Source organism: Pseudoalteromonas luteoviolacea NCIMB 1942 (assembly GCF_001625595.1).
GTDB classification, from domain to species: domain Bacteria; phylum Pseudomonadota; class Gammaproteobacteria; order Enterobacterales; family Alteromonadaceae; genus Pseudoalteromonas; species Pseudoalteromonas luteoviolacea_A.
This window is the reverse complement of record NZ_AUXT01000150.1, coordinates 57672-115342: the sequence shown is the minus strand read 5'-3', so window position 1 is coordinate 115342 and position 57671 is coordinate 57672. Positions and strand designations below refer to the sequence as shown.

Genomic DNA, 57671 nt, shown 5'->3' with positions numbered 1-57671 from the left:
ATTTTTTTCTTCATGTTAGTGGTTCTTAGCGTTTAAAGTTTTATAACAACTACATTGTGAACTATCATCATATATCATTTAAGCAAGCTTTATTAGAGATATAAATAGTAGTTGTGTATCGTCTAGGACGAAGTAATACGGACTATTTTAAAAAAAATATTAAAAAAACAGAACTTTTTATTCATGGCGCAGTCAGACTAGCTGTAAAATGATGGCAACAATGCGCAAAAACAAGTAATAACAAAGAGGAGTACCGGCTCGAATGAACGAGCAGGATTTGGATTTAGAATTAGTTAGAAAAGTTCAGCAAGGAGATAAAAACGCCTTCAACCTTCTGGTTGCCAAGTATCAAAATAAGGTAGCGGCGTTGATATCTCGTTATGTATCTAACTCAGGTGATGTTGCCGATGTGGCACAAGAAGCGTTTATTAAGGCGTACAGAGCCTTACCCAACTTTAGAGGGGATAGTGCTTTTTATACTTGGTTATATAGGATCGCTGTAAACTGCTCTAAGAATTATTTGGTATCTCAGGGCCGTAAGGCACCTGCAAGTGATATAGATGCTGAGGAAGCGGAAGTTTATGATGGCGCGGAGCAGTTAAGATCTAATGCTTCTCCAGAAAGCTTGCTCCTTAGTGACGAAATCAAAGCTGTGATTTTTCGAACGATAGAAGAATTGCCCGATGACCTAAAAACAGCCATTACCTTGAGAGAAATTGAAGGAATGAGCTATGAAGAGATAGCCGTTATTATGGAATGTCCAGTTGGCACGGTGAGATCTCGTATTTTTAGGGCTCGAGAAGCTATAGATAAAAATATTAACCCACTCATAGGTAAAAATTAAATGACGCAGTCAAAGTTTAATGTGAACAATGAAGAAGTGACGTCGGAGATTTTAGACGGAGAATGTGCATTAAATGGGAGCAACCAAGCGCAATTAGATGCGCAAAAGTTTGCTCGCTACGCATTGATTGGCGATGTAATGCGCCAAAAAGAGCAGTCGACACCATGTATTGACATCACTTCTAGTGTCGCAGCGGCACTTGCCGATGAGCCTGTTTACAACGCAACCGAGACTACGACTGCGAAACAAAGTGATGACGAAAAAGTCGTTCAAATGTCATTTTGGCGTCGTCCAATATCGCAAGTCGCCATTGCTGCAAGTGTTGCTTTGTGTACCGTCGTTGGCGTAAATAACTTCATGCCACAAAACGCAGTTGATACGCACTCATCTGTGTTACAATCTACGCCATTAACAGGTTTTGTGGCCCCAGTAAGCTTCTCTGCAGAGCAACCAGCACTGCAATCAGCTGATCAAGGGCTTAGAGAGTTACAAAAACAACGCATTGGTGCTTTGGTACTTGAGCATCAACGCCAGTCTAGAATGGCGCACGCGCTTTCGCAAAATACTGCTCAGGCAGAAAAGGAACAGCAAGAGGAAAAATAAACCTTGATGAAATGGCTCTCGGTAGTACTGAGCTTGTTTTTAACAACTCAGATTTATGCCAACGAAACGATTAATGCTCGCCAGCTACTAAAAGATATGTCACTGGCTGTGCAGGAACGTAATTTTGACGCCTCTTTTGTTGTTGTTAAAGGAAAAGGCATGGAACCTTATAGATGGATCCATGGCCAAGTGGAGCAAACCGATCTTGAAATTTTAACACTGTTGAATGGCGCTGGGCTTGAGGTAGTAAGAGTTGATGATGTTGTTACTTACTTTGAGCCTCAAACTGAACCGTATTCAGTGAATACAGATGCCATCGCAGGGCCAATTCCTGAGGTATTGCTTCGGGACATCGATGCACTAAACGAAAGCTACGAATTTGTGCTTGGTGGAAAAGAGCGAATTGCGGGACGTCCAGCGCAGTTGGTTCGCTTAGTTGCTAAAGACGAGAATAAATATAACTATTGGTTATGGGTTGATTTACAGTCGGCATTATTACTAAAAGCTGCTTATGTTAACCAACGCTCTGAAGTATTAGAGCAACTCCAATTGACGCACATTAGCGTAACGGAAAAACCTGCCAGCCAACTTTTAGAGTTGCATGAGCGTGACTTTCCTCAACCCTCTTCGAGCAAAGAGCTGCAAGCACAGGCAAAGCAGCAAAATAATTGGCAAATAGCTTGGTTACCAAAAGGGTTTAAGTTATTAAAATCTGACAGACATAAATTGGATTTAAATAATGAACTCGCGGATTATTTCCTCTATTCAGATGGGTTAGTAGAGATATCTGTGTTTGTGCAAAGGCCTCTTTCTGGACAAAGAGCTAGTGGCGCACTGACTTCTGGTGCAACAACAGTCTATGTTCATAATGCCGGTGCGTATGATGTATCGGTTGTAGGCAAGGTCCCGGTTGACACAGCAAAAGCGATTGCTGAATCGGTTAAGCGCGCTTTATGATTGAGCAAACACTGACAGTCTCAGAGTTAAAGAACAACACAGCGTGGCTGGTTTCTGAACAGAAGCCAGCTTGCGAGGGTTGCAATGGCAAGTGCGGCTCACAAGTATTTAGTAAACTCTTCGGCACCCACAAAAAAGCGTTTCCAATGCCACTCACACAGCCTCTTCAAGTTGGGCAAAAAGTAAAACTCGCGCTCGATGATAGTCAAGTCGTGCAGCATGCTTTTTGGGTGTACTTATTACCGCTCGTTATGGCATTCATTGGCATGTTTAGTGCCTTGCTTTTGTTCTCTCTCCCTGAATCAGGTCAGATAGTCAGCGCAGCAATTTTTGCGTTTTTGGGCTTTTTAATCGCCAAAAAGAAGGGTGAAAGCCTAAAGCACGACATAAAAGTGATAAAAATTTATCCAATTAGCCTTCCAGTGACGCAAATAGATGGTGATTAACTCAAATAAATTGTAAAATCGGCGTTTAATCTCTATTTGTGAATAACAGAAGTTTAGAATCCAGTATATGAAGCATATCCGTAACTTTTCAATTATAGCCCATATAGATCATGGAAAATCGACACTTTCGGACCGCTTAATCCAGGTATGCGGTGGCTTGTCAGACCGCGAAATGCAGCAGCAAGTACTGGATTCAATGGAACTTGAGCGTGAGCGTGGTATTACGATCAAGGCGCAAAGTGTAACCCTGAACTATAAAGCCCAAGATGGCGAAACTTATCAGTTAAACTTTATCGACACCCCAGGACACGTAGACTTCAGTTATGAAGTGTCGCGCTCTTTAGCTGCCTGCGAAGGTGCGCTATTGGTAGTGGATGCAGGGCAGGGTGTAGAAGCTCAGACACTTGCAAACTGTTACACCGCAATTGAAATGGACTTAGAAGTCGTTCCAATTCTAAATAAAATTGATTTACCGCAGGCAGATCCGCTGCGCGTTGCAGAAGAAATTGAAGAAATCGTAGGTATCGAGGCACTAGAAGCTGTTCAGTGCAGTGCGAAAACAGGCCTAGGCATCGATGCAGTACTAGAAGAAATTGTTAAAGAAATTCCACCGCCAGAGGGCGATGTGAATAAACCTCTGCAAGCTTTGATCATTGATTCATGGTTTGACCCTTATCAGGGTGTCGTATCATTGGTGCGTATTAAGCATGGTGAGTTACGTAAGGGTGAAAAAATTAAGATCATGTCTACGGACCAAGTCCACATTGTAGACAAAACCGGTATCTTCACACCGAAGCAAACTGACACAGGTGTGCTGACTACGGGCGAAGTAGGCTTTATTATTGCCGGTATCAAAGATATTCATGGTGCGCCAGTAGGTGATACCATCACACTTGCAAAAGCACCTGCTGAAGAAACCCTGCCAGGTTTCCTGAAAGTGAAGCCTCAGGTTTATGCGGGTATGTTCCCAATTTCATCTGATGAATATGAGAACTTTCGTGATGCGCTGAATAAGCTAAGCCTAAACGATGCCTCATTGTTCTTCGAGCCTGAAAACTCAACGGCTCTAGGTTTTGGCTTCCGCTGTGGCTTCTTAGGCATGCTACACATGGAGATTATCCAAGAGCGTCTAGAGCGTGAATACGACATGGACCTAATTACAACTGCGCCAACTGTAGTGTATGAGGTTGAGACAAAAGAGGGCGTAATTCAAATTGATAATCCATCAGACTTACCTCCGGTCAATGACATTATTGAAATTCGCGAGCCTATTGTTGAAGCCAATATTCTTGTACCACAAGAGTACCTTGGTAATGTCATCACTTTGTGTGTTGAGAAACGTGGCATGCAGACTAAGATGAGTTATCACGGCAATCAAGTTGCGGTCACTTATGAGATCCCGATGTCTGAAGTGGTGATGGATTTCTTCGATAAGTTGAAATCAACAAGTCGAGGTTTTGCTTCACTTGACTATAACTTCAAGCGCTTCCAGACGTCAGACATGGTTCGTTGTGATATTTTGATTAACGGTGATAGAGTCGATGCATTAGCAATCATTGTTCACCGTGATAACTCGCAAAGCCGAGGGCGTCAGTTGGCTGAAGCTTTAAAAGAGCTTATACCAAGACAAATGTTTGATATTGCTATTCAAGCGGCAATTGGTAATCATGTAATTGCACGTACTACCGTTAAACAGTTACGTAAAAACGTAATCGCGAAGTGTTATGGTGGTGATGTGAGTCGTAAGAAGAAGCTCTTGCAGAAGCAAAAAGAAGGTAAGAAACGTATGAAACAGTTAGGTAATGTTGAAGTACCACAAGATGCGTTCCTTGCGATATTAAAAGTAGGTAAGTAACAGGAATTATTATTTATGGCAGGTTATTTTTCGGTCTTTCTCGTGCTGTTAACTTTGGGATCGGGCCTGATCTGGTTGATAGATCACTTAGTTTATGCACCAAAGCGTAAGGAGCGTATCGCGCTTGCCCAAGGAGCTTCAGAGCAGCCTTTGGAGCAAGATGTTATTGATCAGATTGCGCCGGTGCCTGCCATAACTGATAGTGCGAAGTCTATTTTTCCAATGATTGCGGCGATCACGGTATTTCGATCGTTTATCTTCGAGCCTTTTCAAATTCCGTCAGGCTCAATGATGCCAACATTATTGGATGGAGATTTCATTCTCGTTCAAAAATACGCATATGGTATTAAAGACCCCGTTTGGCGTTCTCAGCTTGTTGATGTTGAAGACCCTAAACGTGGTGATATTGCTGTATTTAAGTTTCCTTTGGACGAGCGTATTGACTTTATCAAGCGTATTGTCGGTTTACCTGGCGACCGTATTGTTTATCGCAATCGCCAACTTTTCATTAATCCGAAGTGTGAAGATGGGGCGCAAAACCGAGATGGGTTGGTGTGTGGTGAATTCAACAAGATTGACGTAGAAATTGTTAATCGTGATGAGTTCCAGCAAGGCTCCATGCCACTAGTACGTTTGACAGAATCTTTACCAGATGTTGAGCATGACATTTTAATTAATCCGAAAGCTTTAGAATTGTCAGAGCGCTATTACCAGCAAGCTGGGACACGCCGAGACGAATGGGTCGTACCAGAAAACAGCTACTTCGCCATGGGCGATAACCGAAACAACAGCCAAGACAGCCGTATGTGGGGCTTTGTTCCTAAAGAGAACTTAGTAGGTAAAGCTGTATTTATCTGGATGAGTTTTGATTTTGAGAATGGCCCAGATAGCTTGTTGCCAAGATGGGTTCCAACAGGGGTTCGTTTCGAACGCCTAGGTAATATTCAGTAACAATGAAAAAGAACGTCACAGAATTATATAAAAAAATCGGCTATGATTTTGCAGATCAGGGCTTGCTTGAGCAAGCTATGACTCATCGTAGCCATAAAGGTCAACATAACGAGCGCCTAGAATTTCTAGGCGATTCTATTTTAAGTTTTGTTATTGCTGATGCGCTGTATCACAAGTTTCCAAAAGCGCGTGAGGGCGATCTAAGCCGCATGCGCTCGACGCTTGTTCGAGGCCAAACGCTCGCTGAATTTGGCGTTGAATTTGGCTTAGGGGACTACTTACGTTTAGGTCCTGGTGAGCTTAAAAGCGGTGGTTATCGCCGTGAATCTACTTTGGCAGATGCTGTGGAAGCGATTATTGGCGCGGTGTTTTTAGATTCAGACATCGAGACCTGTAAGGCGCTTGTATTAAAATGGTATCAGAGCCGTTTGGAGGCAATTTCACCTGGGCATAACCAAAAAGACCCGAAGACTTTACTGCAAGAGTATTTGCAGGCAAGAAAGCTGCCTTTACCTGCTTATCAAGTGATTGATACAAAGGGACAGGCGCACAATCAGACATTCACGGTTGAGTGCTCTGTTAAAGGGATGGATAGTATTATCTCTGTCGGTAGCTCACGTCGCAAAGCTGAGCAAAAAGCCGCTGAACAAGCATTGAAGATTTTAAAAGATGAATCCTAATACCCATTGCGGCATGGTGGCCATTGTTGGTCGTCCAAATGTCGGTAAATCAACGCTGTTGAACAAAATTGTTGAACAGAAAGTGAGTATCACATCTCGTAAGCCTCAAACGACGAGGCACCGTATTATGGGGATCCATACCGAAGACAACTATCAGGCTGTCTACGTGGATACACCTGGATTACATATTGATGAAAAGCGCGCGATTAACCGGTTGATGAACCGAGCAGCCAGTAGCTCTATCGGTGATGTGGAGCTTATCATTTTTGTTGTTGAGGGGACTTTGTGGAACCAGGACGATGAAATGGTGCTAAACAAGGTTAAAGACAGTGGCCGTCCAGTTTTGGTTGTAATGAATAAGAGCGACCAAGTAAAGGACAAAGAAGCCATCCTACATCATATGCAGTGGCTCAGCGAGCAACACGAATTTATTGGTATTGTGCCTGTTTCTGCTAAGATCGGTAAGAACATTGATATGGTCAAAGAAGAAGTTAAAAATCGCTTACCTGAGTGTGAATTTTACTTCCCAGATGACTATGTTACCGATCGCTCTATGCGCTTTTTATCAGCAGAGATTGTCCGCGAAAAGCTAATGCGTTTTATGGGTGATGAGTTACCTTACTCAGTAACTGTAGAAATTGAGCAGTTTAAGTGGCAAGACAATGGCGTTTGGCAAATTAACGCATTAATACTCGTCGAGAGACAGTCACAAAAACGTATGGTGATCGGAAATAAGGGTGAAAAGCTTAAAGTGATAGGCCGCGAAGCAAGAAAAGACTTAGAAGACATGCTTGATAACAAGGTATTCTTGGAGTTATGGGTAAAAGTGAAATCTGGCTGGGCGGATGATGAGCGCGCACTTCGCAGCTTAGGGTACGGAGAAGATTGATTGGATAGTGACTTTCGGCAAGCATATTTGCTTCATCGGCGACCATATAGAGATTCGCAAGTGATGCTAAATATGCTGGTCGAAGGCATTGGGCAACTTTCCATGGTTGCCCGTATAAAAGGTAAGAGGGCGCTCAGGCAAAATGCGTCTTTACAACCTTTCACATGCTTGCTGATAAGATTTGCTGGCAAGTATGATTTAAAATACCTGAATGATTTTGAGATCCACTCTCCGCCACTGTTATTGAAAGGTATTCATCTCTATTGTGGCTTTTATTTAAATGAGTTATCACATCGAATTATCCCAACAAATGAGCCTTTAGATCACGCATTCGAGTTATATCAAACTCACTTAAAGCAGTTATATGCAGCTAATCAAACAGTGGTAAACTCAAACGAGCATGATAAAGCAGCGGTGAGTGAACAGATCGAGGGAATACTTCGTAACTATGAGTTTCAATTGCTATGTGAATTAGGCTTTGGCGTCGAGTTTGATTACGATGCGTTTGGCGAGCCAATAGATGCTTCTAGGTATTATCAGTTTGTGCGTGAGGTGGGGTTTTGCCCGAGTGAAGATGTTCAGCGCAGTTTTTCCGGCAAGACGCTCCTTTCTATTGGTCAGGGTGAATACCAATCACAAACAGCCAGAAGGCAGGCTAAAGCACTGAGCCGATATTTATTAAAACCACTGCTTGGAAGTAAACCACTGAAAAGCAGAGAATTATTTCAACCAAGGTAGAACAATGAAAGATATTTTATTGGGTGTTAACGTAGACCATATTGCCACGCTAAGACAAGCGCGTGGCACTAGCTACCCAGATCCGGCACACGCCGCGGCTGTAGCCGAACATGCGGGTGCAGATGGCATTACTATTCATTTACGTGAAGACCGTCGCCATATTCAGGATAGAGATGTATATGTGATGGCAAAAACAATTCAAACGCGAATGAACCTTGAGATTGCTGTGACGGATGAAATGTTAGATATTGCTTGTGAGGTCAAACCTGAGTATGTCTGCCTTGTGCCAGAAAAACGTGAGGAACTCACCACTGAAGGTGGTTTAGACGTTATTGGTAATCAACAAAAGGTCGCTGATGCGGTTGAGAAACTCGCTGAGGCTGGTATTAAAGTGTCGCTGTTCATTGATGCAGACAAAGCACAGATTGATGCAGCAAAAGCGACTGGTGCGCCTTACATTGAAATTCATACCGGAGCTTATGCGGACGCACATTCTGATAGTGAACAAAAAGCCGAATTAGAGCGCATTCGCGAAGGTGTACAATATGCGTATGGCTTAGGTATAGTTGTAAATGCAGGACACGGCCTTCATTATCATAACATCAAGCCAATTGCTGAGATGACTGAGATCTACGAGTTAAACATTGGCCATGCCATTATTGCACGTGCAGCGATTGATGGCTTGGAAAAAGCGGTTAGAGATATGAAACGCTTGATGCTTGAAGCGCGTCAAGCTTAGGTTTTACCGCTTTTCAAATAAAAACCCCAGCTGTGTAGCTGGGGTTTTTATTTATGCTTGTTCTGCTAGATAGTCAATAACGACCTGATGATGCTCTTTGGTCTTAAATTTATTGAATACGTGCTTAACTTTACCGTCTTTACCAACTAAGAAGCTGATGCGGTGAATACCATCATACTCTTTACCCATAAACTTTTTTAAGCCCCAAACGCCAAATCCATCTGCAATAGCATGGTCTTCGTCTGAGAGTAGGTCAAAGTTCAATTCTTTTTTTGTTTCGAAGTTCTTTAACTTTTTCACAGGATCTGGGCTGATACCTACAGCAACTGTATTGTATTGAGCAAGCTGCTCTTTGTGGTCGCGTAATTGCTCTGCTTGAACGGTACATCCAGGTGTTAGAGCTTTCGGGTAAAAGTAGACCAATACCTGGCTGTCGCCAAGCAGTGTGTTCAGTTCTACAGTTTCACCATTTTGATTTTCAAGTTTAAAACTAGGTGCGTTATCACCTGCTTGTAATGTATTCATTTATGATCCTTAGCGAATGCGTCTGAAAACATAGTTTACGTTTGAAATACCAGAAAGTTCTTCAAACTTTTCTTTAAATTTATCAAAGTCTAATTCTGAAGGCGTATTAAACTCCAGAAGGCAGCTCATGTGCATTTCGCTTTGTTCTTCATAAGTATCCGACTTTAGAGAACAAATGCTCATGTTTTGCTCTGCAAAAAAACGTGTTACGCGGCTGAGTGTACCTTGAGTGTCTAAGCCTGAGTATTTTAATGTATACCCAGCGCCATATTCATTTTCTGTATGACTTGAGGTGCGTTTCATCATTGTCATAAGACCAAGCTCAACGCTTTTAACAGGAAGCGTATGCTCGACCCGACTAATTGCGGCCATGTCGCCAGACAGCAACATGATAAACGTAAATTCGTTACCCAAAATCGCAATTCGACTATCAATGATGTTGCAGTTACTTTCGCTCACCAACTGGGTGAGTTCGCTTACTATACCGGATCTATCTTCCCCGATAGCAGTTAAAACAAGTTGGTGTGAAGTAAAAGTAGTCATTTCGACATCCTAGTGAGCCTTTGCCAAATTGAGTTATGGAGACTGGTTTTTAGTTATATGACGGCGAATACTATCACAGTTTAATACTGAGTCCCACCGCTGAAGATGGGTTGCGGCAGTGCTCTTAGTACAATTCAAGCTTACTATTCTTGTGTTTGCAGGGTTTGCCAAGTAACATAGTGCAAATTTTGAGAAAATTATCTGTCACTCCAAAACAAAATTATTGAGTTTGGCAGTGAACCATTTCAGCAATCCTTAATCTTAAGTGAAAGAATAATTATATAACGGGTTTGCTAAGGAGTTTTATTAGTGCAGTATTGGGTCCCTAAAGCGCTAACACTAAGCGTTGTACTTGGTTTATCAGGTTGTAGTGTTTTTACCAACGACGCTCATCAAAAGAAAAACTATCGAGTTCACGAGGCTGTGCAAGTTCCAGCAGATCTTGAGCAACCTTATCAAGACCAAGAATTCAAAATGAGTGTTGCCACTTATGCCAATGATTCAGAAGCTAAAGGTTTTCGTCCACCTCAGCAAGTACTAACGCTTGCAAAAGGCAGCTGGGCTGAAGACAAAGAAGATGTCGCGCGTATTTATTTTGATAAAAACGATGGTATTGAATCGTTAGACGGTTTTATTTGGCGTGTTGTTGAAAATGTGATCAGCAACCACGAAACAAGGATAAGTAAAGATAACCGCAACCAAGGTACAATCGTGACAGATTGGTATTCTTTGATTAAGGCAGAAGAAGGTTGGTTTTGGGAAACTGAGACAGAAGCATCAAGGCATCGTTTTGAATTTGTACTGACTCAGAAAGAGCACCAGAGGACTGCGTCTTTGGAAGCTAAGCTTGTCGATTATCAAAGTGACAATGTTCCCCTTAATGAGCTTTTACAGCAACAACTGGAAGTACGTGCAATCAATGAAGTGGTAGCAGAGTTTGATTATCAATACCGCTTGTTACAAGTTGAAATGCGTAAGCAACAGGGCTTACTTTCATTAGATCTCGGATTTGATAACGAAGGCAATGCAGCACTCATCACGTTGGCTGATCGCAGCACAGTGATGGAAAGGTTATCTAACTTCTTAGAAAGGGTGAACTTTACCGTTATCAGAATTGATAGTGATAGCAATGAAGTACTTGTGAGATACGAAGCACCAGAAAACAGTGTCTGGGACTCTATCTGGGGCGAGGAAATGACGACTCTTGCTATCCCTGATGGCGACTATACGATTAAAGTTGGCACAACAGGTGATGAACAAACATCTCTAACATGGTTTGATGCGGAACGTAATGTACTGGATGCAGCAACTATGGGAACTCTTCAACAAGGGCTTGTTGAGGCGTTAAGAAACCGCGGACTAAGTATATAATTACAAACCGCTAAACTAAAGTAGTTCAGAAAAGAGCATTCGCTCTTTTCTTTTTTTTGTGGGTAAAGAAATGATGCCAGATACAACGCATTCTTCACAAGTGAATTGGCGAATTTGGTTCGCTTTTTTGGTGCCGTCGCTGATAGGTGTTTTTCTGTTTATGACACCTGTTCCTGATGGCGAAGCAATGACAATTCCTATTGCAAAACTTGCAAAAGCATTACAGGAGTTAACGGGACCAATTATACATGCATTGATTGTATCAATCGTTTGCATTACAGGTGTTTTAAGTGTTGTTGTAAAAGTATTTAAACCAAAACCTTTGCTGCAAATAGACTTAATTAGACACTTATTTGATGTTAGCTGGTTGTGGGTTGCCACCCGCTTATTTGGCATGACTTTTATTATCATGACATTTTTCCAAGTTGGCCCTGAGTTAATTCATTCAAAATACACCGGAGCACTGGTATTAAATGATTTATTACCAGTTCTGTTTTCCGTGTTTGTCTTGGCCGGTTTACTATTACCATTATTACTTAATTTTGGCTTGTTAGAGCTTGTTGGTACATTATTGACAAAGATAATGCGACCAGTATTTGGTGTTCCGGGGCGCAGTGCTGTCAATTGTGTTGCATCTTGGTTAGGCGATGGTAGTGTTGGTATTTTGATGACTTCTCGCCAATATGAAGACAAGCACTATACGCAACGAGAAGCAGCCATCATTGGCACAACCTTTTCAGCCGTATCAATTACGTTTTGTCTGGTCGTGATTGGGCAAGTAAAGTTGGAGCATTTATTTGCACCATTTTATTTGACTGTATGCGCTGCGGGTATTGTTGCAGCAATTATAGTACCTAGGTTGCCACCTCTAAGCTTCAAAAAAGATCTTTATGTGGATGGTTCAACTCACAACGAAGATTTAGAACTTGTACCCGAAGGAAAGACTCTATTTGGGCACGCGCTAGATGTTGCGCTTGATAAGGCACATAAAGCACCAGGGGTGAAGGGCACTGTAAAAGAAGGTGTCTATAACGCGCTGGATATGTTGTTTGCCGTGTTGCCAGTTGTTATGGCAGTGGGTACGTTTGCGCTTATCATTGCAGAAGAAACGCCCGTTTTCCAGTTCTTGGGTCAGCCATTCATACCTTATCTAGAGTTACTACAAGTGCCTGAAGCCGCTAAGGCTGCTGAAACCATAGTTGTTGGTTTTGCTGACATGTTTATCCCATCAATTCTAGCTGCCGGTAGTATCGAAAGTGACGTCACTCGCTTTATCGTGGCCGCGCTGAGTGTTACTCAATTAATTTATATGTCTGAAGTTGGGGCGTTACTGTTGGGCAGTAAAATACCAGTGAATATCTTTGAATTATTTGCTGTATTTGTTTTAAGAACCCTCGTGACTTTGCCTGTGATTGCATTGATGGCTCACTGGTTGGTAGGGTGATAATCGAGGCAGAGGATCTCAACTATGATCCTCTGTCTTAATCTTTGTGATTATTTGTGCCTTCTTGGTCTTCCTCGCTTTTCTCTTCCTCACCTTTTACTTGTTTGTCGATTTTGTTTTTTACGTTGAATTTTGTGGCGTATTTTAAAAGCGTGATATTACCAATGATGTAGCCAAGTACAGCGACAATAATCAATATTACTTGCCAAGTTTCCAGCTTTTCTTCACCCATTAAGTCGCTCTCATGTCATATGTTGTTCAGGTTATGTAAACTTCTGATAAATACTCTAGAAGTTACATGTGAGAGTCTACTAAAATCACTTTAATTGTTCGACCAATAATAATTGTAAATAGTGTGAGATATTCGCAGCATTTTAATTTTACAATTGGTATGATCGGCGATAATGAAAGTGATGCAAATTATTGCAGGCTTTCAAAAGCATCTTATTTTCTGATTATTAAATGGTTTGTGCATCCATGGAGCAAGTTTTAATTTGGCCTTCTCAGTTTCCATTGCTATTAAAAGGGCTTGTTGAAGACAATGGCGCCTTTATTTTAGACGCCTTAGAGGCGTGGCCAGAGTGCGAAGCTATTAAGGATGAACAAGGTGTGGTATCTCAGGTATTACCACCGATTTTTTATGTAGCTTGGCTTCAACCACTAGACCCTTTTGAGTCTTGTTTTTTTCAACATATTGATGAGTATGGCGTAGAAGAGCATCAGTATGCCGCTGATTTATTGCAACATATTTCAGCTGCTGGGATGAGCCAAGATGAGCTAACACTTAAGTTATTAAGTGGCTTAGCTCGATATTCGAGTATTAAGGCACAGGCAAAGTTACAATCGAAAGTTTCATTTACGGATTTACTGCTAAAAAATAAGCAATATAAAACATTGGCTTGGTTACTTGAGGGAGACTTTAAACTTACCCCGACCCAAGCTTGTGAATTCTGGATATATGGAGCAACAACTGCGAGAGAGAGCTTGTCGGCTTGTTATCAGAATGCGTTACAAAACCTGTCTCAAACTCAGTTAGAAGCCGTTAGAAGGCTTAATGAGGGTGAAGATTGTGACGGGCTTCTAAATCATTTATGCAATAAAGAAGAGCTGTTGCATATATTGGATAATGCGTTACTTGAACAAGTGATGTCGGGCACTGCAAAGCAGTCGAACATGATGTCTTTAATCGCAAAGGGAGCTAAAGGGCACGGTAAAGATAGTGCCGGCAAATCTGCGATGATGTGGATAGTTGAAAAAGGGTTCGTCAGTGCTGCAAAAGCGCTGAGTAGTTTTCACTGCGCGGTGTCACTTGATGATCTTGGCAGAAACCTGATGCATTATGCGGTGCTGTCTAATTCGAAGCCGATGCTAGAGATAGTTGAGGGAATGGGCGTGGATCCGCGACTAGCAGACATATCGGGTTGTACACCATATCGTTTAGCATCGGATAATCAATCGGTGAGTGCCAAGAAGTATCTTGAAAAACGCGGTATTATTGAGCTCAGCGATGAAGCAAAGTACCTGCGAATACTTAGAGTATACTTGCTAAAAGCTTTGGTTGTAGTGTTGTTGCCCGTTCAAATGGCATTGTTTTTCGATGCCGGGCAAGATAACAAGCTCTCCATGATCATACTGTTATCCAGTTGTACCTTGTTTATCTTTGCGATTGCACGATTGCTAAAAGGTAGGAAGTTATTTCCCAATACAAGGTTACCTTTTACACTAATATGTCTCGGTGCATTGAGCTGGTTGAGTTTGGCTATTCAAGCACTGTTTACAGTGATGATGTGTTTAGCGGTGATGAGCAGTTAACTGAGAGTTCAAAGTGTTATCGGCAGGTGTTGTCCTGCCGTATTAAAAAGATCACTGATCGAGCGGGATATCAAAATCAGCTGGCTTTTCAAAATCGCCCGATATACTTACTAGCTTATCGTTTTCAAAATAAACCGTTAAACTTTTACGTACCTCAGAGCCACGGTCAATATTAAATACATAATTATAGTGCCACTTGCTAGAATCAAAAGCGTCTTTGGCTACAGGAGTACCAAGCACGTACATTACTTGTTCTCTGCTCATTTGAACTCTGAGCTTGTCAATATCTGATTGCTCTAGAAAGTTACCCTGAGGAACATTGATCCTATAAACCCAGCTTGAACAACCGGACAAAAAAACACTCATTATGGCGGCGGTTAGCCAAGTTAAAAGGAGTTTATTGTACTGCATGTATATGTGTATCCTTATTTTTGGTTATTACGAATGATACAGATTGCATAAAGAAGGTAAAGTAGATTGTGCATTTCGACAGCTTAATTTACGAAAAGTTTCTAAAAGTGAGAAATATGATAGTGATTGTTGATAAACAAGCAGAGACAAATTGGCTTTTATATATTGTTGAAAATGCTTTAGGCCATTGGTACACAGGCATTACGAATAATTTGGAACGAAGGCTTGCCCAACACAGCTGTGGTAAAGGGGCAAAAAGCCTAAGAGGGAAGGGGCCCCTTAAGTTGATTATTGCTATATCGGGCCTCACTAAAAAGAACGCTGCTAGGTTGGAGTGGCAAGTCAAGCAGCTGAACAAGCGACAAAAAATTCAGCTGGTGTCTGAGACGCTTGTTGTAGCCAGCGATCGAACTAAACCTGTTATTGATTGTGACACCTGTGATAGCTTTTCTAGATTGATTTTATCTAATGAGTCATCCATGGAGTGATGGTGTTTATCGACACCAGAGCCAAAGTAAATAAAAGGGATCTTGGCACGGTGAAATGGATAATGATCACTGGCGCGAAGCCAATCAATTTGTGGAGCGTTTAATCTTCGAGCCATTCTTTTTGAAGAAAAATATAAATTGAGTCGTACACATTGAGTGCCGAAGTGACTTTCAATCTGCTCTTGCATTGGTTTAAAGTCGCGAGACGCAAGTGCATATAACGTATTTCGCTTTTGAATATTGAGCATATCCAAGTTGATATTCATGGATACGGGGACTTTGCCAAGTTGAGATACAAAATGCTTTGCGCCATGAAGGCCTTTTTCTTCTGCGTCGGTAGCGACGAACACAAGGTCTCTTTCAAACTCTACGTTGTTTAGGCGTCTTGCGATATCCATCATCACAGCAACGCCAGTAGCATTGTCGTTTGCACCTGGGTAGTGTCTATATCCATTGCCCCCTAAATGATCATAGTGTGCTGTGAAAATAATAGCTGGTTGACATTGCTCTAACGTACAGGGTTTTGTGGCAACTATGTTGTGCCCTGTTCCAGTCTCAAAGAAGCCACGCTTAAATTCGAAGCTAGAAAGCTTTACATCTAATTCCAGCTTTTCAAATTGCCTCATAATATAATAGGCACTGCGATGGGGTGATTGAGCACCCGAAGGGCGCCCTTCAAATTCGGCACTTGTTAATATTATCATATCCCTGTCAAGCGCAGAGGAGAGTGCATGTTGAGGCTGTAAAAGTAATAAAAGGATACTAATTCTTAGCCACTGCATCTAGCCACTCCAACTTCCCTCGATACTGTAATTTATTGTGTTTGAATTGAGAAAGTGCAAGTGCACGCCGCAAATGTCGTTTGGTTAGCTCCAGCTTACCTAATGAATAATAGGCCTTGGCAAGTGCAAAATGCCCTTCGTGCATCCTTTTATCCAATTTCAAAGCGTCACGATAGAAATTAATTGCTTTGACCGCATTTCCTTGTTCAAGTGCCTCGTTGCCTAATGTAATAACATAGTAAGGGTTACTTTTTCTTACCTGATATAGCTCAGTTCTAATTTGCTCCGCTTGCTCACTTCTATTAGTCATATTATATAATACAGCTAAGTTACCTTTGGCTGTGTTGTTGTCGGCATTTAATGCCAATGCTTGATTGTACATATCTTCAGCAATGTCGAGATTTCCGTAAATTCGGTACAAAATTGCTAGATTAGCCCAAGCACTTGAGTACTGAGAGTCCATTTCAATGGCTGCTTGAAAGTAGCTAAATGCGAGGTCTTGCCTTCCTTCAACCATATGAATTGCGCCTTTATTGTTGTAAAACATCGCAGTAACACGGTCTTTTGTTATTTCAGAAGTTCTAAATGCTTGACGCCTACTATTGGGGTCAAAGTCAATAGTAAGTGTTCTCGGCTGCGTATGCAGAACATTTTTACCGATATGCTTAGTTCTGTCTTCATAGATTTTTAGGTTTATATGGCCACTTAAAAAGTTGTACCCTCGGCTACTAGCCCAATATTCAGGTACATGTACTTTTTGAAATTGACCTTTTAAATTCAGATATTCAGACAAGCTATAAGCCAAAATAGACAATGAGAGGCAGTTGGCATTCAAATTCTGGTATGCCTGCGATGCGGTTAGGTTTGCATCACTCATATATGAGAGGGTGTTATCACCGTTATCTAGCAAAAACTGCATAATGACTTGGGCGCTGCGCAACTCCGGTTGTTCATTTCGTTTAAAGCTTTGATTCAGTGTCTCAACAATACTTTTGTCTAGTAAGAAAATCTCTTCTTGGGTCTCAACAGGCAGTGCCTTGAAAGGGGTATTTTCTAGCAGGGTTAAATCGGCCCGGGGGGGATTTGTCGATTCACAGCCGATAATAAAAGCACTAGCAACACATAACAGAATGGTACTAAAAACGTTTTGATAACTTAACTTCATTTAAATTACTCCCAACTGCTTGTCTATTAAAAGCGTAGCGAATGTTGGGAGTAAATAAAGAAAAAATTGTTACAAAGCATTGCTGACTTTGTATACGGTGACGAGCTAGAAAGTCGCCACGAGTTTATCTAATGCTTTAGCAGAATCAGCAAGTTGCTGAATAGCTTGCTCAGTATTTAGCTGCTCATTCATTACTTCATCACTGATGACACTGATTTGTTCAATGCTGCGGCCTACGTCAACAACAACATTGCTCTGCTCTTCAGTCGCTGTGGCAATAAGCGTCGTCATATCGTTGATCTGATTGGCGGTTTCTGTAATGCGATCCATCAACTCAACAGACGTTTGCATTTGGCTTACACTTTGTTCTGCCTGCTTTGAAGACAACGCAATTTGCTCAACGATAGAATCAGATGCAGAGGTAAGCTCAGTAATCGTTGCCTGAATCTCATCAGTTGATTGAGAGGTCCTGCTTGCCAATGCTCTAACTTCATCAGCTACAACCGCAAAGCCTCGGCCATGTTCACCAGCTCGGGCAGACTCAATAGCTGCATTTAGGGCGAGTAGATTGGTCTGCTCTGATATTGCGCGAATAACATCAAGAATATTGGCAATTGACTGTGTTTTGCTGGCCAGAGTTGCAACCTGTGTAGCCATATTTTGAATGTCTGTTGCCAGTTCAATTAAAGTCTCTTGGCTGGTTTGCACGCAATCATGGCTTTCTTCAGAGCTGTCTTTACTTGCAAGCGTTAGTTTTGCCGTGTTGTTTGCACTGCCAGCAATTTCTTGAACGGTTGCAGCCATTTCGTTAATTGCTGCAGCAACTGAGATGGTCTGATTTTTTTGTTCATCCAGACATTGCGAGTTACGCTGGGATTGCGCGAATACTTGTTCACTGGCAGCGCGTATATCATGGCTTTCACTTGCCACTTTGGTAATTGCCGACTCTATCTTACCGATAAATTGATTAAATCCATCTCCCAGCGCTGCCAACTCAGGCTGTTCTGAGTTAGGTACTCGGTAACTCAAATTGGCATCGCCACTGCCCAATTGCTTAAATACATCTGCCATTTTAAGCAATGGCGCACTTAACGTACGAGCTAAAAGCACACTAATAATACTCGCTACAAGGGCAATGACGAGCGCAAACGTAACGATTTGCCATTGCAAATTATTCACTTCAGAGAAAACTTCACTCTGCGGTACCTGTGCGATAACGTACAAATCTGTTTCTGGAATTTGGTTGGCTGCAACTAGCACAGGTTCACCCTGAGATTCTAGCTTTAGAATGTTTAGCTTTGAGCCATTGAGTAACTGAGAGGCTGCCGATTTGTCGTAAAATTGATTTAAATTTGATTTTGCAACTAGGCTCGCATCTGGATGCAGTTGCACGGAGCCCTGTTTATTAACGACAAAGACAAAGCCGCTTTTTTCTATGCGCATATTTGCAAGTTTTCTTTGCATTTCGTCAATGCTTTTAGCCAGACCTGCAAGACCAATACCGTTGGTCTGCTGATGGTTAACAAACATTTTGACGTCGCCGGGCGCTTCTTGGAAAATACTAATTGAATATGACTGGTTACTGCTTTTGAACGCAAAGAACCAGCCATCTTGTTGTTGGTTTAACACTCGTAAAAAGCCACTTTGATTCCAGTATTTATAGTTTTCTCTATTTGCCCAAGAGGCTGTTGCAAGCCCGTATTGGCGCTGTAGTCTATTCAGTTCTTCAAGCAGCAATTTTTCGTCGAGTTGACCATTTTTAGCTGCATCAACAATAAACTGGTTGCTCGAAAGTTGCTTGGCAGCATTTTTCAAAACCACAATCTCTTGCTCCAGAGATTTGGTGATGCTTTCAACTTTACTGGGTAATTCAGAGCTAAGCATTCTAGTCTCTACCATCGTTTTTGATTGGTAAACTGAGATAAAGCCGATCAAACTTGCAACGAGGATTGCCGTTGCACTACCTAGAATGGTGATTTTTTGCGTGATTGTTAAACCTGTGTTACTCATTTAGCCTACTAGTACTTGTTACCCTGTGGCGATAATTTTAGCATGGTCAATAATTAACACATATATGTTTATAGTAATTGTCTATAAACATAATGAAAAAGCATTAAAAATGTATTAAAAAAGCCCATAGTTTGCACTAATGGGCCTTGGTTCTAACAAGCGAACTTTCCTTTAAACAATACGTTTCATTGCGGACATATAACCGCGTAATTCTTTGCCAATAGTTTCAACAGGGTGGCTGCGAATTGCATCATTTACGGCAATGAGTTTCTGATTATCTACATAATTGTCTGCGGTGCTCAACCCGGCACCAATAACATCACTTTGAATGTTTTCCATAAATGGTTTCAACAACGGTAGGCAAGCATGGTTGTATAAATAGCAACCATATTCAGCCGTGTCAGAAATTGTTCTATTCATTTCAAACAGTTTCTTACGAGCAATGGTGTTAGCAATCAACGGTGTTTCATGCAGCGACTCGTAGTAGGCAGACTCGTCAATAATGCCAGCAGCTGTCATGGTCTCAAACGCAAGCTCGACACCCGCCTTGACCATAGCCACCATTAAAATGCCTTTGTCAAAAAATGTTTGTTCCGAGATGTGTTGCTCAGTATTTGATTGTTTCTCAAATGCCGTTTCTGCAGTCTCTGCGCGCCAAGTAAGCAGTTTTGCATCTCCTTCAGCCCAGTCAGCCATCATACCTTTTGAAAACTCACCACTGATAATGTCGTCCATATGTTTATTATACAGCGGCGTCATGAGTGTTTTAAGTTCTTCACTTAACTCAAAGGCTTTAATCTTTGCTGGATTTGACAGCCTGTCCATCATATTGGTTATGCCACCATGCTTAAGCGCTTCAGTGATCACTTCCCAACCATATTGAATAAGCTTAGATGCATAGTCAGATGCGATACCTTGTTCAACCATTTTGTCAAAACACAGTAAAGAGCCTGTTTGTAACATGCCACATAAAATAGTTTGCTCACCCATAAGGTCAGACTTAACTTCTGCGATAAATGATGAGTTAAGCACACCTGCACGATGACCGCCGGTACCCGCTGCATAAGCTTTAGCTTGTGATAATCCTTTACCTTGAGGGTCATTTTCAGGGTGGACTGCAATGAGAGTTGGTACACCAAAGCCTCTTTTGTACTCTTCCCTTACTTCTGTTCCTGGACATTTAGGCGCAACCATAATGACAGTGATGTCGTCTCTAACCTGCATGCCTTCTTCAACGATATTAAAGCCATGAGAGTACGCAAGTGTTGCGCCTTGCTTCATTAGGGGCATAACGGCAGTGACAACTGCAGAGTGTTGCTTGTCAGGTGTTAAGTTTAAAACGAGGTCAGCGCCTGGGATTAACTCTTCATAAGTGCCAACGACAAAGCCGTTGTCACTCGCGTTTAAGTAAGACTGTCTCTTTTCATCAATTGCTGACTGTCTTAATGCGTAAGAGACGTTTAGTCCAGAGTCTCTCAAATTTAGGCCTTGATTTAATCCTTGCGCACCACAGCCAACAATGACTAGCTTTTTACCTAGTAAAACCTCAATGCCCTCACTAAACTCAGAAGGGTTCATAAATTCACATTGTGCTAATTGCGCTAGCTGCTCTCGCAATGATAAAGAATTAAAATAGTTCGCCATGTCAGATCCTGCTTATGTCTTAATGTAACTCTGTTTTTCGATATAGGGTTAAGATAGGAGGATATTTAGGTTGCGTAAAATGATATATTTAAATTATTGTATTTCATAATATGAAATGCGGCGGTGACCAAATGGACCACAAACAGCTAAATTACTTCCTAGCCCTTGCAGATACGTTACACTTTACACGCGCTAGTGAACGTTGCTATATCAGCCCACCTACCTTGAGCCGACAGATTAAACAGCTTGAAAACGAAGTCGGTTCGGCGCTATTTATTCGTGACAATCGGAGTGTATCCCTTACAGCACAAGGAAAAGCGTTTGTTCACTATGCTCAAGCAACTTTAGCAAGCTGGCGTCAATTTAAAAGCGAATGCCAGGATGACTCTCAGCCACTGTCTGGTGAGCTGAGCCTCTATTGTTCGGTGACAGCATCTTATAGTTTCATATACGATTTGTTTGCTCGATATAGAAAGGAGTTTCCACAGGTTGAACTAAATTTAATGACGGGAGACCCAGCGCATTCGATTACTCAGGTGCAAAGTGATTTAACGGATGTAGCTGTGGCCGTTAAGCCTGCAAGTTTAGCGCAAGGAATTGAATATCAATCTATAGGTCGTTCGCGACTGGTATTTATTGCACCGACTATGCAATGCCCGTTAACTGACACCTTGGATAATTGCACCGAGGGGTCGCTGCCGTGGGCACAATTACCCTTTATAGTACCTGAGCAGGGAGTTTTGAAAGAACGGATAGATAGTTTTTTTAAACGTATTTCTATCCAACCTCAAGTATATGCTCATGTATCAGGGCATGAAGCGATGGTTGCGCTTACCAGTTTAGGGTTTGGTGTGGCTTATGTGCCTGAAATAGTGCTTGCGCAAAGCCCATTTAAAAATCAAGTTCAGCAACTGAATTTGCAGTCTGAAGAGATTGATATAGGCCTTGTGACTAAGAAGAAACGCCTTCAAGATCCGGTGATTAATAAATTATTCAACGTGGCCGGCGGAATATTTAATTCATAAAGCTAGAGTTCAGTTAACCGCTGTAGACTCGCAAAAATATAAATCAAATGCGGGGTTTAGCAGTGCATACCGTTCTAATCGCAGAGAGTAAAGTTAATAGCTTGGCAGCACCATTAGCTGCACTTCAAGGTCAAGGGTTTGATGTGCAGACGATGGTGTTAGAAAGTTTGGATCATGTAAATCATAGAAATAATCTAGGAATTGTGAACAGCATTGTGATTGATCAAACGATTGCCATAAGCGCAAGGTTTGACACAATAAATACGCTTAAGTCTCACTTTCAGGTGCCAGTTCTTGTCTCTGTTGATGACAACAATGATGATATTCAAAGTTTATTGTTAGAGCTTGGTGCAGATGATGTCGTTTCAACTCACGCAAAACCGAGACTATGGCGCGCACGCCTCGATGCGTTAAGTCGTAAAGTGCGTTGTGCGGAGGTGAGTTCTGCAAGTACGTCGGGCAGTGAACTCATGTTTGGCAACTTAACTATCAAAGGCGATGAGCGTACTGTATTACTCAATGAGCAATTAGTTAGCTTGACAACGCACGAGTTTGATCTAATTTGGTTATTAGCATCCCGAGCACCAAAAGTAGTTAGCCGAGAAGAAATATATCAAAAGATCATTGGTCAGCACTACCAAGCTAACAGCCGTACCATTGATGTGCGTGTTTCGTGCCTGAGAAAAAAGCTTGGAGACACCGCCAGTAGCCCGCAAAAAATCAAAACGGTGTGGCGTCAAGGGTACCTATTTGTAAAAGAGGCTTGGGAACAAAATTTATAGTTCGAATTTTTCGAACTATAAATCAACTCCTCTCTGTTAAAAAAAGGTTTGTTTTTTTTATTTTATCTGTAGTAATAAACTCGTTTTCTTTTCAAAACAGTTGGTTATAACTTTATTTGTTATTAATGCTAGTGACTCTCATTTTCTCTTCTATATTTAATCTTATCTCTACCCCTATATTTGTATACTTTTAACAACGCTAATAATATTGATTCCTATTTAGAGGGGTGTATACTTTTTGCCGTTAAGAAAATGCAAATACAAATAATTTTCATAGGAAAACGTCCAATGGCACTTAGAAAGTCTCTGCTTGCAACTGCAGTTTTAGCTGCAACTATGGGTTTAACTGGTTGTGGTGGCTCTAGTAGCGACAACAATACTCCTGAACCCAATCCTACTACACCGACTCCTACTAACGAAAAGCCTTCAATTACTTTAGGTACTGTTACGATAGAAGAAGATAAGCTAGGTGAAGCTGTAGCTGGCGTTACGTTTGCTGATGACACAGACGCATTAGATGCACTAGAGTACGCTGTAAGCGATGGACGCTTTGAAATTGTTAATGGACAACTAAAGTTAAAAGCGGCAAACGCACTTAACTATGAGCAAGAAACGGATCACAAAGTAACACTAACAGTTTCAGCTGAAGACACAGCAGGTGAAAAAACAGAACAAGAAGTTGTTATTACAATCACAGATGTACCAGCAACAGCAGGTGTTAACACCTATGAGTTTGGTCACAATGGTGTTTCATCAGTATCTTATTCTGGTCAAGTTTCTCGTCAAGCAGCTATCTTAGAAGCTAAAAAGCTACTAGGTACACTGAAAACTGGCGATGAAGGCACTAACGATGTAGCTGAACTAAGAAAAATCTTAGCTGATGTACGTGGCTTCTTATTCCCAACAGATGAATCTCGCCAAGATACAGCGTTAACTTTCTTGTCCGGTGTTGCGGCTGAGCAAACAACATTAGGTCAAATCTCTAGCCTTAAAAAAATAGCTGGTGAAGGTGGTAAGATTGCTGGTCGTGATACGACTTACATGAACAAAAAGTGGGAAGAAAACGGCTCTCTAGTTGGCTGGTCTGAGTTTGGTACTCACCCATCTACACCTGAAGGTCTAGTACTTTACTACCTAGATCTAATCGATGCGCAAATCACGAAGTTCGAAAATGGTGAGCTACATACTGCAACACATAACGGCGTGACAGTAGAGCTAAACAGCCTGTACATAACACCTGAAGGTCTTGACCTTGTTCAGCTTATTCAAAAGCACTTAAATGGTGCGGTTGCATTATCTCAGGGCGCAGATGATTACCTTGACGAATTAACAATTGGCAAACAGTCTGCTGACAACACTGTAATTGCAGATGGTAAATCCTACACTGAGCTTGAGCACAAGTTTGATGAAGGTTATGGTTACTTTGGTGCTGCAACTCATTATCTAGAGTTCAGCGATGCAGCTATCTCAAGTTCTGCAGCAAACGATGCAGATTCAAGTGAGACAATTAGCCTGCTTACTGAATATAACTTCGGTAATTCAACGAATGCATCAAAACGTGACAAAGGCACAGCGGAAAACGCAAACCCTACTGATTTCTCTGGTTCTGCGCAAATCGCGTTCATCAAGGGCCGTGCTCTAATCAGCGCGAATTTCTCAAAGAATGTGGCAGATTGGAGCGAAGAAGACCAAAATGCACTTAAGACGTATCGTGACCACGCGCTACTGAATTGGGAAAAGTCAATTGCGGCAACGGTTATTCACTACATAAACTACACAATTGCTAAAGAAGACGGTAACTTGACTCAAATCAAGAACAGCGAGTTTGACGCTGGTAAATTTGAGAAGTTGGCTAAATACTGGGGTGAAATGAAAGGCTTTGCCTTGAACTTCCAATTCAACCCGCATTCACCAGTTAAAGCAGGCGAGTTTGCGGAAATTCATACATTGATGGGTGACGCGCCTGTGCTAGAAGCAGACAAGGTAGATGCATATATCACAGACCTTGAAAAAGCACGTGCAATTATTGCAGAAGCATATGGCTTCGATGCTGAAAATGTTGAAAAGTGGTAATCAACTAACTTTGCATTTATGAAAAGGTTAGTCGCTTTGGCGACTAACCTTTTGCTGTATTTATAGGTATCAAAAAAAGAGAATCGCAATGAGAGTGTTAAAACCTTTGAGCGCAGTTACTGTTGCAGTATCATTGCTTTTGAGCGGCTGTGGAGAAAGTACTTCGAGTACGACAGGTTCAGAGTTTACTGACGGTGGTGATGCACAAAACCCGACGAACCCAAACAATCCGACAGACCCTACAACACCGACAGATCCAACAACGCCGACAGAGCCAAATACGTTTGATGAAGCAGCGTTAGTTGCAAATTTAGTCAATAACGTACTGAGCCCAGCTTTAACTCAGTTCCATACTTTTGCACAAGCACAGCAGACTCAAATAGGCGCATTTTGTAGTGCAGCTAAAGCGCAAGCGGACGATGTTGACAACCTTCATGAGCAAGCTAAAGATAGTTGGCGCGCAGCGATGACTAGCTGGCAGTACGTAGAGTTGATGCAAGTGGGGCCTCTTCTCACGAATGGTAAAGAATTGAAAAGCAAAATATATTCTTGGCCTGCGGGTGGCGCACTGTGTAGCATTGACTTAGACATCGTATATCACGAAGCCGGGATCATTAATGGTAATGCGAATCAGCCTTACGATATCAAGACCCGTACATCAGATCGTAAGGGTTTAATTGCGATAGAGCATGCATTGTTTAACGTCAATTACGACCACAATTGTACTTTTGAAAATGATGCATTAGCCCCGTGGAATGGCCGTACTCTCAATGAGAGAAAGGTTGCTCGATGTGAATTCGCGCATACTGTTGCGGGTGATATTGTCGACAATAGCAATGAAATCTTATCTCGTTGGCAAGGCGACAATGGATTTGCCAATCAGTTGCTGAATGCGGGTGAGCCTGGTTCATCATTCGACACGCCACATCTCGCATTGAATGAAATTTCTAAAGCGCTTTTCTATATGACTGAAGAGCTGAAAGATAAAAAGCTCGGCACGCCGCTGGGTCTATTTGTAAACAGCTGTGGATTTGAAGCATGTCCACAAGATGTTGAATCCGATATTTCGGAGCATTCTAAAGAAAATTTACTTGCTAACCTTCGTGCATTCAAACAGATTTTTACCGGAGAGGGCAGTAATACAGATAATACTGTAGGGTTTGACGATTTCCTTGACGCTGAAGAGGGCACTGAAGTGAAACAGCGTATGTTGACCGGCATTGAAGAGGCTGAAGCCGCTTTAATGACGATCGAAGGTTCGCTTAAACAAGCTATTACCGACGATACGGCAAAAGTAACTGAGGTACATTCCAAAGTTAAAAATGTAACTGATGAGCTTAAGAGCGACTTCATCAATAAGCTTGCACTGGAGCTTCCTCAAACATCGGCAGGTGACAATGACTAAGTATCCTCGTATGAATAAATCACTATTAGCAATGGCCGTGGCCGTTGCATTACCGAGCGCTTTTGCTCAAGACAATGATCAGGATGAAATTGAACATATTCAGATCATTAGTCATTACGACAAATTAAGAACTGAAGCTGGCTCTGCAACGCTCTTAACTGAAGAGCAATTAGGCCAATACGAATATGACGATATTCACCGAGTATTGTCTTCTGTTCCTGGGGTTAATATTCGTGAGGAAGATGGTTATGGCTTGAGGCCTAACATCGGTTTTCGTGGTGTAACACCGGAGCGTAGTAAGAAAATTACTATTATGGAAGATGGGGTACTGATAGGCCCTGCACCATACTCAGCACCCGCAGCTTATTATTTTCCACAAACTACGCGCATGACGGCCGTTGAAGTGTTTAAAGGCCCCGCGGCGATAAAGCATGGGCCGCAAACCATTGCGGGCGCACTTAACTTGGTCACTCGCCAAGTTCCTGAATTTACAGAAGGCGCTATAGATATTGCTGCTGGTGGAGATGGTTATACCAAAGCTCATGGTTATTTTGGTTCAGTCGTTAACAATATAGGCTTTTTACTAGAAGCGGTGAATGTACAGGCAGATGGTTTCAAAGAGCTTGATGGCGGTGGCGACACGGGCTTTGATAAAAATGATATCCTAGCCAAGTTTAATTATCGCCTTAAACAAGGTGATTTTGAGCACACATTTGGCTTAAAGTTAAGTTATGCCGATGAAGTATCCGATGAGACTTACCTTGGTTTAACTGAGGCTGATTTTGCTGAGAACCCTTACCGCCGATACGCGGCTACTGCCCCTGCGAAAATGGACACTGAACATCAGCAAGTTATGTTTACCCATAACATTTCTGGTGGCGATCTTAATTTAACGACACGTATTTATCGTAACGATTACGAGCGAGCTTGGCTGAAATTAAATAGCATTTCGGGTAAATCACCACAAGAAGTGCTTTACAATCTTGAGTCAGGAAACAACCAACGCTTGTATGAGATCTTTAAAGGTGAGCAAGACTCCATCGTTGCTGGCGCGACAGATTTTTTAACTATGGGTACCAATGACCGTGAATACTATTCTCAAGGTATTCAGGTCGATGGTGATTTCAAGTTCAATGTGCTCGACTTAGACCATGATATTTCATTTGGTGTTCGTCTTCATGAAGACGAGATTGAAAGAAAACACTTTGAAGAAAGTTATGACATGAAGTCAGGCGTGTCTTCTTTGGTAGAGGGCAGCAAACGTTTTACTACGCTGAACACCGAAAACACTAAAGCTTGGTCAGTTTATATCGAAGATAAAGTGAAATTCGATGCGCTGACAATTGGTGTTGGTATCCGTGGTGAATTGATGGATATGCATTATCAAGACAATAATAACCCGAACGTGTGGCAAGATAAGACCACGCGGATCTGGTTACCTGGGGTGAGTGGTTTCTATCAACTTAGTGAAGATGCGGGCCTTTTATTTGGTGTTCACCGTGGCTTTTCTCCGGCATCACCTGCACAGCCAGCAGAGATTGAAATTGAAAAAAGTACAAACTATGAGTTTGGCGGCCGTTATAATGATGGCGTAACACAATTCGAAGTTGTGAGCTTTTTCAATGATTATAGCAACTTAAAAGAAAGCTGTGGTCAGTCAAACTGTGGTGATATTAGACAGCAAGATACTGAGTTTAATGGCGGTTCGGCCCATGTATATGGACTTGAAGCGCAATTAAGTCAGCGTTATCCGCTTAATTTACAATTAGATATCCCTTACGGCTTTGTTTATACCTACACCAAGGGTGAATTCAAAAATGAGCGTTACACTAAATTTGCTCAGTGGGGTCAAGTTAAAAGTGGCGATCCATTGCCTTATTTGCCTGACCACCAAGTTAGCTTCAATATAGGTTTAAGCTCTGATAATTGGCGCACATCATTAGCAGTTAAATATGTGAGCTCAATGGAAGAAGCAGCTGGTAGAAGCTGGCAAGAAGGTACTGATGAATTTACACTTTATCTAGAAGGTCAAGAGGTCCCCGCTTCAACGACGGTTGATTTCTCGGCGAGTTATGATTTTGACAAGTATGGCCAAGTGTACTTAAAGGTTGATAACTTACTTGATGAAGAAAAGATTGTCAGTCGTAGACCTTATGGCGCACGCCCAGGCAAGCCTAGGCAGTTTACTGTTGGTTACAAATACCAGTTTTAAGCCATTTGGCTCAACTTAATATATTTTGTATAAGGCCACATCTGTGGCCTTTTTTGACACATTTGGAGTTAATACGCTAGATGTTAGACACTATTTGGCAAAGCATCAGTACATTGCCAGGTTACCTCATAGATGCAAATAAACGTATTTTTTGGTTATATCTTGCTTCAGCGGCGACTATGGCTGCATTTGTCTACTGCGCTACTAATCAGTCCCGTTCTTTGAAAGGATTTTGTCACTTTCTGTTTCCTAGCGCTGTGTGGTTTCATGAGAGTGCAAAGCAGGACTACTGCTTGTTCATTATTAACCGAATTATCAAGACCTTAACCTTTGTACCTATTGTGTTTACTATGGTTCCTGTAGCAATAGGTATTTCTGACATGATGGAGACCGTGTTTGGTCCGTCGTTACACCTTAGCTGGCCACAATATGTGGTTGTTGGGTTGTTTACTTTAATGTTGTTTTTAGTCGACGACTTAACTCGGTATTTATTGCACCTTGCTTTGCACAAAATCCCCTGTTTATGGGAAATACATAAAGTACATCACTCAGCAAAAGTTCTGACTCCCTTTACTATCTACCGCTCACACCCCATCGAGAGCTATTTCTACGCGTGTAGAATGGCTTTAACTCAAGGTATCGTTGTGGGTCTTGGGTATTTCTTTTTTGGCTCAGCACTAAGTATGTTTGATATTTTAGGGGCTAATTTATTTGTGTTTATTTTTAATGTCTGCGGCTCTAACTTACGGCATTCTCATATTTGGTTTACATGGGGAAATCGTTTAGAAGGGTGGTTTATCAGCCCTGCTCAACATCAAATCCATCACAGTGATAACCCAAAACACTTTGACACTAATATTGGTTCAGCGTTGGCGATATGGGACCGCATGGCAGGAAGCTTAATCAAGGCCTCTGAAACCAAGGGGGTTTCAATCGGTGTTGGTAAATATGATGCAGGGCACAACTCTATATGGGCAATTTACTATAAACCGGTGATTGAATGTATCAAAGCTTGTGTACCGAAGCGGGTGATGAATAGAAAACGCTGAAGTGGGTAGAAGAAAGTAGGCTGGCGACGGGCATTGCCAGCCTAGTAAGAGGAGAGTAGGCCCCTCTAAAAATCGTTGTGGAGTTAGTGCATCACACGTCTAGAAGTGCGGTAAAACCCTAACTCATTAAGTTTGTTAATTAGGCTCGGGTCATCAAGTCGCTCTGGCGTAGACTCGTTACGCAAGTAATGATCTTGAGGTACAGCATGTAGATCTAGCATTTTATGAAATAAAATATTACGAATGGCTAGCGCTGTCATTCCCGAGTCTTGAATATCATCCAAGCGTTTTTGTATATCAGAAAACGGGGCTGCATTGACATCGTCAACAGCTGCTGGAAAGTACGAATTTAACTTATTTTTGCTCATGCAAACCCTCATTAACAATCTTGATAGAATTCTTCTTGTTCCCAAAAACAGATACTAAGTATAAGATTTAAGTACAAAAATTAGAGACACGTTCTCTAAATGACGTAGCCAGTGTACTCTTTTTCATGGTTGAATTACTAACTTCGTTGTAAAGTTTTGTAAATCGCACTATTACAGAAAATGATGGAAAGTAGGGTTGAGTTTTAGACGTCTAGATGTAAGTGTATGACAGGAAAATAAAAATAGTTCTCAGTACCCTTTAAGGGCCCTGAGAACTATAATGAGAAACCCTAGAATAATTTTTCTTTTACGTGCTCTGCAAAGCCACTACCCGCTTCTAAATAGAAGTTATAAGTAGAGTGCACCCCCATATCTTCGAGTTCTTTTTGTTGATCTGGATAGTTTGCTATCGCGGTTACTTGTCCCTGATAGCCAGACGCTTGGAGTTGCTCAAGCGCGTAAATGTTTTGCATATGTTTAGGCATAGCAAGCATGACCATTTCGACATTAGAGTGGTTAACGCGCTGCCAGAAATCAGGGTCGGTCGCATCGGCGATTAATACGCGTCTTCCTCGCCTGATATGCTTATCCACGACTTCCGGCTTAATGTCGATACCGGCGACGGAGCCTGGGTGAGAATTATGGATGGTTTCATATGCACCAGTACCGATCCGCCCCATACCAAATATAACAATGCGAGTATCTGTTAGGTTGACAGGCAACTCTTCTTCTAGGCGTTTAGGGTTTTCAAAACGCACTAAAATGTGTTCAAACTTCACATAAAGCTCGTTCGCGCGTTTATTTAGTGGAGAGGCGAGAATAAAAGTCAAAGAGACGGCAATGGCGACAACGGCCAACCAGTCAGCGGCGATTAGCCCACTGCTTGCAGCAACAGCACAAACAATCAGGCCAAATTCGCTGTAGTTTGACAAAGTAAATGCGCTTAGCAGCGAAGTACGAGCTCGCAATCTAAAGCGATTAGTGAGTACGTAGTAAAGCATGACTTTAATCGGTAGTACTAGCACTAATAAGAGACCGATGAGTAATGCATTTGTTGAAATATTGGCATTGAGACCAATATTGAGGAAAAAGCCAACTAGTAAAATATTTTTTAAATTTAATAAGGATTTAGAGAGCTCGCTGGCTTTTTTGTGTGGCGCGAAAAGCATGCCGATTATCAGGGCGCCTAAATCGCCTTTTAAACCTGCAAATTCAAATGCGTGGTAGCCAATTACAAGTGCAAAGAAAAACCCAAATAGTGGCAGTAGTTCACCATGCTTTGAACGACTTAAAACCCAAAACATGAGCGAGCGGAAAACAAATAGTCCAACGATAAGAGCGATGGCCCAAATGTTAGGAACTTTACCGGTGCTAACGGTTAAGAAAACCACTGCGAAAATATCCTGCATAACCAGAATGCCGATAGCAATTTTGCCGTGTAAGCTGGCCATTTCACCGCGCTCTTCAAGTACCTTGACCGCGAATACAGTGCTAGAAAAGCTAAACGCAAAACCTACTAATAACGCACTTTGTAAATCTAATTGGTCAAACAGAGGAAGTTGCATGACGCCGAGCAGTAGAAGTAAAGATGCGAAGAAAATACTACTCAAGATAATATGTAGCGTGGCAGGAGCCCAAACCTGTGGTTTGACAAGGTTTTTAACTCTGAGTTTTAGGCCGATACTGAATAATAAAATAGTAACACCTAAATCGGCTAGTTGAGAAAGGAGAGGGGTGGTTTGTTGCCCCATTAGGTTGAGGATAAAACCAGCCATTAAGAATCCAATCAACGGCGGTAGCTTGAGTTGATAGACCGAAAATCCACAAGCAAAAGCGATTGCAAAATAAAGTAGTTCCATAAGTCATGCAGATTGTACTAGGTAGTCTGATTCTATCAAATCAATCTGTTTTATAAACAAATTCTGTGAAAAACAGTATTAATCTGTGTGCATCTATTAGTCGTACAAAATCTCATTTGCGTAAAAACGTTAGATTTTCACTGACAAGCAACGGCAAATGTGTTTAAGATGCCTTAACGGAACATCCACGAGAGGAGTAATGATGTTTAAAAAACTCTTAGCATCTGTTGGAGTAGGTGCTGCAAAAGTCGATACAGTATTGGAAACTGAACACTTACACCCTGGTCAAAAGTTTCAAGCACAAATTATTGTTATGGGTGGTGACGTAGAGCAGGAGATTTCTGGGCTAGAATTGGCATTAATGACCAAGGTTAAGGTGGAAAGTGACGATGGAGAGTACTTCACAAATCATGTAATAGAAAAGTGGCGTATCCCTGCAGAGTTCACAATTGCACCTGGTGAACAACGAATCATACCTTTTGAAGCAAGGCTGCATTCAGAGACACCAATTACTCAAATAAATGCGCCATATAATCACTGCCATGTTTGGATTGAGACAGGTCTTGATATTGATCTAGCTTTAGACCCTTCAGATAAAGATGCATTACATATCTATCCTAATGAAGCTGTTAAAGCCGTATTAACAGCGATGGACAAGTTAGGCTTTCAATTGGTTAAAGCAGATGTTGAGAAAGGTTATCTGCGAGCTTCCAACTTTCAGTCGACTTCGGGCTGTTATCAAGAAATTGAGTATCGTCCAAGTAGCCACTCCATGTTTGGTTTGCAAGAGATAGAGCTTTCATTTGTGCCTGAAGCACATAAAACGCATGTGTTAATTGAATTAGATCGCGCATTTAGAAGTGATGGCTATATTGATTTAACGATTGAACATGATCAGGTGAACTTATCGCGTATCTGTGATCAGCTAGAGAGACTATTTGCTTAATCACTGGCTGAATATGAGATAACGGATGTTGGAACCAGTTATAAAGACCTTCCACGAGCTAAGTCGTGATGAAATCTTCATGATGTTTAAAGCGCGTGTAGATGTGTTTGTTGTTGAACAAGATTGTGCCTATCCGGAAGTTGATGATGTAGATCGCGCTTTAAATACACGCCACATACTTTTTCTTGAACAAGGACGCCTAAAAGCCTACGCAAGGTGTTACTTAAAAAGTGAAAACACAGCGAGTATCGGTCGTGTATTGATTGCGCCTGATGGACGTGGCTCTGGGCTAGGGTATACGTTAATGAATGCTGCGCTTGCTTGCTGTGTGCAACAATTCCCTAGTGCGCAGGTGCAAATTGCAGCTCAGAGTTACCTACAGCCGTTTTATGGCAAGCTCGGCTTTGCGCCTATAAGCGATGTGTATCTTGAAGACGGTATTGAACATATAGACATGCAATTAGTACTAAGCATGTAATGTTGAGTGAGCAGTAAAAGAAAAAGGCGCTTCTAACGAAGCGTCTTTTTTTATAGTGAATTTATAAATACTAGGCCAATAGCCAATGGGCAGACAAACTTGATGTACCAAGGCCAAATTTTCCAGAACAAAGTGTTGTCTGCCGCCTCATTTCCTTCTTTAATCTCTGCAAGCAACTTACTTCTATGCCAGATCCAGCCTGCAAAAATACAGCACAACATGCCTAGCAATGGTTGTGCAAACTGCGTGGTTAACTGGACTACAAAGCCAAATAGCGCAGAAAAGTTAAAAATGATAGAAACGCTCACAACACTGACAATGAGCCCTATAAGCCATGTTGCCTGCACGCGAGCCAGTGCGAATTTTTCAACAACGTAAGAAACGGGTGCCTCTAGCATTGAAATTGAGCTTGTTAATGCTGCAATGCTCATTAAAGCGAAAAATGCGAAACCAATGTAAATGCCTATACCACCCATACTTTCAAATAAGGCCGGTAACACTTGAAACACCAGTGTGTCTTCGGACAATAACTCACCTGAAGCCGAGAAAATTTCAACCCCTTGAGCTTGTGCAACATACATTGCTGGGATGATGAGCATACCTGCTACAAAAGCGATAAATACGTCAATTAATGTGACGTACGCCCCCAGTGAAACAAGATTTTCTTGTTTGCTAATATATGAGCCGTAGATGATCATTACACTAGTTCCTAAGGACAGTGAAAAAAATGCCTGTCCAAGCGCACTGACGAGCAAACTAGGGTTTAAGATAGAGCTGAATTCTGGCACTAAGTAAGCCTTTAAACCCGTCATAGCACCTTTTTGTGTTAATACATAGGCAATGAGAGCGAAGAGAATAAACAATAGCGCTGGCATCAGTCGCTTCGACCATTTTTCAATGCCGTTTTCTACACCTTTACTGATAATGGAAACTGTCAAAATAATGAAAACGGCTGTAAATATTAAGTCTCTCGATAATGACTGCTCGCTTAGCCAAGAAGTTGCTTGATCTGTACCTGCAATAACAGAAATAGGTTCAAGAGTTGCACTGAACATCCATCCTGCAACAATGGCATAAAAGCTGAGAATTAGTCCCGCACAAACAATACCACCAAAGCCCACAAAAAATGCAAAGCGTTTTTGCATTTGGTTGATTGCTAGCCTTTGGAGTGAGGCGACAGCATTGGCTTGCCCATGTCGGCCAATGACAAGCTCGGCCATTAAAGCGGGGTAGGCAAGACAAAATGCGAGTACTAAATAAACCAGTACAAATGCCGCACCACCATTGCTAGCGGTCTGTGTCGGAAATCCCCAAATGTTGCCTAAACCAACGGCAGAGCCTGCGGCGGCCATAATAAATCCAAACCGAGAACTAAACTCTCCTCGAATACTGCTCATGTTTTTATATTTCTCTTTTTTAAAGACGGCCGCAACAATCTACTGTAAATGAAGGCAAATAAAAAGCCTTATCTGCACTGATCTAGCGCAAGAATTAGTGTTAAAAAACACCGTAGTTATAAATATCCATATTATAATTGCGGTTATGATTATAACGTTATGATATTTATTGGGTTTTGTTTGGTTTTATTGAAAAGGTGTCAGCGGTTGTGTACGTTTTGTGAAACAGCTTTACAAGGTAATGTTAGCGTGAATTTTGCGCCGCCAAGTAACTCTGAGCGACTCACTGTTGCTTTGCCATGGTGCCAGTCAATCACTTTTGCAACGATGGCAAGTCCTAGACCATAGCTTTTGCCTGCTCGATTGCGATGTCCTTGCTCTTGAAAGAATGGGTCAAAGACCTTATTCCAATTCTCTTGCTCGATACCGGGACCATCATCCTCTATGTTTATTTCTATTTCATGATCATGTTGCTGGGCACTAACAAACAGCTGCATATCTGCAAAGTCACAAGCATTACTTAATAAATTTGATATACCGCGCGCTAGCCAATGAAGGTCTGCCTCAACGACTAATTCCGGATGGATTGAAATATTGGCAGTTAACCCCTTTTTGGACATCTTAGGGTGCATTTGAGTCACCACGTCAGAAATATATCCATTCAGCTTGATGGGTTCAAATTTCAACAAGTGAGATTTTTGCTCAAGCGTTGCAAATGACAGATAGCTTGAAAGCATATCTTCCATTTGGTCCAAGTCTTTTTCCATTCGTTCGAGTAATTGGTGGACCTCTTGTATATCATCTTCTTCTAAAGCAGCATCGAAGCCAAACCGTAAACAAGCGACAGGCGTGCGAATGTCATGTGACAGACTAGATGCCATTAGTTTATTTTCAGCTAACAGTTTTTCGATTTGATTTGCCATTCGATTGAAAGTTAGTTCTACATCTTTGATGTAGGTAAAATGATTGACTTCAATGCGCGTAGCTAGGTTGCCACCGGCAAATTGCTTTGCCGCATGTGTCAAAACAGAGAGGCGTTTAGCTAGAGGTGCCAATACAAACCACATCAATGCACAGACACCAGAATAAAATGCCAGCGTGAGTAAAACATCATAACTGTTGCGCTCAGGTGGCTTTTCTAACTGGAGCTCAATGTAATCGGGTTTTAGTTGTGGTGTCGATTTAAGAAGATAAAAGTAACCTTCATTCGAGTCTATTAATAGCCCTTGAGGTCTGTACATCTGCTCGGTTACTTCGGGAGGCAATGCTAAAGAAGCTCCTGAGTGATAGGAAATAGTGAGGTCAAAGTCTTTACCTGCTTTTTCAACAAAATCCAGCCGTTGGTCGAGTGGGGTTGAGCTGGCTTGATTCGCGATACCCACTAATAATTTGGCTTGCCAAAAAAAGCTGTCATCATCTGGAGAAGTTTGCTCATTGAGCGTGTCTATCAACCACCCGAGAACGATGATTGAAATAATTACACCAGCAAGCAATGATAAATATAATTTTCTCACAAATTCACTCTACCTAGTACCACATGATAACTTCAAGCGTTGGGGGTTGAGTTGTGCATTTAGGGTGCTGCACAACTCAACAGGTATTACCAAGCCGTAGGTACTAGTAAGTAACCTTTGCCCCAAATGGTTTTTATCTTTTCAGGGTTTTGCGGATCGTCATCAAACTTTTTGCGTAGCGCTGATATTAACACGTCTACACTGCGGTCAAGGCCGTCGTACTCTCTGCCTTTTGTTGCTTTAAACACCGCATCTCTAGACACGACGTTACCAGCATTTGAGGCAAGAAAGTGAAGCAGTAAATACTCCGCGCTTGATATAGCAACTTCTTGACCTGACACGACAACTTTTCGAGCTTGTGTATCAATTTTGAGATTTCCAACATTCAAAATGGCGCTACTAGAGTCGTTTTGAGTGTTATTATCTTGAGCTGCCCGAGCGTTTGCTTTGATTCTAGCAAGCAGTGCTCTTGGGCGTACTGGCTTGATAACATAGTCACTGGCACCTACTTCCAAGCCGATTACTTCATCCATCTCTTCATCTTTGGCTGTTAGCATGATGATAGGCTTGCTATAAAACTGACGCAATTCTCTACAGACGCTGATACCATCTTGGCCTGGTAGCATTATATCCAGCAATACCAAATCAGGGTTATGCTGTTTAACCATTGCAACGACTTCGTCGCCACGATGACAGCAATGGGTTGTGTAACCTTGATTATTTAAATAGTCCGCTACCCATTGTGCGAGTGACTCATCATCCTCAACAAGTAATATCGTACCGTACTGCTCCATGAAAACTCTCCTTTAACATACCAACTAAGTATCATTGTGGACGATGACACTGGTGCCTTTTAAAGTCATACTAACTTTTTTCTATCATCGTGCAATTATAATTGCGCTGTGGGATATTTTTGTAATTAAGTGTATGAGTTTGTTGTTTATTGAACATTTAGCTTATCAATTAAATTGTGCGTCAGTGTCAACATCATTTTAGGTGTTAGTTCACTCACTTCAGTCTTCTCACATGCACCAGCTACTTTTATAAGTGGAGTGGTGTTGGGTTGGACGACGTATTGAGGGATCGTTACAGGTTCTTGATACCTATCTTTACGTGCTTGTTCTGTATTTTGCTCAGTGACAAAGGTGATAACTTCTTGCTCATTAATCACTTTTTCTGTCTCAGTAAATGAGTATTGCAAAGGAATACCTTGAAACCCAGCGCTGTCCACTGATGACTTTGCAAACCAGACAACGTCAGCTGAATCGTTATGCGTTAAGCGCATGCTTAGAGAAACGGTAATATTACTGCACTGTTTACTCGGACTGGTTTGAGAAATTTTTGCAATATAAGGGTGGTCATTGCTCGGTTTATTGAGTACGTATACTTTATCTCGACCGTATGACAAATCCATTTGTTGAATAACGAGTCTATAATCGGTGTTTTCTTGAGAGTCGACCTGCAAACCTTTCTCTTTGAGCATGTTAATCAGTGATGCGCGAAAGGCATCAGTGAGTGTCACTTTACTTGAGTCGATGTAAACTGTGTCTTGTTTCTTTACAACATGTGCGGGTAGTTGCACCGATTTAATACGCGCAGATTCTAACTCTGCTGTGTAGCTAATTTGGTAGATAGATTTTTGTAAAAGTGGTTTAGAAGGAACACTCAGCTTAGGAGCCAGTGGTTGAGTCATTGCACACCCTGTTAAGCCAATTACTGCTAAACAGCTAATGATTCCTCGCATTATAAGTACCTCAAATTACAATTTTCTATTATATCAAATGGATTTTAGAATAAATTTTACATGGAAAACCATGCATTACGACAGCCTTAAATTGTTCAAGTTTGTAACGCATATAATGCGGCAAACCATAAAGGCCCCTGTTTATTTTACGTTTATCGTGAGCTCGCGACTTATCTTCGTGATACCATAACGCCGCGTGTTAATGTACAGAGTCATTATGAAGTCACTATTTATTTATTCAAAATGCCTACTATTGCTAACTCTTTCACTTTCAGTGAACAGTGATGAACAAAAAAAAGCAAAAGCATGGGAGCATTTTGTAAGCGACTATTCTAAGCAAGTCCGACAGAAACTAAAAGAAAAATCGATACCTGGAGCTGCATTGAGCATTACCCATGTAAAATATGGTGATATTGCGAGGGGCTATGGCAGAACTAAGGTGAAGAAAGGCCTACCCGTTAACGGGCAAACTCGATTTCGTTTAGCATCTGTCTCAAAAACTTTTGCTGGGTCACTGACTGCAAAGTTAGCAGCGGATGAAAAAGTTGATTTAGACCGCTACGTCGCAGATTACCTGCCTATTTTCAGATATAGCCAATATGCCCCTCTGCGCGTGTATCATCTTTTGAGCCACTCAAGTGGGTTGGTGCCGAATGCATATGACAATTTGATCGAATCGCGTATGGATTATGACAATATCTATCCGAGACTTCTAAAAGTGGATAGGCTATGTCGTCCGGGTATATGTTACGGCTATCAAAATGTGATGTTTAGTCTGATTGGGAATGTAATAAACCAAGCAACGGGGTTAAGTTATGATACTTGGCTCAATGAGTTTATTTTTAAGCCTTTAGGTATGAAAGATGCTGGACTTGGGTTTGCACATATGACCAAAGACGATAACTTTGCCTTACCTCATGTAAAAGGTCGTAAATATTGGCATACGGCAAAATTGAAGAAGCATTATTATAAAGTTGCTCCAGCTGCTGGGGTAAACGCGAGTGCGGAAGATATGGTCATTTGGCTAAAAGCCCAATTAGGCTTATTTCCGAGTGTTCTTTCGCTTGATGCGCTAACAATTCAGTCAAGGCCATTTACTTTAACTAAGCGTGAGCTTCGTAGGCGGGTGTGGAAAAAATATGTTGAGCAGGCACACTATGGGTTAGGTTGGCGTATATATAGTTTTGAAGGCGAGACTGTCTATTATCACAGTGGTTGGGTGCAAGGTTATCGTACCGATGTGGCAGTTATTCCATCTTTGGGTATAGGGTTTAGTTTATTATTAAATGCTGAGAGCGGCTTAATTAATCAGCTGACAACAAATTTCTTGCGTAGGGCAATTGATTTGGCGCGTAAAGTTGAACCGCATTAGCGGTTCAACTACAAATGTTTAGTTGCGAGGCAAAATAATTTTTTTGTCTTCGCTTTGACGGTAAAGCACGATGATATGGCCGATCACTTGCACTTTATGTGCACCTGTTTCACGTACAATTGCGTCAAAAATAAGTTGTTTGGTTTCGCGATCATTGGTCGGTACTTTGACTTTGATCAATTCGTGTATTTCTAAACATTGTTCAATTTCTAGCAATACACCTTCGGTTAGGCCGTTACCACCAAGTAAAACGACTGGTTTCAGGGCATGTGCTAACCCTTTCAGGTGCTGCTTTTGTTTATTTGATAATGTCATATTGGTACAATTTACTAATTAAGGCTTGAATTCTCGACATTCTAACGCCATCTAAAGAAGATTACTAATGAGTTGCAGTGAATATGGCAAATAAAAAGCACTCAGCGAGCTCAAAGCGCTGGTTAAAAGAGCATGTAGACGATCCATTTGTACATGAAGCCCAAAAACGAGGCTACCGTTCTCGTGCAGTGTTTAAATTAGAGGAGATACAGCAGCGGGACAAACTGATCAGGCCTGGTATGCATGTTGTAGATTTAGGTGCAGCCCCAGGTAGTTGGTCACAATACTTAGCTGAGCAAGTATCAGATAAGGGCGAGGTTATTGCGTGTGATATTTTGCCTATGGACTCTTTACCAGGTGTGGCATTTTTACAAGGAGACTTCCGTGAAGAAAGTGTCCTTAACGCGTTGTTAGACAGGATTGGTGGTAAGAATATCGACGTGGTATTCTCTGACATGGCGCCTAATATGAGCGGCAACAATGTCATAGACCAGGCCGGTAGTATGTATTTAGTCGAACTAGCGCTAGATATGTGTCACCAAGTACTAAAACCAAATGGTGCGTTTGCGGTTAAGGTGTTTCAGGGCGAAGGCTTTGATCAATTTGTACAAGAAGTACGTAATGCCTTTAAAGTTGTAAAGATACGTAAACCAAAAGCGTCTCGACCTAGATCACGAGAAGTATATGTAGTGGCGACAGGATACAAACTGTAGTACAGTTGAGGTGCATTTAAGATGATTTTAAATAAATTGGATACAAGAGGTTAACCCCTTGAGCGATATGGCGAAGAACTTAATTCTCTGGCTTGTTATAGCAGTTGTGCTAATGACAGTGTTTCAGAGTTTCAATGGTGGCGAGCAATCTGATCGTCAGACAAGTTACACTCAGTTTGTAAAAGAAGTCCGTAGTGGTGTGGTCAGAGAGGCAAATATTGACCGTGCTGCCGGTACTATTTCAGGGATAAAAAATAATGGTGAGCGTTTTCAAACGATAATGCCATTATATGATGAAGATCTAATTAATGATTTGCTTAAAAACGATGTAAACGTGAAAGGTGTAGCGCCTGAAGAGCAATCGTTTTTAGCTAATGTTTTCATCTCTTGGTTCCCGATGTTGTTGTTGATTGGTGTATGGATATTCTTCATGCGTCAGATGCAAGGCGGTGGCGGCAAAGGCGCAATGTCTTTCGGTAAGAGTAAAGCGCGCCTAATGAGCGAAGATCAAGTCAAAACAACTTTTGCAGATGTTGCAGGCTGTGATGAAGCAAAAGAAGACGTTACTGAATTGGTAGATTTCCTGCGAGACCCGTCTAAGTTCCAGAAGCTTGGTGGTAACATTCCTAAAGGTGTGTTGATGGTAGGTCCTCCAGGTACAGGTAAAACCTTACTTGCAAAGGCTGTTGCGGGTGAAGCGAAGGTACCATTCTTTACAATTTCAGGTTCTGATTTTGTTGAGATGTTTGTAGGTGTTGGTGCTTCTCGTGTAAGAGACATGTTTGAGCAAGCTAAAAAAGCGGCGCCTTGCATTATCTTTATCGATGAAATTGACGCTGTTGGTCGTAAACGTGGAGCTGGTATGGGTGGGGGTCACGATGAACGTGAACAAACGCTAAACCAAATGCTTGTTGAAATGGACGGCTTTGAAGGCAATGAAGGTATTATTGTAATTGCAGCGACCAACCGCCCAGATGTTTTGGACCCAGCATTATTACGTCCAGGTCGTTTTGACCGACAAGTAGTTGTAGGTTTACCAGACGTAAGAGGTCGTGAACAGATCCTTAATGTGCACATGCGTAAAGTACCTTTGGACTCAAATGTTGAGGCATCTCTTATTGCGCGTGGTACGCCAGGATTTTCTGGTGCTGATCTAGCGAACTTAGTAAACGAAGCCGCATTATTTGCTGCGCGCGGTAACAAGCGCAAAGTAAGCATGGCCGAGTTTGATGCAGCAAAAGATAAGATCATGATGGGTGCTGAGCGCAAATCAATGGTTATGTCTGAGAAAGAAAAAGAGATGACTGCTTATCATGAGGCTGGGCACGCAATCGTAGGGCGTTTAGTACCAGAACATGACCCTGTTTATAAAGTGTCTATTATCCCTCGAGGTAGAGCGCTGGGTGTGACGATGTATTTGCCTGAGCAAGACCGTGTAAGCCACTCTAAAGAACATTTAGAGTCTATGTTGTCTAGCCTTTATGGTGGCCGTATTGCAGAAGCCATAATTTATGGTGATGAAAAGGTGACTACAGGTGCGAGTAACGATATTGAACGAGCAACTGACATTGCGCGTAAAATGGTAACTCAATGGGGTTTAAGCCCTGTGCTTGGTCCACAAATGTACATGGAAGAGCAGGGAGAAATGTACATGGGCGGTGGCGGTTCTAGAATGTCTGGTGTGTCGGGCGAGACTGCTAAACTTATTGACGAAGAAATTAAATTATTTGTCACTCGCAACTATGACCGTGCTGAGCAAATCTTAAAAGACAATATGGACATCCTTCATTCGATGAAAGATGCACTAATGAAATATGAAACGATAGATGCCGGACAGATAGACGACCTTATGAAGCGCAGAGAAGTACGTCCACCTAGAGACGCACATGACCGTAAATCTGACAAAGATGGTGGTCTGAATGGTGGTGCGACTGAGACAAAGAGTGAAGAAAGTAACTCGGATGTCCCGCCTCCAAGCAATACAGAGGTTGATGACAAGCCTTAATAAAAGGTAAAATGTCACAGCAGGAATTAAGGCCTCGATGGTGAACCTTCGAGGCCTTTTTGTATCTTTTGTAATGCTGTGTATCTATATGCGCCTAATACCAGACTCTATGTGAATGATTTTGGTCAATAAACTGGTAGGGGTATTTAAAGTATGCTTAGATACAATTAATAGGAAGGCGATTTATGTTTCAACTCTCTTTACCGCGAGGTCGTACTCTTGATCTCCAAAGCCCGCAAATTATGGGCATAGTTAACGCAACTCCAGACTCTTTTTCTGATGGTGGTAAGTTTTACAAAAATGATAGCGCTGTCATTCAGGCGCTTGATTTATTGGAGCAAGGTGCCAGCGTACTCGACATTGGTGGCGAATCTACTCGCCCAGGTGCAACCGATGTATCGCTAAATGAAGAGCTTGACAGAGTCATTCCAGTCATTGAAGCGATTCGAACGCAGTCTGACTGTGTTATATCAATAGACACAAGTAAAGCAGAAGTAATGAAACAGGCTATTCATGCAGGGGCTGACATTATTAATGATGTGCGTGCTTTGCAAGAAGAAGGATGTTTAGAGGTCGCGGCGGAATTTTCTGATGTGCCTATATGCTTAATGCATATGCAAGGACAACCAAGAACGATGCAAGCTGCGCCAAAATATGACCACCTAATCAACGAGATTATTTCTTTCTTTGAGACTAGAATTGCAGCTTGCGAAAAGCTTGGTATTGCTCGCACTAGACTCATCTTGGATCCAGGCTTTGGATTTGGAAAATCTTTACAACATAACTTTGAATTGCTTGGAAAATTTAACCAATTCTCAGAATTGAATATGCCTTTATTGGCAGGTTTATCACGCAAGTCGATGTTTGGAAACTTATTAAATCGGGATACAAATGAGCGCTTAGCTGCAAGCTTAGGTGGCGCATTGTTATGTGCACAGAAAGGTGCGCATATCATACGCGTTCATGATGTAAGAGAAATGAGTGATGTGTTGCAGGTATGGGCTGCAGCAAACCATGGAGTAACTAAATGACAACGAGAAAATATTTTGGCACCGACGGTGTGAGAGGACTTGTAGGTGAGTTCCCTATTACACCAGAGTTTGCCCTTAAATTAGGTTGGGCTGCTGGTAAAGTCCTATCTAAATCAGGAACGAAAAAAGTAATAATAGGTAAGGACACGCGAATTTCTGGATATCTGCTCGAAACTTCGCTTGAAGCCGGCTTAATCGCTGCAGGAATCGATGTCGTTTTGCTAGGTCCTATGCCGACCCCAGCGGTCGCCTATTTGACTCAAACTTTCAGAGCTGAAGCGGGAATTGTGATCAGTGCATCTCACAACCCTTATCATGACAATGGTATTAAGTTCTTCTCTGGTAACGGTAAAAAACTAGCTGATGACGTCGAATTGGAAATCGAAGCAATGCTTGATGAGCCGATGACCTGTGTGACTTCAGAGTCTCTAGGTAAAGCCCGTCGGTTAGATAGCGCAAGTGGTCGTTATATTGAATTCTGTAAAAGTCAATTCCCTAAAGAGTTGTCACTAGAGGGCATCAAGATTGTACTAGATTGCGCGAATGGTGCTACGTACCATATTGCACCTTCTGTCATGCAGGAGTTAGGTGCAGAGGTAATCGCAACGGCATGTGAGCCAGATGGCGTAAATATCAATGCAGAGTGTGGTGCAACACACGTTGATGCGTTAAAACGTCAGGTGCTTGAGCATAAAGCTGACGTTGGTATTGCTTATGATGGTGACGGCGACCGCGTAATGATGGTTGACCATAATGGCCGTGTTTTTGACGGTGACGACATTGTATATATTGCTGCGTTACAAGCCAAATTCAATGGCACACTTAAGGGTGGTGTTGTTGGTACAGTGATGTCAAATATGGGTCTTGAAAACGCACTTAAAGCACAAGATATTCCGTTCTTGCGCAGTAAAGTTGGAGACCGTTATGTGCTTGAGTTACTTGCAAAAGAAGGGTGGAATATTGGTGGTGAAAGCTCCGGTCACGTACTTAACCTTGATCTGATTGCTACTGGTGACGGTATTATTTCGAGCTTGCAGGTGTTAGCAGCAATGGTTGCGCAGAACAAGACACTCAAAGATCTTGGCGCAGGCTTTACTAAATACCCAATGAATATGATCAATGTTCGATATGCGAAAGGCACCGATCCGGTTGCCCACGAAACTGTCCAAGAAGTTGTAAAGCTGGTTGAAGAAAAGCTAGACGGGAAAGGCAGAGTCCTATTACGTAAGTCAGGTACTGAGCCTGTTGTACGTGTTATGGTTGAAGCAGAACAAGAAAAGCAAGTAATGGACTTTTCTCAACAAATAGCCGAAGTTGTTGAATCTGTGAGCAATTAAACCAAAAAAGTAAAATTTTTATTGTAACTTTGGGCGAGTGACGTTATTATCTCGCCCGCTTTCTTACGCGGAGTATCGAATGTTAAGTAGAAAGCCAATGGTAGCGGGCAATTGGAAAATGAATGGCTCTTTAGAGCTTGTTCAAAATATTGCTAGCGAAATTAAAAACATCAATAATAGCGATGTTGAAGTAGTTGTTATTCCGCCAACTGCACTTCTAAGCAACGTAGTTGCTTCTGGTGTAAAAGCCGGTGTGCAGACAGTCTCAGAGCACCCACTTGGTGCATATACAGGTGAAGTTCAAGCGTCATTAGTAAAAGCTTTAGGCGCGACCTACACACTTGTAGGCCATTCTGAGCGAAGAAGTATTTATGGCGAGTCAAATGAAGATGTGGCCAATAAGTTTGAGCAAGCACAGACTGACAAGTTAATCCCTATACTTTGTGTAGGTGAAAAAGAGTCAGAAAGAGAGCAAGGTCAGACTGAACATATCGTTGCAGAACAAATTAAAGCTGTAATCGATAAGTTAGGTATAGCATCATTGAGTGACTCTGTGATAGCATACGAGCCTGTTTGGGCTATAGGAACTGGTAAGACAGCATCTCCTGACCAAGCACAAGCAGTACACAAGTTTATAAGAGATTTAGTAGCGAGTTACGATGCTGAAATCTCGAATTCACTGCAAATCCTATATGGTGGCAGTGTTAATGAAAGTAATAGTGAATTATTGTTCGCACAAGCAGATATCGATGGCGGTTTAATAGGTGGAGCAAGCCTTAAACCAGAAGCTTTTAGAACTATCTGTGAGAGTGCAAAAGGATAAGTAAATGTACGAGATTCTTTTGGTTGTCTATTTAGTTGTTGCATTAGCATTAATTGGAATGATTCTAATCCAGCAAGGTAAAGGTGCCGATATGGGGTCGTCTTTCGGTGCAGGCGCTTCTGCTACCGTATTCGGTTCTTCGGGTGCTGGCAACTTTATGACAAAAACTACAACAGTACTAGCAACAGTATTCTTCGTGCTAAGTATTGCGTTAGGTAACCTAACAGCAGGTCAAATTAAGCAAACTGACCAGTGGGAGAACTTAGAAGCACCTGCGGCGACTACAGTTCCAGCTGTATCAGATGTGCCTGCTTCAGAAGAGAATTCTGACGTACCAAAATAAAATATTTGCGAATGTGGTGGAATTGGTAGACACGCCATCTTGAGGGGGTGGTGAGCTATGCTCGTGGGGGTTCAAGTCCCCCCATTCGCACCAAATAGGAAACCTGATGAACAAGATTGTTCATCAGGTTTTTTTTTCTTAAAAATAAGCAAAGCAATGATGTAGCTTCCAACTTCTATGAACCTGACTTAGCCACAAGGTCGCGGTAATTAATCTCCTGTCATAATCGCCTACTGCAAGTTCAGTATATAAATCACAGTGAATTTTAAACTCTTTGATTTTATATCTTGTAATATTTATGTGTTTATAAAGTGCTTTCTAGGTAATAAATTTGCAAATGAAAATATTTATGATATTTTTATTTCAATTGAAGCGCTAAATACATATAATGACCTTCCAGAGGAAAGAGATGCGTGATGCGCATCTTTTTTTATGTCTATTTTTAGCTGGACATAACTTCAACCTTCCTCAGGTTGAATACACACACGGCGATTCCTTTGGAGAAAATATGAGAACAGTTTTACCACGCGTTGGTCTATCTGCATTGAGCGCTGCCATTTTATCGGCAGTGAGCTTACCTTCCTTTGCTGCTGAAGAAGCGCAAGCAAAAAAGAATACTTTTGAAAAAATCGAAGTGACTGCTCGTAAACGTACAGAGAGTTTATTCGAAACACCAACTGCGATCACATCTATCGGCTCAGACGCGATTGAAAAAGGCAACATGAGCAACCTAGATGACATTGGTAAATTTGTTCCAAACCTAAATATCACAAGATATGGTGTTGGTAATGCAGCGCACGCTTCTGTCTTCATTCGAGGCATTGGTTTACAAGATCACATTATTACTACAGACCCAGGTGTAGGTGTTTACGTAGATGGTGTCTATCTTGGCCGTCAAATGGGTTCTAACTTGTCTTTACCTAACATTGAGCGTGTCGAGGTACTACGTGGCCCACAAGGTACACTTTATGGCCGTAATACGCTTGGTGGTGCTGTAAACATCATTACTAAAAAGCCCGGTTCAGAAGACGTTGTACGTATTGAATCAAAAGTTGGCTCTCGCGGCCGTTTAGGTGGTGATATTTATACGAATCAAACTATTAACGACGAGTGGAGCTTTGCCGCAAATGCGTCATACAAAGAGCGTGACGGTGTAGGCCGTGCCGTTAACCTTGCTGCGCCAGAAAAAGAAATTGGCGAAGAGCAAGAGATGAGCGGTCGCTTTGCTATCAAGTGGCAGCCTAGCAGTGACTTTAGCCTAAATGTGGCAGTGGATGCGGTAGAGAATGAGTCAGGACAGTCTCCTTATACAATAGAGTTAACAGGTGGCTTGGATCCAAATGACCCAAACAATGGTGACTTCCCGTTACTCAATGCGAGCTTATTACCTGAGAACCCTGATGACTTGGGTACGACAGTTGCTGGGATCGAAAGCACTGATTACTCTGGCTGGGGCGCTTCAGTGATCGCTGATTGGCAGGTAAGTGACGAGTATGCGGTAAAATTCATCACCAGTAAGCGCGGCTCTGACTATACAGGTGGTTTGGATGATGATGCTTCACCACTACACTTATCTGAATTTCCAGAAGAAGGTGGTGCAGATCAGTTCTCAATTGAATTTCAACTAAACGGTACGTTCGATTCTTGGGACTTTGTGTCTGGCCTTTATTACTTCAACGAAGATGGTTTTACAGAGTCTGCACCTTATGTATTTAGTCCATTTAGCGTACCGGGTAACTACGGTCGTTTCCGTATTGACCAAGAAACAGATTCATATGCAGCCTACTTCAATGCGAGCTTTGACGTTACAGAAAAGCTGAGTTTAGGTGGTGGTTTGCGCTACTCGGAAGATGAGAAAGATGCATTTGCTGATTTCAGGTACTTCAAAAAAGGTGCACAGGCTAAGTTCGACGAAGTTACTTGGGATGTGAACGTCGCATATCAATTGAATCGTGATATGAATGTTTACGCGCAGATTCAAAAAGGTTACCAAAGTGGTGGTTTCCCTCCACGTCCATTTGGTGGTGCGGACGCATTTGTATCATTTGATGAAACAAAAGCGCTAAACTATGAGATTGGTTTCAAAGGGCAGGTACATGACCAAGTTTCAATGATGCTAGCATTATTTGTGACTGACTATACTGATTTAGCGTTGCCTTTTAATGATCCATCGAACGGCTTCAATACATACATCGAAAACGCGGGCGAGTCTCGTGCACAAGGTATCGAACTAGAGACAACAGTTGCCCTTACTGATGACTTTACAATTCGCAGTTCTGTTGGTTACTTAGACTCTGAAATCACACATGTTGATGACGGTGTTCAAGGTATCACAGTAGGAAATGCACCAGCTCTAACGCCACGTTGGACGGTAATGGTTGCCCCTTCATATTTTATTGATATGGCGTCTGGCGCGACTGTGGCGGTTAATGCTAGCTATTCATATCGTTCAGATATGCAAGGCCAATCTGTGAACAACCCTAACGAGTTCATTGAGTCACGTGAGCTATTTGGTTTTAATATCTCTTACACCAACAGTGAGGGTGATACTGAGATAACGCTGTATGGCGAGAATGTGTTTAATGAGGTATACGATGTAGGTCGTCTACAGCAATCTGGCTTTGTTGGGGTTATGCGCAGCAATGACAGAAGTGAGTTCGGTCTTAAATTCAGAAAAGACTTCTGGTTAGACTAATTCATTTAATTGAGGTCGGTAATTACCGGCCTTTTTTATTCTGCAATACAAGCGGTTATACGGTTAATTGGGCTATCTAGAAGGATTGGGCATGACAGTCTCGCAAGATTCCCCTAAACTCTTGGTAATATTAAGATTAGCTTGAAGATTGCATGCAGTTTATAGTTCACCCGCTGTCCAAAATTATGGATGGGATCACTTCAATGACCGTTTCTAGTAAAGGAATCGTGATAGAAGGTAAGCTTGGTAAAAAGCTATATACGTGGCAGTCGCAATTGCAACCTCCGCTAATCCTCGAGGGTAAAATTACACCCAAAATTCAAATCTTTATGCCAGATACACGGATTAAAATACGTATCAAAGACAGTGATCTGGACCACGCCCAGTTTGAACTACAAAAGTTTTGGCTCACATCACACATGGTTAAATTGCGCCAAAGTATCGCAAAGATTGAAGCTTTGCTAGAGCGACGTTATTTGTCCCATGGGCTACTTAAAACCGCAAAAGAGATGGCACAAGAACTGGCGGAACATTGGCTCACTTGGTCGATGGATCAAAGGCTAGAAGCTTACTTTGTTCAAACCCGCTATACCCTTGAGGAAGTGCATACTTGGCAGCCACAAGATGTTGATGACTTCAGAGAAGCGTTCATAGCCAAACAACTCGCAGATTATGGAGGTTTTTTTGACCGAATTGCCGGGCAGCCTTTAACGATTGCACAAAGGCGAGCATGTGTTGTTATTGATGAACGGCAATTACTATTGGCGGGTGCGGGTACTGGCAAAACGAGTGTCATGATAGCCAAAGCCGGCTACCTAATTTCAGCCGGAGTATCTGACGCGTCGCAAATTCTGATGTTAGCTTATGGTAAAGAGGCGGCCAATGAAATGCAGTCTCGATTATCAGATGCACAGCTATCTGTTACTTGCCGTACTTTTCATAGTTTAGGCATTCGGATTCTCACAGAGGTAGAAGGAAAGGCACCACAGCTGTCTCAGTTGAGCAACGATGCACATCAAAAGCACCAATTTCTTCTCGAGACGCTTCAATCTCTTTGCCAAGACCGTGACTTTTCGAATAATTTACTTGCGCTACTGAAAGACAGTTTTAATGTCGATGTGCGCGAAGTTGAGGTTGACTTCACAGCTCCTTATTTGAGCAAGCTGGTCAAGCAGTTCAGCGATTTAATTAGTTTATATAAGCAAAGTCGCAGCGTAGGGTCTGGGCATATACAACAAATTGAATCTGAGTTTGAGCTTTACCTTTTAGTTTTTAGGCCCGTACTGACTGAATATCAGCTGTATCTCAATAATGAACATGCAATTGACTACGATGATATGATCAGTAATGCGACTAAATACGTTAAAAGTGGGCAATACAAAAGTGAGTGGCTGCATGTTTTGGTGGATGAATTTCAGGATATTTCGCCTGCCAGAGCGGAATTGGTCAAAGCGTTATTGGCACAACGCAATCGAAGTCACTTATTTGCTGTAGGGGATGACTGGCAATCGATATATCGTTTTAGTGGTGCTGATCTGTCACTTACAACGCATTTTTCGCAACACTTTGGGCCATCTACTGTGATGCAGCTCGACAAAACATTCCGCTATCCTCAAGAACTTTTGGATTTGGCCAGTGACTTTGTTTGCCAAAACCCTCAGCAAATTGTTAAGCAAGTAAGAGCACAGGTCTTGTCAGATGGACCATCAGTGGTTATTGAGCACGATCAGCAAAACGATTTAGTGTATGCAAAATTATCTGAGTTAGCTAAAACAACGTCTCATTGCTCTGTCATGATACTGGCTCGTTACCACAAACAGTTAACTGATAATCAAACGATTGAAAAGCTAAATAAACAATTCAAAACCATCGATATAAAGTCAATGACCTTCCATGCTGCAAAAGGGAAAGAAGCGGATTACACAATCATCATAGGGCTTGATAAGAGTGTGCCAACGAAACAGACAACCGACAAAGTAATAGATGCGTTCTTGCCTGCACTGGAAGCCTTTCCTTATGCAGAAGAGCGGCGTCTATTTTACGTCGCACTGACAAGGGCAAAAAAGTGTGCGTTTATCATGTCGCCCAAAGAGCCTAGTCGTTTTATCACTGAAATTGCAGAACAGCTATAAGCTAACTATCGGTTTTGTAAAAGCTCGCAAAGTTAGAATTCGACGACTAAAGTTGATTTAAGAGATCAACATAGCGAGCGAGAAATGGACAATGATCTGCTGGCGGACGCGTTGGTGCGTTTGAGCACTATTGCTAAGCATCTTAATATTTCTAGTCATACACTTCAGGCGTTGAGCCAACCTCTATGCACCTTAACGAGCTATATCTCTATCAGGAAAGATAATGGCGAGTCCGCCTATTTTAAAGCATACCGATGTCGATATAATAGTTTACTCGGGCCCACCAAAGGGGGGATCCGTTTTCACCCCAGTGTTGATCAAAGCGAAGTAGAAGCCTTAGCGCTATGGATGACTTTGAAATGTGCTGCTGTGAATGTGCCGTTTGGTGGAGCAAAGGGTGGCATCTCTGTTAATGCAAAATCGTTGTCTGCGCTCGAATTAGAGCGACTTTCCCGTTCTTATGTCAGGGCTATGGCTGACTTCATTGGCCCCCAGACAGATATTCCAGCACCTGATATGTATACAAACGAACGTGTGATGGGTTGGATGATGGACGAGTATGAGACCATTAAACGCGTCAAAGCACCCGATGTCATCACGGGTAAGCCACTGGTATTTGGAGGCAGTGTTGGGCGCTCTGGAGCAACGGGAACAGGTGCCTTTCTGTGCATAGAAGCATTGGCTAAAAAGAGAAAGTGGCAGAGACACAATCAGACTGTAGCTGTTCAAGGGTTCGGTAATGGCGGAGCACAATGCGCAATTTTACTGCAAAAGGCGGGATATAAGGTTGTTGCTGTTAGTGACTCAAAAGGGGCAATCTATTCACCTGACGGTCTAGATATTTTAAGCATCCTGTATGAAAAGCAAAAGAGTAGGCAACTTAAAGCCGTATATTGCGAAAACTCGGTGTGTGAGCTGGTCAGCCACAAGGCGTTGACGAATGAAGAACTGTTAGCGTTAGATGTGGATATTTTAATCCCAGCAGCGGTCGCGGGTGTGATAACTGAGTCAAATGCCGGTTTGGTAAAAGCAGGCACGATTGTGGAAATAGCCAACGGGCCAGTCAGCGCTGCTGCTGACAGTATATTGCACGAGAAGGGGGTGTTTGTTATTCCCGATATACTCGCCAATGCTGGGGGGGTGATTGTCAGTTATTTCGAGTGGTGCCAAAATCGCCAAGGTGAGCTTTGGAGTGAAGAGCAAGTTACAACTAAACTTTCTGACTATATTCACAGAGCTTTTGAGCAAGGCTGGCAGCGCCATGTCAGTACCAATATCGACATGCGAGATGCGATTTATGCGCAGGCGTTAGAAAGGCTGACATTGGCAATCGAAGCACATGGCACACATGATTATTTTAATGCCAACTAGCACAATATAAATTTAGATTTATTTTAGTTAAGGTTGCTACGCTTATTATTAATTGGAGTATTCAGTTTTATTATTAGTCGCTTTTTGGAAGTTATGGTGCAAATGATGTTGACAAATTGGTCTTTAAAGCGGATGTCAAAGCTGAAGATTTAAGTTGGTCGCGTCGTGGCGGAGACCTTGTGGCAACGCTAGACGCTTCTGGTGAAACCCTCAGTATTTAAAATTACTTCAGGCACTCAACTTGATTTAGTCTCAAATTGAAGAGCAAATCGCGAGCGCTCAAGATGCACAGAAGACTGAGATGTTAAACACAAATTATGAACTTTTAGTACAGTCCATGTCTGGCTTGGATTATGAAGGAGATGCATTAGAAAGTAGCAACTCTCAATTTATAAATACCCATCTTAACAAAGCCATCATCCATTTAGGTGGATGTTTAGGCTGGCATAGCAAGATAAGCTTTATGACAGTTTATCTAGATTAAATATTTCTAGCTTTTCTTATATAAGAATTTTTAACTTTAATGTGTGATCTTATTTTGAGTCGTAGATTTAGAAAATTGTAAAAGGGGCTAATCAAGCGATATTATAAATCTCTGCTTTGTAGTCTTTAAGTGAGATGAATTATACCCGTTTTTTATCGTGGTATATAATCAATTGATTTAATTTACATATAACAAGCCCCCTTAAGAAGGCTTGAAGCTAATATTCCAGAATATTATTTAGTTACAGTGGTGAGTATATATTTGGCAAGCTTGTCCATCCCCGCGTTGTGTCCAGCAGATGTCATCTGTATTGCATATTACAACGCTCACATGTGCTGCACCGCCTACTTGAGGTGTAGCTTCTAGAGGAAGGGAGTTTTTGTCGGCAGTTAGCTTTTTGATGCTTTTTTTACTTAATTTTAGGTTCATTATAAATTTCCTTCTTTTTTAAATAGAATAACTTTATTTTTAAAGACTTTATGGAAAATAGCCTTGTGGTCAAATAGACTACTAAGATCAAATAAAAACCTAAAAGTTTGATCCCAACCTCCTTATTAATTTATTTGTATCATGGAGGGTGAAAAAAATGCAAGTGTGTTTTTTATTCAAATATGAAAAGTGGTTTATGTAGGGGTAAGAAGCTTAGATTAATACCAATATTTGCAACTTCGGTATTAGCCTTTATGTGCTTGCTAATGGCGAAGCGAGTACGCCAGCCCCTATTTTGTAGAGCTGGCGTAAGAGGGGCTTACTTAAAAGTTGAAAGCGACCTTGCCATAAACAAAGCGGCCATCAGTGTTGTACGCCGAGAATGCTGAATAAGGGAAGATTTGATTAAAGTTACTAAACCCAATGTTGCCAACCGTATCTTGTGGGTATTGATCAAACAAGTTGTTTGCACCAATAGCGAAGCGCCATTGCTCGTTATACTGGTATGCGACTTCAAGATCAGTTATCCACTTTGCATCAATTACTTCGTCTTTTTCCACAGTGCTGGATGAATCAATGGTTTCACCATATCTGGTGGCCTTTAAAATGGCTGTCCAATCTTGATATTGCCAAGTTGCAACCAAGTTAACTTTATTTTTTGGTGTGCCATCTTCAAAACGTGCAATCTCACGACGTGCAAAATATTGATACTCGTCACCTAGTGCAGCCAACTCAGCTGGGTTATCTTTTACATTTGTTACTTCTGTATCGTTGCGGTTTAATGCTGCGCTTAGAGCTAAGTTGCCATAGGCATCTAGATTAAAATTATATGTTGCAACGATATCTACACCTTGCGTTCTAGAATCAATTGCATTGGTAAAGTATCGAACTCGTTGTACATTGTGCTCTCCTGCAGTCGCTAGAATTTGTTCTACTGCATCACCACTTAGGTTTTCAGACATCACAATGCGGTCATCAATGTCAATACGGTAAGCGTCTAGTGTAAGACTGAAATCGCCTGCGCTGTATATGAAACCAGCAGTGATATTTACTGACTCTTCAGCTTCCAGTGGGCGCGCTCCAAGTGCTTGAGCAGCTGCTGTATCAACTGGGAACAAGCCGACTTCATTAGGAACGCCATTCTCGAAAACAGTTGCAATAGATTTATATGAAGACTGTGCTAATGAGGGGGCTCTAAACCCTGTGCTCAGCGCACCACGAAAAGAGAGTTCATCGCTCAATGCGTAGCGACTCGCAACTTTTCCGGTGAGTGTGGAGCCAAAGTCACTGTAGTCTTCAAAACGTGCTGCTATCACGATATTCCAGTCTGCGTTTATATATGTGTCAAACTCGGTGAAGAGCGCGATGTTATTACGAGACTCGTCAACTGCGCTGGCAGGAGAAAAGCCAGCTAATACCTGCGCGCCACCAGCTGCAACCGGAGAGCCATTAGCATCCAACACAGTTAAGTATGACGCTTCTTCACCCGCTTTTATTTGGTATGACTCATGGCGGTATTCGGCACCGACAGTAATATAGACTTCTTCATATAAACCAAAATCGAAGCTATTTTTGGCATCAAAATTTAATGTGAGCTGATCATATACTAACGCGCCATTATCAAACTCAGTAGGGCTATGGACACCTAGGGATGTATTTAAACTATTTGTTACACCAAAATTAAATTCATTGCGACCAAAGTTTGCGCTGTTATCAATGTCCCAGTTCGCAATTTGAGTCGTTATGCCCACTGCAAAAGCAAAGTCTTCTACTTCGGTAGTAATTTGCGGTAAGAAGCCATCAGGGTACACTGCGATAAGGTTACGGCTATCTTTCGGTCGGCGGAAAAAGCCGCCAGAATTACCCTCACGCTCTGAATAACTACCAAAAGAATATAATGTAGTATTTTCGGTTAAGTCGTAGCCAGCATTGTAGAAAAAGGCAAAGTCTTCAATATCGGCTTTACCAAAGCGGTGATTATATCTCTGCGCATTAAACTCTCGCGGATCTAGGTTGCCATTGTCATCACGCGCGTATTGTTCTCGAGGGTCGAAACCTGAGCGATTTGAAGGCGCTTTATTTCGAGCTTCTGCCGAAAGGTGAATGAATCCCGCCTCGCCAAGAGGTAAACCGATATTGCCACTGATAGTGCTGGTGTTGCCGTCACTTATCGTGCGGTCTTCACCTAATTCAAAAGCAAGATCACCGCTGTCATTTTGAGATACGCCCGCAAGCTGTTTGGCGCCAGCCATTTGGGTATCGTATTTACCATAGGTAAAATTCAGTGAACCCCCTTCATCCGCATCTTTTAGTACGATGTTGATTACGCCGGCAATCGCATCAGAACCATACTGTGCCGCAGCGCCATCTCTAAGCACTTCAATGCGCTTGATAGCAGCTGTTGGGATCATGTTCAAGTCTACGGCTGAAGACCCACGTCCTACCGTGCCATTTAAGTTGAGTAAGGCGCTGGAGTGACGACGTTTTCCATTGATAAGGACCAAAGTATGATCTGGGGCTAAACCTCTTAATACAGCTGGACGGGCGTGGTCTGTTCCGTCGGCAAGTTGAGAATTTGGAAAGTTAAAACTTGGTACTAGCGTCGTGAGCACCTGACTTAGCTCTAATTGTCCTGAACTATTGATCTCATCAAGATTAATAATGTCTACTGGCACAGTGCTCTCAGCAATACTGCGCAGGCTTCTTCTTGTACCTGTTACTTCAATAACCTCAGGCTTTAATTCTGGTTTAGAGCTAGCGGACTCTTGAGCTTGAAGTGTAAATACAGGTGCTGAGGCTAGTATCAGGCTAACTGACGCTGCTACGAAGTTCGGTTTCAACATTATTTATCCTAGCGAGTTGATTTCAAAATGATGTTTAGTCAGTGGTTAGATTGAGACTAAATACTTATTGGGATGCGGATAGTAATGAGTAATTTATGCGTCGTTAAATTCAATTTCGTTATAGATTATAACTTCTAACCTCTGGCTATTTTATTGGAAAAGGTACGCTACTAAATGCTTTCAAATTATTAATAAATTTAAATATATTTGCTCTAGAAGGCTGTAGTTTTAACATTCATTAATTGGCGTTAGTCTTGGAATAAGATATTTTAACTTAGTGATAAAATTAAAGGTCATGTCTTTGGCGACTCAAGCGCAAGTTTAAAATCACTTTTATATCGTCGAGACAAGTTTACTTCTACTCCTGACTCTAGCGTGATAATGCCATCTCCACTCGATGCAAATCGAACCGATTTAATTTTGTGTTCATTGACCGTGAATCTGCGGTGTACACGAGTCACATGTGCCGTGGCTAATCGATTACTGAGGCTGTTTAATGTTTCGCGTAACGGGTAGATTCGGCCTTTACTATGCAAGTTGACGTAGTTTCCGGAGGCTTCATACCATTCAATTTCTGAGACTTTGATTAGATGTTCTTCCCCATGTTTTTTGACCAAAAACTGAGAGGGAGGTTGAATTAAAGGCACCTCCTGTTGCTCATAGTCCGAGGAGGACTCAAGGACCCATTTTGCACTATGGAAAATGAAGAATATAAACAGGTAGGAAAGTAAGTCTTTTCGGTACTCGTACCAAAATTCTTGGTAATAATCACCAAAATCATAGTGTCCTTGCATCCATGTATATGCCAAGTGGCGCAGCCCCACCATCAGTAAAACATGACATAAAGAAAATACCAAAGACGAAGCAATGTGAACCATCACTTGCTTTAAAGGTGGGGTTGTATTAATTGGATAGTGTTGAAATAGTGCGACTAACATGGGGATAAGTACAAGCAAAGAAAGTGCACTTGTGTACTCCCACACAAAGGGCTCCCATAACTGTGTCGTCGAGACTCCATCTCGGTTATGTTCAGTCCATACAGACAGCGCATTGACCGTATTATTGATCAACAAATATAGCGTGGCAGCGATGTACCCACACAGTGCGGTATGTTGTTTTATTGTTTTTTCTAACCACATTACGGCTCATCCCTTAATTCCACCGCTTATCACTATATTCATGTATTTCAATAGTATGGATGGTTTACTGAGTTTGCAATTTAGACACTTTAAAAAATAACATGCTAGGAGGGACTATGACAAATTCGCAGTTTTCGCGCCAATGGGACTTAGATTGGTTGCGTGTTTTGGTGTTTGGTGTACTCATTTTGTATCACGTCGGTATGTATTATGTCGCTGATTGGGATTGGCACATAAAAAGCGCATATACTTCCGAGTTACTGCAAAATTTTATGCTGCTTAGCAATCAATGGCGTATGTCTTTACTATTTTTTATTTCGGGAATTGTTTTAGCCTTTTGCCATCAACGAATGAGCACTTGGCAGTTAATCAAAGCGAAAACGCTACGCCTGTTTGTGCCGCTACTTTTTGGTATGTATGTGGTGGTAGCACCTCAAATGTATATTGAGATGCTAGATCAGGGGTTAATCACGATGTCTTTTTTTGATTTTTGGCTCGCTTATATCAACCCTAATACTCCTTTGCTGGCGCAATATCAATCTGAGATAGGGCTGTTGACTTGGAACCATCTATGGTTTTTGGCTTATCTTTGGGTTTATTGCTTTTTACTGTTGGTTTTAACACGAATCGTGCCACTGAGACCCTTGTTGTCTGCACTAGAGGCTAAGCTTTCTGCCGCAGTGGCATTGGGAGTGGCGATTGTTACCCTGTTTGTGGTTTGGATGATGTTAAGGCAAACATATCCTTCCACCCACGGACTGATTGATGATTGGTACAATCACGGTAAGTATTTTTCAGTATTCTTGATGGGGTATATATTTGCACTGTTGCCGCATTTAAAAGCGAGTGTAGTCAAAAATCGACATGGGTTGATGGCAGTTGCGCTCATT

At 41.9% G+C, this 57671-nt stretch carries 52 protein-coding genes and 1 tRNA gene (2 of these 53 cut by a window edge); 34 read left to right on the top strand and 19 right to left on the bottom strand.

The features are described 5' to 3' along the window. Positions 1-14: the 5' portion of an L-aspartate oxidase gene (nadB, locus tag N482_RS09725; RefSeq protein ID WP_063376844.1), read on the bottom strand. 1588 nt of this gene lie to the left of the window's left edge; 14 of the gene's 1602 nt are visible here — the first part of the coding sequence; its start codon is at positions 12-14; its stop codon lies beyond the left edge, outside the window. Between the two features lie 248 nt (positions 15-262). Here nadB and rpoE point away from each other — a divergent pair, with 248 nt between their 5' ends. The 10 genes from rpoE to pdxJ all read left to right on the top strand — a co-directional run bounded on the left by rpoE (position 263) and on the right by pdxJ (position 8702). Further along, positions 263-844: an RNA polymerase sigma factor RpoE gene (rpoE, locus tag N482_RS09720; protein ID WP_063371694.1), complete on the top strand. Its 582-nt coding sequence runs from the start codon at positions 263-265 to the stop codon at positions 842-844. Then, the gene (locus N482_RS09715) at positions 845-1447 is read left to right on the top strand and encodes a sigma-E factor negative regulatory protein (protein WP_063376843.1); all 603 of its coding nucleotides are present in this window, start codon (positions 845-847) and stop codon (positions 1445-1447) included. Positions 1448-1453: 6 nt separating this feature from the next. Continuing rightward, positions 1454-2404: a MucB/RseB C-terminal domain-containing protein gene (locus tag N482_RS09710; protein WP_063376842.1), complete on the top strand. Its 951-nt coding sequence runs from the start codon at positions 1454-1456 to the stop codon at positions 2402-2404. Then, positions 2401-2850, top strand: a complete 450-nt coding sequence (locus N482_RS09705; RefSeq protein ID WP_063376841.1) for a SoxR reducing system RseC family protein — start codon at positions 2401-2403, stop codon at positions 2848-2850. The genes N482_RS09710 and N482_RS09705 overlap by 4 nt, the downstream gene beginning before the upstream one ends. A 67-nt stretch (positions 2851-2917) precedes the next feature. Further along, positions 2918-4705 carry a translation elongation factor 4 gene (gene lepA, locus N482_RS09700; protein ID WP_063376840.1) on the top strand — a complete coding sequence of 596 codons (1788 nt, stop codon included), beginning with the start codon at positions 2918-2920 and terminating at the stop codon, positions 4703-4705. A gap of 15 nt (positions 4706-4720) precedes the next feature. Further along, positions 4721-5656 (top strand): signal peptidase I, encoded by a 936-nt coding sequence (gene lepB / locus N482_RS09695; protein ID WP_063376839.1) that lies wholly within the window; start codon positions 4721-4723, stop codon positions 5654-5656. A gap of 2 nt (positions 5657-5658) precedes the next feature. Next, positions 5659-6336, top strand: a complete 678-nt coding sequence (gene rnc, locus N482_RS09690; RefSeq protein ID WP_063376838.1) for a ribonuclease III — start codon at positions 5659-5661, stop codon at positions 6334-6336. Further along, positions 6326-7225 carry a GTPase Era gene (gene era, locus N482_RS09685; protein ID WP_063376837.1) on the top strand — a complete coding sequence of 300 codons (900 nt, stop codon included), beginning with the start codon at positions 6326-6328 and terminating at the stop codon, positions 7223-7225. Before rnc ends, era begins: the two co-directional genes overlap by 11 nt. Then, positions 7226-7963: a DNA repair protein RecO gene (recO, locus tag N482_RS09680; RefSeq protein ID WP_063376836.1), complete on the top strand. Its 738-nt coding sequence runs from the start codon at positions 7226-7228 to the stop codon at positions 7961-7963. A gap of 4 nt (positions 7964-7967) precedes the next feature. Further along, complete coding sequence (pdxJ, locus tag N482_RS09675) at positions 7968-8702, top strand: pyridoxine 5'-phosphate synthase (RefSeq protein WP_063376835.1); 735 nt, start codon at positions 7968-7970, stop codon at positions 8700-8702. Positions 8703-8753: 51 nt separating this feature from the next. On the opposite strand, the gene bcp is transcribed toward pdxJ, so the two are convergent. Further along, complete coding sequence (bcp, locus tag N482_RS09670) at positions 8754-9227, bottom strand: thioredoxin-dependent thiol peroxidase (protein WP_063376834.1); 474 nt, start codon at positions 9225-9227, stop codon at positions 8754-8756. Positions 9228-9236: 9 nt separating this feature from the next. Next, positions 9237-9770: a glycine cleavage system protein R gene (locus tag N482_RS09665; protein WP_063376833.1), complete on the bottom strand. Its 534-nt coding sequence runs from the start codon at positions 9768-9770 to the stop codon at positions 9237-9239. 309 nt (positions 9771-10079) lie between these two features. Between N482_RS09665 and bamC the strand changes: the two genes are divergently transcribed. Together bamC and N482_RS09655 are read left to right on the top strand one after the other, a co-directional pair. After that, on the top strand, positions 10080-11141 hold the full coding sequence (gene bamC / locus N482_RS09660) for an outer membrane protein assembly factor BamC (RefSeq protein ID WP_063376832.1): 1062 nt from the start codon (positions 10080-10082) through the stop codon (positions 11139-11141). Between the two features lie 73 nt (positions 11142-11214). Next, complete coding sequence (locus N482_RS09655) at positions 11215-12585, top strand: YjiH family protein (protein WP_063376888.1); 1371 nt, start codon at positions 11215-11217, stop codon at positions 12583-12585. Positions 12586-12622: 37 nt separating this feature from the next. Here the strand turns inward: N482_RS09655 and N482_RS09650 are convergent, their stop codons facing one another. Next, a complete protein-coding gene (locus tag N482_RS09650) occupies positions 12623-12817 on the bottom strand; it encodes a DUF2897 family protein (protein ID WP_063376831.1) in 195 nt (64 codons plus the stop codon). Between the two features lie 245 nt (positions 12818-13062). Here N482_RS09650 and N482_RS09645 point away from each other — a divergent pair, with 245 nt between their 5' ends. Continuing rightward, positions 13063-14397 (top strand): ankyrin repeat domain-containing protein, encoded by a 1335-nt coding sequence (locus tag N482_RS09645; protein WP_063376830.1) that lies wholly within the window; start codon positions 13063-13065, stop codon positions 14395-14397. Between the two features lie 51 nt (positions 14398-14448). On the opposite strand, the gene N482_RS09640 is transcribed toward N482_RS09645, so the two are convergent. Beyond that, positions 14449-14808 (bottom strand): outer membrane protein assembly factor BamE, encoded by a 360-nt coding sequence (locus tag N482_RS09640; protein WP_063376829.1) that lies wholly within the window; start codon positions 14806-14808, stop codon positions 14449-14451. Positions 14809-14924: 116 nt separating this feature from the next. On the opposite strand from N482_RS09640, the gene N482_RS24280 reads away from it, so the two are divergent. Next, a complete protein-coding gene (locus tag N482_RS24280; protein ID WP_081227863.1) occupies positions 14925-15296 on the top strand; it encodes a GIY-YIG nuclease family protein in 372 nt (123 codons plus the stop codon). Here N482_RS24280 and N482_RS09635 read toward each other — a convergent pair. The 4 genes from N482_RS09635 to ilvC form a co-directional block, all read right to left on the bottom strand. Further along, a complete protein-coding gene (locus tag N482_RS09635; RefSeq protein ID WP_196765328.1) occupies positions 15179-16000 on the bottom strand; it encodes a M20/M25/M40 family metallo-hydrolase in 822 nt (273 codons plus the stop codon). The two genes, N482_RS24280 and N482_RS09635, sit on opposite strands and share 118 nt — an antisense overlap. Before the next feature lie 58 nt (positions 16001-16058). Further along, positions 16059-17243, bottom strand: a complete 1185-nt coding sequence (locus N482_RS09630; protein ID WP_063376827.1) for a tetratricopeptide repeat protein — start codon at positions 17241-17243, stop codon at positions 16059-16061. Between the two features lie 105 nt (positions 17244-17348). Then, positions 17349-19253, bottom strand: a complete 1905-nt coding sequence (locus N482_RS09625) for a methyl-accepting chemotaxis protein (protein ID WP_063376826.1) — start codon at positions 19251-19253, stop codon at positions 17349-17351. 171 nt (positions 19254-19424) lie between these two features. Continuing rightward, the gene (gene ilvC / locus N482_RS09620) at positions 19425-20897 is read right to left on the bottom strand and encodes a ketol-acid reductoisomerase (RefSeq protein WP_063376825.1); all 1473 of its coding nucleotides are present in this window, start codon (positions 20895-20897) and stop codon (positions 19425-19427) included. Between the two features lie 131 nt (positions 20898-21028). Between ilvC and ilvY the strand changes: the two genes are divergently transcribed. The 6 genes from ilvY to N482_RS09590 all read left to right on the top strand — a co-directional run bounded on the left by ilvY (position 21029) and on the right by N482_RS09590 (position 29443). Beyond that, positions 21029-21922, top strand: a complete 894-nt coding sequence (gene ilvY, locus N482_RS09615) for an HTH-type transcriptional activator IlvY (protein WP_063376887.1) — start codon at positions 21029-21031, stop codon at positions 21920-21922. 62 nt (positions 21923-21984) lie between these two features. Next, positions 21985-22704 (top strand): response regulator transcription factor, encoded by a 720-nt coding sequence (locus tag N482_RS09610; RefSeq protein WP_063376824.1) that lies wholly within the window; start codon positions 21985-21987, stop codon positions 22702-22704. Positions 22705-22992: 288 nt separating this feature from the next. Then, positions 22993-24777, top strand: coding sequence for a DUF4856 domain-containing protein (locus N482_RS09605; RefSeq protein WP_063376823.1), 1785 nt, complete (start codon positions 22993-22995; stop codon positions 24775-24777). An 88-nt stretch (positions 24778-24865) separates the two neighbouring features. Beyond that, complete coding sequence (locus tag N482_RS09600) at positions 24866-26182, top strand: imelysin family protein (protein WP_063376822.1); 1317 nt, start codon at positions 24866-24868, stop codon at positions 26180-26182. Continuing rightward, positions 26175-28394, top strand: coding sequence for a TonB-dependent receptor family protein (locus N482_RS09595; protein WP_063376821.1), 2220 nt, complete (start codon positions 26175-26177; stop codon positions 28392-28394). Before N482_RS09600 ends, N482_RS09595 begins: the two co-directional genes overlap by 8 nt. An 80-nt stretch (positions 28395-28474) precedes the next feature. Then, on the top strand, positions 28475-29443 hold the full coding sequence (locus N482_RS09590) for a sterol desaturase family protein (RefSeq protein ID WP_063376820.1): 969 nt from the start codon (positions 28475-28477) through the stop codon (positions 29441-29443). 83 nt (positions 29444-29526) lie between these two features. Here N482_RS09590 and N482_RS09585 read toward each other — a convergent pair whose 3' ends face one another. Beyond that, positions 29527-29811 carry a hypothetical protein gene (locus N482_RS09585; RefSeq protein ID WP_063376819.1) on the bottom strand — a complete coding sequence of 95 codons (285 nt, stop codon included), beginning with the start codon at positions 29809-29811 and terminating at the stop codon, positions 29527-29529. A gap of 290 nt (positions 29812-30101) precedes the next feature. After that, positions 30102-31670, bottom strand: coding sequence for a cation:proton antiporter family protein (locus tag N482_RS09580; protein WP_063376818.1), 1569 nt, complete (start codon positions 31668-31670; stop codon positions 30102-30104). Between the two features lie 202 nt (positions 31671-31872). Between N482_RS09580 and N482_RS09575 the strand changes: the two genes are divergently transcribed. Both N482_RS09575 and N482_RS09570 read left to right on the top strand, forming a co-directional pair. Further along, positions 31873-32616 carry a sporulation protein gene (locus N482_RS09575; protein ID WP_063376817.1) on the top strand — a complete coding sequence of 248 codons (744 nt, stop codon included), beginning with the start codon at positions 31873-31875 and terminating at the stop codon, positions 32614-32616. Positions 32617-32641: 25 nt separating this feature from the next. Continuing rightward, the gene (locus tag N482_RS09570) at positions 32642-33094 is read left to right on the top strand and encodes a GNAT family N-acetyltransferase (RefSeq protein ID WP_063376816.1); all 453 of its coding nucleotides are present in this window, start codon (positions 32642-32644) and stop codon (positions 33092-33094) included. A gap of 50 nt (positions 33095-33144) precedes the next feature. On the opposite strand, the gene N482_RS09565 is transcribed toward N482_RS09570, so the two are convergent. The 4 genes from N482_RS09565 to N482_RS09550 all read right to left on the bottom strand — a co-directional run bounded on the left by N482_RS09565 (position 33145) and on the right by N482_RS09550 (position 37749). Then, a complete protein-coding gene (locus tag N482_RS09565; protein WP_063376815.1) occupies positions 33145-34491 on the bottom strand; it encodes a sodium-dependent transporter in 1347 nt (448 codons plus the stop codon). Between the two features lie 200 nt (positions 34492-34691). Further along, positions 34692-36005 carry a sensor histidine kinase gene (locus N482_RS09560; RefSeq protein WP_063376814.1) on the bottom strand — a complete coding sequence of 438 codons (1314 nt, stop codon included), beginning with the start codon at positions 36003-36005 and terminating at the stop codon, positions 34692-34694. A gap of 86 nt (positions 36006-36091) precedes the next feature. Next, positions 36092-36799 (bottom strand): response regulator transcription factor, encoded by a 708-nt coding sequence (locus N482_RS09555; RefSeq protein WP_063376813.1) that lies wholly within the window; start codon positions 36797-36799, stop codon positions 36092-36094. Between the two features lie 146 nt (positions 36800-36945). Continuing rightward, positions 36946-37749, bottom strand: coding sequence for a hypothetical protein (locus N482_RS09550; RefSeq protein WP_063376812.1), 804 nt, complete (start codon positions 37747-37749; stop codon positions 36946-36948). A gap of 217 nt (positions 37750-37966) precedes the next feature. Here N482_RS09550 and N482_RS09545 point away from each other — a divergent pair, with 217 nt between their 5' ends. Then, positions 37967-39121, top strand: a complete 1155-nt coding sequence (locus N482_RS09545) for a serine hydrolase domain-containing protein (protein ID WP_081227860.1) — start codon at positions 37967-37969, stop codon at positions 39119-39121. Between the two features lie 18 nt (positions 39122-39139). Here N482_RS09545 and yhbY read toward each other — a convergent pair whose 3' ends face one another. Beyond that, positions 39140-39436 (bottom strand): ribosome assembly RNA-binding protein YhbY, encoded by a 297-nt coding sequence (gene yhbY, locus N482_RS09540; RefSeq protein ID WP_063371727.1) that lies wholly within the window; start codon positions 39434-39436, stop codon positions 39140-39142. A gap of 83 nt (positions 39437-39519) precedes the next feature. Between yhbY and rlmE the strand changes: the two genes are divergently transcribed. From rlmE to N482_RS09490, 10 genes are all read left to right on the top strand, one after another. Beyond that, complete coding sequence (gene rlmE / locus N482_RS09535; RefSeq protein WP_063376810.1) at positions 39520-40149, top strand: 23S rRNA (uridine(2552)-2'-O)-methyltransferase RlmE; 630 nt, start codon at positions 39520-39522, stop codon at positions 40147-40149. A 67-nt stretch (positions 40150-40216) separates the two neighbouring features. Next, positions 40217-42154, top strand: a complete 1938-nt coding sequence (ftsH, locus tag N482_RS09530) for an ATP-dependent zinc metalloprotease FtsH (RefSeq protein WP_063376809.1) — start codon at positions 40217-40219, stop codon at positions 42152-42154. 185 nt (positions 42155-42339) lie between these two features. Next, positions 42340-43185, top strand: coding sequence for a dihydropteroate synthase (gene folP / locus N482_RS09525; protein ID WP_063376808.1), 846 nt, complete (start codon positions 42340-42342; stop codon positions 43183-43185). Continuing rightward, the gene (glmM, locus tag N482_RS09520; protein WP_063376807.1) at positions 43182-44522 is read left to right on the top strand and encodes a phosphoglucosamine mutase; all 1341 of its coding nucleotides are present in this window, start codon (positions 43182-43184) and stop codon (positions 44520-44522) included. The genes folP and glmM overlap by 4 nt, the downstream gene beginning before the upstream one ends. A gap of 79 nt (positions 44523-44601) precedes the next feature. Further along, a complete protein-coding gene (gene tpiA, locus N482_RS09515) occupies positions 44602-45345 on the top strand; it encodes a triose-phosphate isomerase (protein WP_063376806.1) in 744 nt (247 codons plus the stop codon). 4 nt (positions 45346-45349) lie between these two features. Beyond that, the gene (gene secG / locus N482_RS09510) at positions 45350-45688 is read left to right on the top strand and encodes a preprotein translocase subunit SecG (RefSeq protein ID WP_063376805.1); all 339 of its coding nucleotides are present in this window, start codon (positions 45350-45352) and stop codon (positions 45686-45688) included. Between the two features lie 7 nt (positions 45689-45695). Next, a tRNA-Leu gene (locus tag N482_RS09505) sits at positions 45696-45781 on the top strand. Positions 45782-46196: 415 nt separating this feature from the next. Further along, positions 46197-48383, top strand: a complete 2187-nt coding sequence (locus N482_RS09500) for a TonB-dependent receptor (protein ID WP_063376886.1) — start codon at positions 46197-46199, stop codon at positions 48381-48383. Between the two features lie 152 nt (positions 48384-48535). Next, positions 48536-50515 carry a UvrD-helicase domain-containing protein gene (locus N482_RS09495; protein WP_081227858.1) on the top strand — a complete coding sequence of 660 codons (1980 nt, stop codon included), beginning with the start codon at positions 48536-48538 and terminating at the stop codon, positions 50513-50515. A gap of 84 nt (positions 50516-50599) precedes the next feature. Continuing rightward, positions 50600-51886 (top strand): Glu/Leu/Phe/Val family dehydrogenase, encoded by a 1287-nt coding sequence (locus tag N482_RS09490; protein ID WP_063376803.1) that lies wholly within the window; start codon positions 50600-50602, stop codon positions 51884-51886. Between the two features lie 721 nt (positions 51887-52607). Here N482_RS09490 and N482_RS09480 read toward each other — a convergent pair. The 3 genes from N482_RS09480 to N482_RS09470 form a co-directional block, all read right to left on the bottom strand. After that, entirely contained in the window at positions 52608-52799 is a 192-nt protein-coding gene (locus N482_RS09480; protein ID WP_063376801.1) for a hypothetical protein, read from the bottom strand. Positions 52800-53122: 323 nt separating this feature from the next. Beyond that, a complete protein-coding gene (locus tag N482_RS09475) occupies positions 53123-55642 on the bottom strand; it encodes a TonB-dependent receptor plug domain-containing protein (protein ID WP_063376800.1) in 2520 nt (839 codons plus the stop codon). A gap of 293 nt (positions 55643-55935) precedes the next feature. After that, on the bottom strand, positions 55936-56781 hold the full coding sequence (locus N482_RS09470; RefSeq protein WP_063376799.1) for a LytR/AlgR family response regulator transcription factor: 846 nt from the start codon (positions 56779-56781) through the stop codon (positions 55936-55938). A gap of 116 nt (positions 56782-56897) precedes the next feature. Here N482_RS09470 and N482_RS09465 point away from each other — a divergent pair, with 116 nt between their 5' ends. Next, on the top strand, positions 56898-57671 hold the 5' portion of the coding sequence (locus tag N482_RS09465) for an acyltransferase family protein (protein WP_063376798.1). Its footprint extends 432 nt past the window's final position; only the first 774 of its 1206 coding nucleotides appear in the window; its start codon is at positions 56898-56900; its stop codon lies off the right edge, out of view.

Coding starts and splice junctions, on each gene's coding strand:
- N482_RS09495 (WP_081227858.1), top strand. CDS start 48,536: ATGCAGTTTATAGTTCACCCGCTGTCCAAAATTATGGATGGGATCACT.
- N482_RS09500 (WP_063376886.1), top strand. CDS start 46,197: ATGAGAACAGTTTTACCACGCGTTGGTCTATCTGCATTGAGCGCTGCC.
- N482_RS09580 (WP_063376818.1), bottom strand. CDS start 31,670: ATGGAACTACTTTATTTTGCAATCGCTTTTGCTTGTGGATTTTCGGTC.
- N482_RS24280 (WP_081227863.1), top strand. CDS start 14,925: ATGATAGTGATTGTTGATAAACAAGCAGAGACAAATTGGCTTTTATAT.
- N482_RS09575 (WP_063376817.1), top strand. CDS start 31,873: ATGTTTAAAAAACTCTTAGCATCTGTTGGAGTAGGTGCTGCAAAAGTC.
- N482_RS09650 (WP_063376831.1), bottom strand. CDS start 12,817: ATGGGTGAAGAAAAGCTGGAAACTTGGCAAGTAATATTGATTATTGTC.
- N482_RS09705 (WP_063376841.1), top strand. CDS start 2,401: ATGATTGAGCAAACACTGACAGTCTCAGAGTTAAAGAACAACACAGCG.
- N482_RS09595 (WP_063376821.1), top strand. CDS start 26,175: ATGACTAAGTATCCTCGTATGAATAAATCACTATTAGCAATGGCCGTG.
- glmM (WP_063376807.1), top strand. CDS start 43,182: ATGACAACGAGAAAATATTTTGGCACCGACGGTGTGAGAGGACTTGTA.
- rlmE (WP_063376810.1), top strand. CDS start 39,520: ATGGCAAATAAAAAGCACTCAGCGAGCTCAAAGCGCTGGTTAAAAGAG.
- N482_RS09570 (WP_063376816.1), top strand. CDS start 32,642: ATGTTGGAACCAGTTATAAAGACCTTCCACGAGCTAAGTCGTGATGAA.
- bcp (WP_063376834.1), bottom strand. CDS start 9,227: ATGAATACATTACAAGCAGGTGATAACGCACCTAGTTTTAAACTTGAA.
- N482_RS09635 (WP_196765328.1), bottom strand. CDS start 16,000: ATGATAATATTAACAAGTGCCGAATTTGAAGGGCGCCCTTCGGGTGCT.
- N482_RS09710 (WP_063376842.1), top strand. CDS start 1,454: ATGAAATGGCTCTCGGTAGTACTGAGCTTGTTTTTAACAACTCAGATT.
- lepB (WP_063376839.1), top strand. CDS start 4,721: ATGGCAGGTTATTTTTCGGTCTTTCTCGTGCTGTTAACTTTGGGATCG.
- N482_RS09565 (WP_063376815.1), bottom strand. CDS start 34,491: ATGAGCAGTATTCGAGGAGAGTTTAGTTCTCGGTTTGGATTTATTATG.
- N482_RS09600 (WP_063376822.1), top strand. CDS start 24,866: ATGAGAGTGTTAAAACCTTTGAGCGCAGTTACTGTTGCAGTATCATTG.
- rpoE (WP_063371694.1), top strand. CDS start 263: ATGAACGAGCAGGATTTGGATTTAGAATTAGTTAGAAAAGTTCAGCAA.
- N482_RS09645 (WP_063376830.1), top strand. CDS start 13,063: ATGGAGCAAGTTTTAATTTGGCCTTCTCAGTTTCCATTGCTATTAAAA.
- N482_RS09490 (WP_063376803.1), top strand. CDS start 50,600: ATGGACAATGATCTGCTGGCGGACGCGTTGGTGCGTTTGAGCACTATT.
- pdxJ (WP_063376835.1), top strand. CDS start 7,968: ATGAAAGATATTTTATTGGGTGTTAACGTAGACCATATTGCCACGCTA.
- ilvY (WP_063376887.1), top strand. CDS start 21,029: ATGGACCACAAACAGCTAAATTACTTCCTAGCCCTTGCAGATACGTTA.
- N482_RS09585 (WP_063376819.1), bottom strand. CDS start 29,811: ATGAGCAAAAATAAGTTAAATTCGTACTTTCCAGCAGCTGTTGACGAT.
- N482_RS09625 (WP_063376826.1), bottom strand. CDS start 19,253: ATGAGTAACACAGGTTTAACAATCACGCAAAAAATCACCATTCTAGGT.
- secG (WP_063376805.1), top strand. CDS start 45,350: ATGTACGAGATTCTTTTGGTTGTCTATTTAGTTGTTGCATTAGCATTA.
- rnc (WP_063376838.1), top strand. CDS start 5,659: ATGAAAAAGAACGTCACAGAATTATATAAAAAAATCGGCTATGATTTT.
- N482_RS09545 (WP_081227860.1), top strand. CDS start 37,967: ATGAAGTCACTATTTATTTATTCAAAATGCCTACTATTGCTAACTCTT.
- N482_RS09590 (WP_063376820.1), top strand. CDS start 28,475: ATGTTAGACACTATTTGGCAAAGCATCAGTACATTGCCAGGTTACCTC.
- N482_RS09475 (WP_063376800.1), bottom strand. CDS start 55,642: ATGTTGAAACCGAACTTCGTAGCAGCGTCAGTTAGCCTGATACTAGCC.
- N482_RS09555 (WP_063376813.1), bottom strand. CDS start 36,799: ATGGAGCAGTACGGTACGATATTACTTGTTGAGGATGATGAGTCACTC.
- ftsH (WP_063376809.1), top strand. CDS start 40,217: ATGGCGAAGAACTTAATTCTCTGGCTTGTTATAGCAGTTGTGCTAATG.
- ilvC (WP_063376825.1), bottom strand. CDS start 20,897: ATGGCGAACTATTTTAATTCTTTATCATTGCGAGAGCAGCTAGCGCAA.
- N482_RS09655 (WP_063376888.1), top strand. CDS start 11,215: ATGCCAGATACAACGCATTCTTCACAAGTGAATTGGCGAATTTGGTTC.
- N482_RS09470 (WP_063376799.1), bottom strand. CDS start 56,781: ATGTGGTTAGAAAAAACAATAAAACAACATACCGCACTGTGTGGGTAC.
- N482_RS09665 (WP_063376833.1), bottom strand. CDS start 9,770: ATGACTACTTTTACTTCACACCAACTTGTTTTAACTGCTATCGGGGAA.
- N482_RS09480 (WP_063376801.1), bottom strand. CDS start 52,799: ATGAACCTAAAATTAAGTAAAAAAAGCATCAAAAAGCTAACTGCCGAC.
- N482_RS09640 (WP_063376829.1), bottom strand. CDS start 14,808: ATGCAGTACAATAAACTCCTTTTAACTTGGCTAACCGCCGCCATAATG.
- tpiA (WP_063376806.1), top strand. CDS start 44,602: ATGTTAAGTAGAAAGCCAATGGTAGCGGGCAATTGGAAAATGAATGGC.
- lepA (WP_063376840.1), top strand. CDS start 2,918: ATGAAGCATATCCGTAACTTTTCAATTATAGCCCATATAGATCATGGA.
- N482_RS09550 (WP_063376812.1), bottom strand. CDS start 37,749: ATGCGAGGAATCATTAGCTGTTTAGCAGTAATTGGCTTAACAGGGTGT.
- N482_RS09630 (WP_063376827.1), bottom strand. CDS start 17,243: ATGAAGTTAAGTTATCAAAACGTTTTTAGTACCATTCTGTTATGTGTT.
- N482_RS09715 (WP_063376843.1), top strand. CDS start 845: ATGACGCAGTCAAAGTTTAATGTGAACAATGAAGAAGTGACGTCGGAG.
- era (WP_063376837.1), top strand. CDS start 6,326: ATGAATCCTAATACCCATTGCGGCATGGTGGCCATTGTTGGTCGTCCA.
- yhbY (WP_063371727.1), bottom strand. CDS start 39,436: ATGACATTATCAAATAAACAAAAGCAGCACCTGAAAGGGTTAGCACAT.
- folP (WP_063376808.1), top strand. CDS start 42,340: ATGTTTCAACTCTCTTTACCGCGAGGTCGTACTCTTGATCTCCAAAGC.
- N482_RS09605 (WP_063376823.1), top strand. CDS start 22,993: ATGGCACTTAGAAAGTCTCTGCTTGCAACTGCAGTTTTAGCTGCAACT.